The organism is Clostridium saccharoperbutylacetonicum N1-4(HMT), assembly GCF_000340885.1.
Classification (GTDB): domain Bacteria; phylum Bacillota; class Clostridia; order Clostridiales; family Clostridiaceae; genus Clostridium; species Clostridium saccharoperbutylacetonicum.
On sequence record NC_020291.1, the window covers coordinates 4,380,633 to 4,438,303 of the forward strand.

At 29.4% G+C, this 57,671-nt stretch carries 58 protein-coding genes, 1 tRNA gene, 1 rRNA gene and 2 pseudogenes; 4 read left to right on the forward strand and 58 right to left on the reverse strand.

The features are described from left to right. Positions 1-2 precede the first annotated feature (2 nt). The 43 genes and pseudogenes from CSPA_RS19610 to CSPA_RS19825 all read right to left on the reverse strand — a co-directional run bounded on the left by CSPA_RS19610 (position 3) and on the right by CSPA_RS19825 (position 34,672). Complete coding sequence (locus CSPA_RS19610) at positions 3-659, reverse strand: leucine-rich repeat domain-containing protein (RefSeq protein ID WP_015394109.1); 657 nt, start codon at positions 657-659, stop codon at positions 3-5. A 143-nt stretch (positions 660-802) separates the two neighbouring features. Continuing rightward, the gene (locus CSPA_RS19615) at positions 803-1,360 is read right to left on the reverse strand and encodes a hypothetical protein (protein ID WP_158399838.1); all 558 of its coding nucleotides are present in this window, start codon (positions 1,358-1,360) and stop codon (positions 803-805) included. A 50-nt stretch (positions 1,361-1,410) separates the two neighbouring features. Beyond that, positions 1,411-1,590 (reverse strand): hypothetical protein, encoded by a 180-nt coding sequence (locus CSPA_RS19620; RefSeq protein WP_017810453.1) that lies wholly within the window; start codon positions 1,588-1,590, stop codon positions 1,411-1,413. Positions 1,591-1,667: 77 nt separating this feature from the next. Then, positions 1,668-1,892 carry a hypothetical protein gene (locus CSPA_RS19625; protein WP_015394111.1) on the reverse strand — a complete coding sequence of 75 codons (225 nt, stop codon included), beginning with the start codon at positions 1,890-1,892 and terminating at the stop codon, positions 1,668-1,670. Positions 1,893-1,940: 48 nt separating this feature from the next. Further along, a pseudogene (locus CSPA_RS19630) lies at positions 1,941-2,426 on the reverse strand (nuclease domain-containing protein); the annotation flags it as partial. 141 nt (positions 2,427-2,567) lie between these two features. Further along, the gene (locus tag CSPA_RS19635; RefSeq protein WP_015394113.1) at positions 2,568-2,771 is read right to left on the reverse strand and encodes a hypothetical protein; all 204 of its coding nucleotides are present in this window, start codon (positions 2,769-2,771) and stop codon (positions 2,568-2,570) included. Further along, positions 2,771-3,382 (reverse strand): hypothetical protein, encoded by a 612-nt coding sequence (locus CSPA_RS19640; RefSeq protein WP_015394114.1) that lies wholly within the window; start codon positions 3,380-3,382, stop codon positions 2,771-2,773. Before CSPA_RS19640 ends, CSPA_RS19635 begins: the two co-directional genes overlap by 1 nt. Before the next feature lie 32 nt (positions 3,383-3,414). Further along, a complete protein-coding gene (locus CSPA_RS19645; RefSeq protein WP_015394115.1) occupies positions 3,415-4,107 on the reverse strand; it encodes a hypothetical protein in 693 nt (230 codons plus the stop codon). 133 nt (positions 4,108-4,240) lie between these two features. After that, positions 4,241-4,316, reverse strand: a tRNA-Phe gene (locus CSPA_RS19650). 5 nt (positions 4,317-4,321) lie between these two features. Continuing rightward, positions 4,322-4,438, reverse strand: a 5S ribosomal RNA gene (gene rrf, locus CSPA_RS19655). A gap of 136 nt (positions 4,439-4,574) precedes the next feature. Continuing rightward, a complete protein-coding gene (locus CSPA_RS19660; protein WP_015394116.1) occupies positions 4,575-5,426 on the reverse strand; it encodes a type II restriction endonuclease in 852 nt (283 codons plus the stop codon). Positions 5,427-5,748: 322 nt separating this feature from the next. Next, positions 5,749-6,666 (reverse strand): DNA adenine methylase, encoded by a 918-nt coding sequence (locus tag CSPA_RS19665; protein WP_015394117.1) that lies wholly within the window; start codon positions 6,664-6,666, stop codon positions 5,749-5,751. Then, positions 6,653-7,432, reverse strand: coding sequence for a DNA-methyltransferase (locus CSPA_RS19670; RefSeq protein WP_015394118.1), 780 nt, complete (start codon positions 7,430-7,432; stop codon positions 6,653-6,655). The genes CSPA_RS19665 and CSPA_RS19670 overlap by 14 nt, the downstream gene beginning before the upstream one ends. A gap of 41 nt (positions 7,433-7,473) precedes the next feature. Then, complete coding sequence (locus CSPA_RS19675) at positions 7,474-8,190, reverse strand: TRM11 family SAM-dependent methyltransferase (protein ID WP_015394119.1); 717 nt, start codon at positions 8,188-8,190, stop codon at positions 7,474-7,476. A 98-nt stretch (positions 8,191-8,288) separates the two neighbouring features. Continuing rightward, positions 8,289-8,597, reverse strand: a complete 309-nt coding sequence (locus CSPA_RS19680) for a hypothetical protein (RefSeq protein WP_015394120.1) — start codon at positions 8,595-8,597, stop codon at positions 8,289-8,291. Positions 8,598-8,660: 63 nt separating this feature from the next. Continuing rightward, positions 8,661-9,521, reverse strand: coding sequence for an SIR2 family protein (locus tag CSPA_RS19685; RefSeq protein WP_015394121.1), 861 nt, complete (start codon positions 9,519-9,521; stop codon positions 8,661-8,663). Continuing rightward, positions 9,514-10,491 carry a ParA family protein gene (locus CSPA_RS19690; protein ID WP_015394122.1) on the reverse strand — a complete coding sequence of 326 codons (978 nt, stop codon included), beginning with the start codon at positions 10,489-10,491 and terminating at the stop codon, positions 9,514-9,516. The genes CSPA_RS19685 and CSPA_RS19690 overlap by 8 nt, the downstream gene beginning before the upstream one ends. A gap of 150 nt (positions 10,492-10,641) precedes the next feature. Then, positions 10,642-11,562 carry a DUF5655 domain-containing protein gene (locus CSPA_RS19695; protein ID WP_015394123.1) on the reverse strand — a complete coding sequence of 307 codons (921 nt, stop codon included), beginning with the start codon at positions 11,560-11,562 and terminating at the stop codon, positions 10,642-10,644. A 24-nt stretch (positions 11,563-11,586) separates the two neighbouring features. Beyond that, positions 11,587-11,772, reverse strand: a complete 186-nt coding sequence (locus CSPA_RS19700) for a hypothetical protein (RefSeq protein ID WP_015394124.1) — start codon at positions 11,770-11,772, stop codon at positions 11,587-11,589. Positions 11,773-11,848: 76 nt separating this feature from the next. Next, a complete protein-coding gene (locus CSPA_RS19705; RefSeq protein ID WP_015394125.1) occupies positions 11,849-13,027 on the reverse strand; it encodes an HNH endonuclease domain-containing protein in 1,179 nt (392 codons plus the stop codon). 178 nt (positions 13,028-13,205) lie between these two features. Continuing rightward, a pseudogene (locus tag CSPA_RS19715) lies at positions 13,206-14,405 on the reverse strand (IS110 family RNA-guided transposase). A 361-nt stretch (positions 14,406-14,766) separates the two neighbouring features. Beyond that, entirely contained in the window at positions 14,767-15,393 is a 627-nt protein-coding gene (locus CSPA_RS19720; RefSeq protein WP_015394126.1) for a type 1 glutamine amidotransferase family protein, read from the reverse strand. A gap of 100 nt (positions 15,394-15,493) precedes the next feature. Beyond that, positions 15,494-16,456 carry a helix-turn-helix transcriptional regulator gene (locus CSPA_RS19725; protein WP_015394127.1) on the reverse strand — a complete coding sequence of 321 codons (963 nt, stop codon included), beginning with the start codon at positions 16,454-16,456 and terminating at the stop codon, positions 15,494-15,496. Between the two features lie 53 nt (positions 16,457-16,509). Next, on the reverse strand, positions 16,510-16,818 hold the full coding sequence (locus CSPA_RS19730; protein ID WP_015394128.1) for a nucleoside triphosphate pyrophosphohydrolase: 309 nt from the start codon (positions 16,816-16,818) through the stop codon (positions 16,510-16,512). Positions 16,819-16,893: 75 nt separating this feature from the next. Then, positions 16,894-17,517: a class I SAM-dependent methyltransferase gene (locus CSPA_RS19735; RefSeq protein ID WP_015394129.1), complete on the reverse strand. Its 624-nt coding sequence runs from the start codon at positions 17,515-17,517 to the stop codon at positions 16,894-16,896. A gap of 951 nt (positions 17,518-18,468) precedes the next feature. Then, positions 18,469-19,077: a uridine kinase family protein gene (locus CSPA_RS19740; protein WP_015394130.1), complete on the reverse strand. Its 609-nt coding sequence runs from the start codon at positions 19,075-19,077 to the stop codon at positions 18,469-18,471. A gap of 522 nt (positions 19,078-19,599) precedes the next feature. Beyond that, entirely contained in the window at positions 19,600-20,607 is a 1,008-nt protein-coding gene (locus tag CSPA_RS19745; protein WP_015394131.1) for a HoxN/HupN/NixA family nickel/cobalt transporter, read from the reverse strand. Between the two features lie 106 nt (positions 20,608-20,713). Then, on the reverse strand, positions 20,714-22,996 hold the full coding sequence (gene hypF / locus CSPA_RS19750; protein ID WP_015394132.1) for a carbamoyltransferase HypF: 2,283 nt from the start codon (positions 22,994-22,996) through the stop codon (positions 20,714-20,716). A 140-nt stretch (positions 22,997-23,136) separates the two neighbouring features. Then, positions 23,137-24,147, reverse strand: a complete 1,011-nt coding sequence (gene hypE, locus CSPA_RS19755; protein WP_015394133.1) for a hydrogenase expression/formation protein HypE — start codon at positions 24,145-24,147, stop codon at positions 23,137-23,139. A gap of 171 nt (positions 24,148-24,318) precedes the next feature. Continuing rightward, positions 24,319-25,401 carry a hydrogenase formation protein HypD gene (gene hypD / locus CSPA_RS19760; protein WP_015394134.1) on the reverse strand — a complete coding sequence of 361 codons (1,083 nt, stop codon included), beginning with the start codon at positions 25,399-25,401 and terminating at the stop codon, positions 24,319-24,321. Beyond that, on the reverse strand, positions 25,388-25,612 hold the full coding sequence (locus CSPA_RS19765) for a HypC/HybG/HupF family hydrogenase formation chaperone (RefSeq protein ID WP_015394135.1): 225 nt from the start codon (positions 25,610-25,612) through the stop codon (positions 25,388-25,390). The genes hypD and CSPA_RS19765 overlap by 14 nt, the downstream gene beginning before the upstream one ends. 77 nt (positions 25,613-25,689) lie before the next feature. Then, complete coding sequence (tatC, locus tag CSPA_RS19770; protein ID WP_015394136.1) at positions 25,690-26,421, reverse strand: twin-arginine translocase subunit TatC; 732 nt, start codon at positions 26,419-26,421, stop codon at positions 25,690-25,692. A 16-nt stretch (positions 26,422-26,437) separates the two neighbouring features. Next, on the reverse strand, positions 26,438-27,169 hold the full coding sequence (tatC, locus tag CSPA_RS19775) for a twin-arginine translocase subunit TatC (RefSeq protein ID WP_015394137.1): 732 nt from the start codon (positions 27,167-27,169) through the stop codon (positions 26,438-26,440). Positions 27,170-27,179: 10 nt separating this feature from the next. Continuing rightward, positions 27,180-27,407, reverse strand: a complete 228-nt coding sequence (locus CSPA_RS19780) for a twin-arginine translocase TatA/TatE family subunit (RefSeq protein ID WP_015394138.1) — start codon at positions 27,405-27,407, stop codon at positions 27,180-27,182. A gap of 28 nt (positions 27,408-27,435) precedes the next feature. Continuing rightward, positions 27,436-28,095: a hydrogenase nickel incorporation protein HypB gene (gene hypB, locus CSPA_RS19785; RefSeq protein WP_015394139.1), complete on the reverse strand. Its 660-nt coding sequence runs from the start codon at positions 28,093-28,095 to the stop codon at positions 27,436-27,438. A 2-nt stretch (positions 28,096-28,097) separates the two neighbouring features. After that, on the reverse strand, positions 28,098-28,439 hold the full coding sequence (gene hypA / locus CSPA_RS19790; protein WP_017810450.1) for a hydrogenase maturation nickel metallochaperone HypA: 342 nt from the start codon (positions 28,437-28,439) through the stop codon (positions 28,098-28,100). 10 nt (positions 28,440-28,449) lie between these two features. Beyond that, complete coding sequence (locus CSPA_RS19795) at positions 28,450-28,923, reverse strand: HyaD/HybD family hydrogenase maturation endopeptidase (protein ID WP_015394141.1); 474 nt, start codon at positions 28,921-28,923, stop codon at positions 28,450-28,452. A gap of 2 nt (positions 28,924-28,925) precedes the next feature. After that, positions 28,926-30,344, reverse strand: coding sequence for a nickel-dependent hydrogenase large subunit (locus CSPA_RS19800; protein ID WP_015394142.1), 1,419 nt, complete (start codon positions 30,342-30,344; stop codon positions 28,926-28,928). Between the two features lie 101 nt (positions 30,345-30,445). Continuing rightward, the gene (locus CSPA_RS19805; protein ID WP_015394143.1) at positions 30,446-31,438 is read right to left on the reverse strand and encodes a hydrogenase small subunit; all 993 of its coding nucleotides are present in this window, start codon (positions 31,436-31,438) and stop codon (positions 30,446-30,448) included. Positions 31,439-31,815: 377 nt separating this feature from the next. Then, positions 31,816-32,439 carry a class I SAM-dependent methyltransferase gene (locus CSPA_RS19810; protein ID WP_015394144.1) on the reverse strand — a complete coding sequence of 208 codons (624 nt, stop codon included), beginning with the start codon at positions 32,437-32,439 and terminating at the stop codon, positions 31,816-31,818. Between the two features lie 48 nt (positions 32,440-32,487). Further along, positions 32,488-33,069: an RQC-minor-1 family DNA-binding protein gene (locus CSPA_RS19815; RefSeq protein WP_015394145.1), complete on the reverse strand. Its 582-nt coding sequence runs from the start codon at positions 33,067-33,069 to the stop codon at positions 32,488-32,490. 112 nt (positions 33,070-33,181) lie between these two features. Next, positions 33,182-34,282, reverse strand: a complete 1,101-nt coding sequence (locus tag CSPA_RS19820; protein WP_015394146.1) for a plasmid pRiA4b ORF-3 family protein — start codon at positions 34,280-34,282, stop codon at positions 33,182-33,184. A 33-nt stretch (positions 34,283-34,315) separates the two neighbouring features. Continuing rightward, the gene (locus CSPA_RS19825) at positions 34,316-34,672 is read right to left on the reverse strand and encodes a hypothetical protein (RefSeq protein ID WP_015394147.1); all 357 of its coding nucleotides are present in this window, start codon (positions 34,670-34,672) and stop codon (positions 34,316-34,318) included. A 223-nt stretch (positions 34,673-34,895) separates the two neighbouring features. Between CSPA_RS19825 and CSPA_RS19830 the strand changes: the two genes are divergently transcribed. Continuing rightward, positions 34,896-35,768: a DUF4351 domain-containing protein gene (locus CSPA_RS19830; RefSeq protein WP_015394148.1), complete on the forward strand. Its 873-nt coding sequence runs from the start codon at positions 34,896-34,898 to the stop codon at positions 35,766-35,768. A gap of 104 nt (positions 35,769-35,872) precedes the next feature. Here the strand turns inward: CSPA_RS19830 and CSPA_RS19835 are convergent, their stop codons facing one another. From CSPA_RS19835 to msrB, 4 genes are all read right to left on the reverse strand, one after another. Further along, positions 35,873-36,382 (reverse strand): 2'-5' RNA ligase family protein, encoded by a 510-nt coding sequence (locus tag CSPA_RS19835; RefSeq protein ID WP_015394149.1) that lies wholly within the window; start codon positions 36,380-36,382, stop codon positions 35,873-35,875. Between the two features lie 260 nt (positions 36,383-36,642). Beyond that, on the reverse strand, positions 36,643-37,095 hold the full coding sequence (locus CSPA_RS19840) for a hypothetical protein (RefSeq protein WP_015394150.1): 453 nt from the start codon (positions 37,093-37,095) through the stop codon (positions 36,643-36,645). 318 nt (positions 37,096-37,413) lie between these two features. Then, positions 37,414-38,952 carry a rhomboid family protein gene (locus CSPA_RS19845; protein ID WP_015394151.1) on the reverse strand — a complete coding sequence of 513 codons (1,539 nt, stop codon included), beginning with the start codon at positions 38,950-38,952 and terminating at the stop codon, positions 37,414-37,416. 198 nt (positions 38,953-39,150) lie between these two features. Next, entirely contained in the window at positions 39,151-39,603 is a 453-nt protein-coding gene (gene msrB / locus CSPA_RS19850) for a peptide-methionine (R)-S-oxide reductase MsrB (protein WP_015394152.1), read from the reverse strand. A 199-nt stretch (positions 39,604-39,802) separates the two neighbouring features. On the opposite strand from msrB, the gene CSPA_RS19855 reads away from it, so the two are divergent. Next, positions 39,803-41,551 carry an HD domain-containing phosphohydrolase gene (locus CSPA_RS19855; protein ID WP_015394153.1) on the forward strand — a complete coding sequence of 583 codons (1,749 nt, stop codon included), beginning with the start codon at positions 39,803-39,805 and terminating at the stop codon, positions 41,549-41,551. A gap of 257 nt (positions 41,552-41,808) precedes the next feature. On the opposite strand, the gene CSPA_RS19860 is transcribed toward CSPA_RS19855, so the two are convergent. Then, complete coding sequence (locus tag CSPA_RS19860; protein ID WP_015394154.1) at positions 41,809-42,420, reverse strand: superoxide dismutase; 612 nt, start codon at positions 42,418-42,420, stop codon at positions 41,809-41,811. A 346-nt stretch (positions 42,421-42,766) separates the two neighbouring features. Between CSPA_RS19860 and CSPA_RS19865 the strand changes: the two genes are divergently transcribed. Beyond that, entirely contained in the window at positions 42,767-43,189 is a 423-nt protein-coding gene (locus CSPA_RS19865; protein ID WP_242838569.1) for a hypothetical protein, read from the forward strand. 39 nt (positions 43,190-43,228) lie between these two features. On the opposite strand, the gene CSPA_RS19870 is transcribed toward CSPA_RS19865, so the two are convergent. Beyond that, on the reverse strand, positions 43,229-43,474 hold the full coding sequence (locus tag CSPA_RS19870; RefSeq protein WP_015394156.1) for a hypothetical protein: 246 nt from the start codon (positions 43,472-43,474) through the stop codon (positions 43,229-43,231). Between the two features lie 284 nt (positions 43,475-43,758). Here CSPA_RS19870 and CSPA_RS19875 point away from each other — a divergent pair, with 284 nt between their 5' ends. Next, positions 43,759-43,998 carry a Uma2 family endonuclease gene (locus tag CSPA_RS19875; RefSeq protein ID WP_015394157.1) on the forward strand — a complete coding sequence of 80 codons (240 nt, stop codon included), beginning with the start codon at positions 43,759-43,761 and terminating at the stop codon, positions 43,996-43,998. Between the two features lie 64 nt (positions 43,999-44,062). On the opposite strand, the gene CSPA_RS19880 is transcribed toward CSPA_RS19875, so the two are convergent. The 9 genes from CSPA_RS19880 to CSPA_RS19920 all read right to left on the reverse strand — a co-directional run bounded on the left by CSPA_RS19880 (position 44,063) and on the right by CSPA_RS19920 (position 57,369). After that, on the reverse strand, positions 44,063-44,536 hold the full coding sequence (locus CSPA_RS19880) for a YbaK/EbsC family protein (protein ID WP_015394158.1): 474 nt from the start codon (positions 44,534-44,536) through the stop codon (positions 44,063-44,065). 64 nt (positions 44,537-44,600) lie between these two features. Then, complete coding sequence (locus tag CSPA_RS19885; RefSeq protein WP_015394159.1) at positions 44,601-46,142, reverse strand: P-loop NTPase family protein; 1,542 nt, start codon at positions 46,140-46,142, stop codon at positions 44,601-44,603. 344 nt (positions 46,143-46,486) lie between these two features. After that, the gene (locus CSPA_RS19890) at positions 46,487-47,365 is read right to left on the reverse strand and encodes an ROK family protein (protein WP_015394160.1); all 879 of its coding nucleotides are present in this window, start codon (positions 47,363-47,365) and stop codon (positions 46,487-46,489) included. Between the two features lie 515 nt (positions 47,366-47,880). Next, positions 47,881-50,997: an alpha-mannosidase gene (locus tag CSPA_RS19895; protein ID WP_015394161.1), complete on the reverse strand. Its 3,117-nt coding sequence runs from the start codon at positions 50,995-50,997 to the stop codon at positions 47,881-47,883. Between the two features lie 156 nt (positions 50,998-51,153). Further along, positions 51,154-51,990, reverse strand: coding sequence for a carbohydrate ABC transporter permease (locus CSPA_RS19900; protein WP_015394162.1), 837 nt, complete (start codon positions 51,988-51,990; stop codon positions 51,154-51,156). A gap of 15 nt (positions 51,991-52,005) precedes the next feature. After that, complete coding sequence (locus CSPA_RS19905) at positions 52,006-52,905, reverse strand: carbohydrate ABC transporter permease (RefSeq protein WP_015394163.1); 900 nt, start codon at positions 52,903-52,905, stop codon at positions 52,006-52,008. 228 nt (positions 52,906-53,133) lie between these two features. Next, entirely contained in the window at positions 53,134-54,510 is a 1,377-nt protein-coding gene (locus tag CSPA_RS19910; RefSeq protein ID WP_015394164.1) for an ABC transporter substrate-binding protein, read from the reverse strand. 81 nt (positions 54,511-54,591) lie between these two features. Then, complete coding sequence (locus CSPA_RS19915; RefSeq protein ID WP_015394165.1) at positions 54,592-55,854, reverse strand: glycoside hydrolase family 125 protein; 1,263 nt, start codon at positions 55,852-55,854, stop codon at positions 54,592-54,594. 396 nt (positions 55,855-56,250) lie between these two features. Continuing rightward, complete coding sequence (locus CSPA_RS19920; protein WP_015394166.1) at positions 56,251-57,369, reverse strand: GntR family transcriptional regulator; 1,119 nt, start codon at positions 57,367-57,369, stop codon at positions 56,251-56,253. Between the last annotated feature and the right edge of the window lie 302 nt (positions 57,370-57,671).

A 57,671-nucleotide genomic window follows, 5' to 3' on the forward strand; every position in this document is an offset into this window, starting at 1 on the left:
CATCATTTAGTATTTAATATAATTTTACTTGGGGATATGCCATACTTGATTAAATATTGTTTTGTTTTTTCACTATTAACATAAAACACAGCCTCATCACAAGCGTAAAATGCATCACGTCCTATACTTTCCACACTATCTGGAATTATTATCCTTTTTAAACTAACACACCTTCCAAATGCACTATCTCCAATACTCGTTACACTATCTGGAATTGTTACATCTGTTAAAAACCCACAATCATAAAATCCTCTATTTCCTATGCTTTTTATCTCAATATCTCCTATTTTTCCTGGTATAACTAATGGAATACCAGTTTCTCCTGGACCCCAAGGGACATTTCTATTAAATTTTACAATTCCGCTAGTTGACTTAAGAATATCAAACTCCCCAGCTTTAATACATTTTATCCCAACTCCATTATTATCTAAATACCAGCCATCTACATCTTGATTCTTTTCCATATATCCAAAAGTACCGAAATAATACCAGTTTCCAGAAATATATCTCCAACCTTTGGCCCATGAATCGCCTTCTGAATACCACCAGCCATTATAATCTTGTTTCCATTCTGCACTTGCACCTATTGGATTTAATAATAATACTGAAGCTACTACTAATACACTAGCTATTACTTTTGTCAATTTTGACTTTTTCATATTCTCCCCCACTTTTTACCCCTTCATTTTAAATTAATATTTTATTATATTTTAACATAATTACCAATAATATTCGACATAATAATAAAATAGGCATTTAATCTAACTACATTTTCTTCATAGTATGCCAGGTCACTTTATTTCTATTTTCTAAGAAGTTCTTTAATACTTTTTATAGGCTTCTTTATAAAATCATCTTTAGAAACCTCTATAACCGTTTTATCAACAATACTCATTATACCTTCATCATTAACAACTATATTAATACCATCAAAATTAAACGCATTAATCTCACTTTGAACCTCAATCTCTCTATCAACTTCAATTGAAGATTTATTATGAAATCTTCTAAGTTCAAGAAAAAGCCTAAATTCTTCTTTACTTTTAATACATAATTCAGTTACACTTCTAGCATTATTAAGAAGATAAAAAGTTGTATATATAAAGCTTCTAACTTGGTACTTAGCTATTTCTATTTTTCTTTCAAGTCTGCACCATTTATCAATTTCCAGTCTATAATATAAACTATCACTGTCCTTTGGCAGCTCAATTATCTCATTTCTTTTCACCAAATGAATATCCTTAATCTTGCCATACCACACTATTCCACCATCACTACCAAATGAGTTTTGAGATTGTGCCAGCGCAACATATATAACACCTAATTCACAGGTGTCTGAACTATAATATACTAACACCAATTAAAATTTTATTATTATTCTTTAATGAATTCACAAATAACATTACTAAATCACAATTTCTTAAAACATTGCCTTTTCAATTCATTAAATCTAACAATCTTCCCATTAACTCTAATAACTCTCCCATCAATAATTTCTACAACATGACTGCCAACAACATAATTATCACTAATCTTTTTAATTCTTACTCCATTTTCATCAGCTATCTTCTTGATCTTTTTATATACCAAAACCTCTAAATTACTTTTATATTTTAGCTCATGGAGATTTTGAGCATTTAGTAGAAGATATAAAGTTGTGTAAGTTACTATTTGTGTCCATATTGTATAGGTTCAATTTTAGGGATTTCTTTTATCCATTCAAAATCTATTCTTAAGTATTTTTCTTCTTCTGAACCTTTTTCGCATGGAATTTCTTTGCATTCACTTCTCTTATATCTTTTTATTTCTTTTATTTTTCCATAATATCTTATTCCTGAATCTTCCCTAAAAACTTTTTGTGACTGATAAAAGGCTACATATTCAATATTCATTCTAATATTGCTTAAAGATCTTTCTGGAATATGGTAGAAATTATTTTCTTAATAGATATTTAAATGCATATTATCCTTCACATTTGCAACCATTACGTTTTCTAATTTAAATTTGCTGTAGTCATCATATTCATCCATAAGAACACGCTGACTTTTGGCTTCTAGTTTTGTTGAATTAATTATTTTTGTTAAATGTTCTGTTATTAATGTTGTGCTCCCTGGAAGCATTGGAAAAGCACCAATATTCACTTTTTCTATGCTTCTATAAAATTTATGATTGATAAATTTCTTTTCATCACTATATGGAAACATCACATATGCTCCAAAGGTTTTATATTTAAACTGCATTTCATGATTTAATTCACCAACTATCGAATCTCTATATCTATGCATTACATTAATATCTTCTTCCATAGGGCCAGCTTATCCTTCAGAATCTATTGATATCCTATACTTTGCATCAAAACTGTACATTCTTTCATCATTTTTATCAGATATATTTCTTATGCATAAAACTGTATCTGGTCTTTGATTTGTAGTTGGAAGAGATTAATATTTTCTACAAGCTCCTTGTCCACTTTTAAAGCATCTTTTATGTTAAAGAATCTTGTGCGCAAAATATCAATGCTGCTTCAAGTTTAAAAAGTTTATCATCTTCTTCAAATGTAAAAACCTCTAAGTTAACATTTGAAAATTCAATAGTATTAGCCGATCAAGTACTTTTCTACTAAAAGAAAACGTAGTATCATCAATGTTAACTGTACCAATAATATATAAATTATTTTGTATAGTTAAATTTTTTAAAGACGCCTCTAGACCTAAAGATTTAGGAAATATTAAATATGTAACTACATTTCCATTTTCATTTAATAAATTCATTATTCTTCTATATACCAAAGTTCTGTCAAAGAATCATCATATTTTTTACTTTTTTTATTTTCCTTGTTAGTATACTTCGCTGTAGGAGGTCTAAAGCTACATACGCTCATACATAAATTATCTATTTCCTTTGGACTATCAATAAATTCTCTAATCCAGCCTTGATAAAATAAGGTTTTTGGTTCAAATTTACTTTCTTTATTATATGAATATTCTTGCTCAATAAGAAATAATTGAGATAAAGTTGCCGTAATCTTAATTGAATTTAAATAGTGATCAAACTTCTCATTTTCAATAGTCTTTATAACTTTTTCAGGATTTTCTCCATAAAATATTCCATCGAATACTTTTAATAACTCTAATTTAAGATCTTTTCTTGAACGTACTCTTAAATTTAAATCTATCATTACTCTTAGATGATTAGGTTTAAACTCCCGTTTTCCTTCTTTTATATAAATTTGAAAATTTTTATTTACATCGTAATCTTTGAATCTTTTACTTAGCTTAGAAGGTCTTATTACATAAATACTTGTATTTTGGTCTTCACATATTTGAACTTTTTCATCAAATGGCAGTTGTTCTATAATCTTATATAATTTCTCATACTTCATTTTATTTTCTACCTCAATATATATTTTGTCTATTATACATAGTTAGATAATTCAACTATATCTTTATAATCTATTCCCTCAAATAAAATTGGTCTTGTATGTGAAAGAGTCCTTCTTATTACTTCATATAATTGTGCCACATTATCACATGATATACTCTCAATATATCTGTAAAAACTCATCTTCCTACCTTGATATTTGGGCATTGGATAATTTATATCTTCTTGTAATACTATCAATGGTATTAAAATTGAGAGTTCAGAAATTGAATAATTTTTTCTATTTCCTTCAATTAAATATTTCTTATTTAAACTGCGATGAACATCATTTATATGTAGTAATAAATTATTGCTTGGTGAAATAAAATTATATGTATGTATTTTTTCATACTTATCCAGTTCTATTTCCATACCTGTTTTACCCAATTCATTAATAAATGATAAAAGTTCTTTTTTTAAAAATGGAGCTTGTACCACTTTATTATATAAATCGACTACTATATTAGCATGAGATATTGCAATATTTTCATAATCAACTCTAAAATCATAGGCTTTTACTGTTTGTCCTTCAACCTTTGTTTTATAACCTGGATAGATTATTTGAATATTATAATTATATTCATTATTAAATTTCAATTTTCTTTGTTTCCTGTTTTTATACATTTCTATAAAATTATTATTATTAAAAATCCTTATTAATTCCGTTCTTAATTCTTCATATTTCAATACATTGCACATCCTTCTCTTTAACTTTTAATAAATTAGCATTTTATTAAACAACTTTATGATTAGTAATTTACTTACATCTATTTATGATAAAATAAGCACTAACAAAAGTTAGTGCTTATTTTATCATAAATGGTGGCTCGAACTGGAATCGAACCAGTGACACGAGGATTTTCAGTCCTCTGCTCTACCGACTGAGCTATCGAGCCATATTATCTGGCAACGTCTTCCTCTTCCACACAGTCTCCCGTGCAGTACCATTAGCGCTGTAGACCTTAACTGTCCTGTTCGGAATGGATAGGAGTGTTACCTCTACGCCATCGTCACCAGATCACAAATAATAGTATATCCTAAGACAGAAAATATGTCAATATTTTTTTATTTTAGACATATTTTCTTTTTTACATTTCTCATTATAATTTTTCAATAACATGAACTCTTAAATTAAAAATACATCACATTGATTTTTATTTAAAAACTTCTCTCATTATACCAATCTCAAGGTCTTTAATATTATAAATAGTATCTAAAACGTCAAATGTTTCTTCTAAATTTCTTTTAGCAGATTGCCATCCAAGCCCATCAGTAAGCCAAACAAAAGTAAAACCTTGTATTTCTTTCGATTCTTCTGCTAACATCTTATAACTTCTAGCAGTTTCATTTAATTTTGAACCTGAACTAGCATAAAAATTAGTTTCAATACCATAAATCATACTAGGAGTTTTAACTACAAAGTCAAAACGTTTAGCAGTTTTTCCATCATTAGAAAGTTGCGACAAATCTATGTCCCATTTCTTTTCTACATCACTTAAATACATTTCTTTATAATAATCAGTTATACCTTCCTTTTGTATATAACCTTCGACCAAATCTTCCATGAGATGTCCTCCACGGTTCTTTCTTCCATTTGAATCAAGTCCTGTTTCAACCCCTACTACATAGTCAATAAGATTTGTAATACCATGATTAGCCAATAAATCAAAGAGTCCTGTTTTTTTCATAAAAATTTTATATTGTTCTATTGTTTGATTTTTCTTTCTAAAATCATATACAAATGAACCATCTTCATCCATAGCTAAAATTTCATTATTTCTTACAGCTAATAAAATTGGTATACATTTCAAAGTTTCTGGATATCGTTCCATTAAATTCTCGAAATCATTTTCTATATCAGAAGAGCCAATCAATGAATTTAAAATGTTCAACTCAACCTTGATATTATCTACATTTTGAAATACCTTTTTAAAATTCACATAATATTCATAATCTGCGATACTGCTTCTAAAAGTCTCTAACCATTTATCAAAATTTCTTTTCATTATCTTTTTCTCCTTTTTCGTTCTATAGCAAAATAATCTTAAAATTTACAAATTCCTGGTCTTCTGAATCTAATTTATTAACAACACTCATTCGTACTAATTTCTACTGCCTTAATTCCCCAAAAATGTTGTAATGTAATTTTCTGCCATACATAATCTCCTCACAAATTTATAGCTATTATTAATGCTTGTCCTTATAGATATTAAGTATATTATAACATTTATACTATTTTTATGAAATGCTATATCATTAAACAAAAACAACTATCGCAAATAAAATTCTCATATTTACAACGATAGTTGTCTATAAATCTAAATTATATTAATAACTAGTTACTAATATTTCTGATATTTTCCCTCTTCCATTTCCTTTACTATTAATATTCCTTGCAGCATTTATTCTATCAATTCTAAATTCCTTATATAATTCATCAAAAAATAAATCATCTTCATCTGAATTTTTAGGATCTGAATTACTCTCCATAACTTTAGCACCGCTATGTGATATTTTTTTATAAAATTCTGCTAACCTTATCTGAGTATCGTCATTAAATTCTTCTTTAGAATAATCTTTAAAACTACCTTTACCTTTTAATGGTCGATACGGCGGATCCATATAAATAAATGTCTTATTATCTATAAATTCTTCGACTTTTTCAAAATCACCATTTAAGATTATTGTTTTTTGCAATAAGTTGTTCACAGCTCGTAGATTTTCTTCTTCATATGTATTTATTTTTTCTTTTTTCCCAAATGGAACATTAAATCCACCTTTCTTATTTTCCCTATATAGTCCGTTAAAGCAACTTTTATTTAAAAAAATCATATAAGCCGCATGTTCAATTTCCATAGTGCCTATTTCTTGATAGTTAACATTCCCTTTTCCCTTATTGAACTCATTTCTAATTTTATAATAGTATTCTTCTTTTTCATCTAAAGTGCTCAAGTTATTATATTCTTCTTGATATTTATTTAAATAATTAATTATTTCATCTACACTATTTTTAATAACTTTATATGTTAATATTAATTCACTATTTATATCATTAATGATAATTTTATCAAAGCTAAATTTTGACGCAATATCAAAATATACTGCTCCTCCTCCAATAAAAGGTTCTACATATATACTTATCTTACCATTTAATAATTCCTCAGGATATCTGTTTTCTAATTCAGGTATTAATTTTGATTTTCCTCCTGCCCATTTTAAAAATGGCTTTGCCTTAATTTGTTCCATTATTTTTCTCCTTAGCTATATATATTAGTCTTTTTTTAGAAAGTTCCAAGTATTCTTCTGAAATATCAATTCCAATATACTTTCTATTATTACTAACTGCACCTACACCAGTTGATGAACTACCACAAAAAGGATCTAATATTACATCTTCCTCATTTGTAGAAATCTTAATTATTCTTTCTAATAATTTTAATGGCTTTTGAGTAGGATGCTTCCCAAACATTTTTTCACTTTTAGGTGTTGTACTTATTTCCCATACACTTCTCATTTGCTTTCCAGCATTTAATTGCTTAGCTATTTCATAATTAAATGTGTGCTTTTCCTTTTTTGATTTTTTTGCCCAAATTAAAGTTTCATGGCTTGCGGTTAAACATCTACACCCTAAATTCGGTGCTGCATTAGTTTTATACCAAGTAACCTCATTTATTATATAGTATCCCATAGATAATAAAATATATGCTATTTGATGTATGCAATGATATGTCCCAGATATCCAAATAGACCCATCCTCTTTCAATACTCTATCACAAGCCTTAATCCATTTTTTGTGAAAATGAACATCATTCTTAAAGCCCTTTGATTTATCCCATTCCCCTTTATTTACTGAAACCATCTTACCATTTGAACATGTTATTCCATCATTACTTAAAAAATACGGTGGATCTGAAAATATCATATCTACTGATTTTTCTTGAAGCTTTTTTAATATTTTTGTTGTATCTCCATATATTAATTTAATATTTTCATCATTATAATAATACTTCATTATTTTCGTCCTTTCTCACATTATTGTACATGAAAAAAGAACTATTTAAAATAGTTCTTTTCAAAAACAAAAATATATTCGTGCTGTATTAATAAAAAATTTTTTTGCTTAGCAATTTCCTTCCATTTATCAGTACTTTTGCAATTATGCTGTTCTTTAATTATTATTTCCTTTAATAAAAAACCTGTACTAAGAAAAATATTCATAACATTAAAGCCTAAAGGCTCAATATAGCCTTTCTTTCTTACATCTCCAATTATAATTGCACATTTTGATTTAAATTTAAGTACTCTGTAACATTCATTTGCAACATTTTTTATCGCAGTATAAAAATCCACCTTATTTAAAAGTGATAAATCACCTTCTATATCTTTGCTGTACTTTATTATATCTAAATATGGTGGGTGAGTACAAATGAAATTTACAGTCTCATTACTAATTTCAAGTTTTTCTGCATTTCCAACTTTTAATATTTTATTACCATTTAAATCTTTTATTCTACAATTACTAATATCTAAAGCTTTTTTATTAATGTCAATTCCAATAATTTTTCTGTTAAGTAGTAGTACTTCTATAGCTGTCGTACCACTGCCAAGAAATTGATCTAATACAGTGTCATTTTCTTTTGTATACTTCAACAATAAATTTCTAATAACTCTTGGACTACAATTTCCTGGATAATCACCTTTATGATTATTCCAATCACCTCTATCTCTGAAACTCCAAATAGATGTTAACTCTTGGCTAAAGTTATCCATATCTTTCACCTCACATGAAATTATGGACAATATTACCTATAAATATACTATAAATACAAATATCTTAATAAGTAATATAAAAAAACTTGAATATATTGCTAATAAGAACCTCTGCATTTAGTACATTGACTTTGATCTCTTTTTCTATTAGTTATTCTTCCATTATAACCAAATTCCGTTACATGTTTATCGCACATACAACATGGACACCTTTTTATTAGTTCTCGTCCATCATATCCAACTAAATTAGTAACTCGATTATTATTTGAATCATAACCATTCATCTTATTAAATGTACATTTTTTTAAACCTTGTATTCCTGGAAATGAAAACGAATCTTCAATACTACCATCTTCATATCTAATATGTATAATTGAATCAAAATTAATAGGAGTTTTCATTATCATTTTTATAATCCCCTTCTTTCCATGAGTTTTCTTCCTATATCTTATAAAATTATTTGAAATAAACTAAGGTATTTGTCGTTCTTCCCTAAACTCTACTACTGAATCTCTTAGAAAAACTATATTTTCTTCCAGAGCATCATAGCTTGGACCATATTCAAGAGCCTCAATATTATACGTTTCTTTCCAGTGATTTAATTTATGTTTTGAAATACCTTCCTTTAGCACTATATAATGAGGACATGCAGAACTTGAAGTATTACTTATATTTTGTAATATTAAATTTATATCTGGATCACTAAGACTGTATCCTAAAAATATAACTGTATGTGTCAAAAATAATGCATGCAATAATGAATAAAACTCTGGAAATTTTGATTGTGCTTCATAATATTGTTTTGCTGTAAATATTATTTCTTCAGTATCATCAATAGTCCCATGTGCTTTAATAATAAGTGATTCCGGTGATTTAATATTAGCTATTATCGATTTTGATTTTTGATAGTCATAAGTTACATACCCATATTCTCTGCACAAATTATCATATATCTTATCAAAGTTAGTGCTTATTACAATTTTGCTGTCAATATCTTTAATTGACTTATGTACTTCAGATGGAATATATCCTGCTCTAGAATATGTATCTTTCAAGTATTTATTATACGTTCCTGCTTCAGTTAAATCACTAATTGCTTGTAGCGCTAATAAATAATTTTCTTGTGCTATCATACCATCTATATACTGCAAATCATCTGCTGTTGGCTTCTTCATTAACGACTTAATGTTTTTAATAAAAGTTCCCCATGTATCTGGTGAATTTCCATCTGCATTTTTAGCTGTTGCTGAAATACCAGAACCTAAAAATATTATACACCTTCTATAAGCAAGTTCTTCAATTAAATTTTCAGGCCAAACTATTTTACTCATTAGTTTCACCAACATTCTTTATAAATCTAGTAGCAATGTGCTCCATAAATTCCTTATATTCATTAACACTGCTAATTTGATTTCCTCTTACGCCATCCTTATATGTTAAATCAAATATAGGAACATTTGAAGTCTGAGATAATGGAACTACACTATATACATAAGGAATATCACCGATTTTTATATCTTCATCATTCAATCCATTTTTTCTAAAAATATTTAAATGCGAAGTTATTGCAAATCGTATTTCTGAAATAACATTTTCATACGCTTGCGTTGTCTTAATACCACTTTTATATTTCCGCTTAGAATATTGTTGAATTGAGTAGCCTATAAATCTAGTTGTCTCTTTTACATTTATATTTACTAAATATTTGTCTTTATATTCATTTAAATTGAACGTACTATCTGTTAATTCAAATGTATTTAGCGCATATTCATATAATTTCATCCACCTATTCATCCATGAAGCAATATTTTTTACACCTAATAAACTGAAAATATCTGATGCCATCGGAGTAAAAAAATAATCTGAATTTAATAATATACTTCTATTTAATGCCCCTAGCGAAGGACCAACATCAATTAATATATAATCATAGTTTTTAAATTTTTCCTTAATTTGGTTAAGCCAATTTAATTTTCTTAATCCACCTTTTTTTTGACCAATAGTATCATCCCAACAACTACTCATTAGATCATCTATTACTGATAAATTGGGGTGTCCTGGAATTAAATCCACCTTAAATTTACTATCTTTAGCTAGAAATGAAACTTCTAAATTAGACAAGTTTGGCTCTCCATTATCCATGCCATCAAAAAAATCATATATCGTTGATCTACTAGAATTTTCTCCATAGTATAAATCCCACTTGTCTTCTGGAATAATTACTTGAGTTGAATTTGATTGTGGATCTAGATCCATTAATAATACTTTTTTTTCTTTATGAGTGCTTAGATAACTTGCCAAATTGACAATAGTAGTTGTTTTACCAACTCCTCCTTTATTATTAAAAAACGTTATAACTTTAATAATACTCCCCCCATTCTTTCATATTATTATTTATACATTGGTAAATTATATCATTATTTGACATAAATGTACACACTTGCATTATATTCAAATCATTTTTATTCTATATAACTGCTTTATCAAACTAAAAATATACTCCAATTCATCATCATTAACTATTTGAATTTCGTAATCTCCATTACCCCAATGTCCAGTTTTAGACATATCTTTAGCAATATTTTTAGAATCATCTATAGTACCCATTTTAGTATTTAACCAAATTTTCAACCCTTTTCTTTGCAAAAGAATATCTATCATAATTTTATTATTGCACAAAAAACCTATTTCCATTTTCTTAACTTTTATACTTATGTTATCATTTAATGAAATTATAAATTCTTTGATTCTAGAATATAAATCAATAATTTCTTCTGAAGAATTCTTATAATGATCTTCTTCTGTATATACAATAACTTCATCATTAACTGTTTTAGCCTGATTATTTGATGTTGTTATTGTTTTAATAGATTCTGATGATTTTGATGGCTTTATAGAATTAAAATACACTGTATTATTAGAAAACTTCTTTACTTCACATAACTCAAAAGGTAAATCTTTAAAATTAATAGATTCCTTCTGATAATTATTAAATGATGGTGATACAAATATTACCCTTGATTGTGACCAATCAACATCATCTCTCTTTAGCGATGTTTTGCAATTTTCATTATATTCAAGTATAAACTCCGCCTTATTATTTAATAATAGTGACAAATAAGCATATCCTTGATCTATAACACTAAAACTGCTAGTATTTTTATATTCAATTATTACAAAAGCCTTGCTGCTTTCATCAAAAGCTAAAGTATCCAATCTAAAGTTATTAAATGAGAATTCTCTTTTAACAAACTTTAAACCAAATATATTTTCTAAATTACCTTCGCATAACTTATGTAATTCTATTTCCTTTTTAAACGGTATTTCTTTTATTTCTTCTAGCTTTTCTCCACTTATATTGTATAAGAACATATGTATTCTCCTAACTTATTGATATTATTTTTTAAACAAACTCTTAAAAGCAAATTTATTAAAGCCTCTCATTCTCCTTACTTTATGTAAAATATCTCCCTCTGCTCTAATAATAACACCTTCTTGAGTTGTACTATATTCATTTCCCTCAGTATCTTCTAATATAATTTCAACTTTAAACAAATCACTACATTTCCCATATTCGTCCATACCTAACCTTATACAATCTTCTTATCCAAAGCTTAGTAATAAATCATCTAGAATTATATCTCTCACTGTTAGCCACCTAAAAAATTAAATTTTCTACAATTCCAAACCCTTGATTAACCGCCACCCCATAAACCGGTCCAATCTCCTGTTTCATTCTCTTAACAAATTCCTCTTCCCTATTTTCATGCCTAAACTTCTTAAGATTATCAACCTTTAACACTTGTCCATATTCATCAAGCTGATTTTTCCTATCTTCATCAACTACGAAACAAAATGCTTCATACTGCATTTCACAAAACCTATCAATATAAGTATCATAATGAAGTAAATTATCACTTTTCTTGCTGTTAATATTCTTAAATGTAGGTATTAAATTCCACATTTGATCATGAAGCACAAAACTCCAAGGAATAAAATGATCTATACTTAACTCACCATACTCATCATAATTATTCTCTGAGAAATCCAAGCCAGTATATAAATCCTTTATATGTTTTTGATCTATAATAGTCTTCCATATTTTTCTCTGTTCTCCTAGTTTTCTTTCTTTTGGTGCTTCCAATTTCATTGCTATTCCTGGAACATTGGGATTTCTCTTTTGTAGAAAACATGTAAGTTCATAGTATGCCCAGCCTTCAATAATTTTTCTGTTATATTTTAAATAATTGAACCAGTTATCTCTTATTCTAATGCAATTTTCATTTTTCTCATTTTGGTATATCTCATAAACACACTCATTATCTTGTCTTGATAATTCTTCAATTTGCTTTTCAACTTTTCTGCCTTTAAGCTTCCCTTTGAAAAAAGGTGCTAGAAATCTATATGGTACATTATAAGTTAAATCCTTTAACATTTTATTTAATTTGTTATCTTCTGACTCATATATAAATTTAAAAAGCTTATCGTCATTATAGTTACTTCCAAAATTATATGTATCAGAAATATAATTAACTACCTTTGCTAAACTATCACATAATCCAAAACTAAGCTTACATTTTAAAATAGGATACCAAGATTTAACCACCATCCTGCTTATTAATGTTCTAAACTCAATTTCTTTTTTATCACAATCTACTTCCTTTTTATTAGAAGCTACTTCCTTTAATATTGCTAATAACCAATACATTTTATAACTAGCAGATGTGTCATTAAATACTCCTGCAAAAGCAGAATAATTGACTTCACTGCTATATGGTACCTGACATATTTCCTTTGGTAATATTATTGTTTCTTGTGGTGTATATATTTTATCCATTCAACCTCACCCATTTTAATACAATCTACCTACATTTTAACACAAAAACCTGTTAAGAAAAATCAACACTTTTTTAGTAGGTTTTTAAAAATAAATATTTATATTTATTTTTAGGGGCATCGCAAACAAGCCAACCAGATATCCTGCTTCGCTCAAAGAACTTCTAAATTCCTAAGAATCAGGTCATATATATTTCTTTTAATCTAGCATAGTAAATTCTTAGAAATTTATTAAATGCAGCAATTTTAGCTACTTTTTTGGCTTTTCCCTCTGCTTCTTTTTTTATCATATATAAATATATTGCATCATTTTGAGGCTTATTGCTCTTTATACATTTCATAATCTCATATCCGGTCTTTCGCAATAATGAGGAACCTCTTTTGGATATTCGACGTTTGTTTCCAACAAACTATCCCGATTCATAAGGTGGAGAGTCAATGCCTGCATAAGCAATTAATGCTTTTTTACTATGGAAACGTCTTATATCTCCAATTTCAGCAATTAAACGTGGAGCTAGTGTATCTCCAACTCCGGGCATTTCTCTAACAATTTTATATTCTTCTAAACTACTTGCTAGTTCTTGCATTTGTGATAAAATTAAACATAGAGTTTTATCCACTTCTCGGAGAACTCGAACTGCTTCCAATACTAACATTTTGGTCGATGGTGTAATGGAAGATAAAGTGGGGATACCTTCTTGAGCTAAAGCATATATTTTTTTTGCTTTTGACTCATTTTGATGGTATCCATTATTTTTTGCCCATTTTAAATAGCTCCTTATAAACTGTTTTTCACTTTTGCTAGTAATGTTATCATAATGCCAGTATTCTTCTACAAAAGAACTTAATTTATCCTTATCAGGTTTACTTGATCTATTTTTTAATAAACTCTTAATATCTGGCATTGTTCGATCTAACATATTACTAAGCACAATTTTACTCTCTACCCGCATACGTATGTAATGAGAATATTGTCTACCTAATATTCTTAACTCTGAATACAATTCATCCGATGCATGATAATCAACCATGCGAAACCAATTATCAATTCCATAGCTTGCTATCTTAATAGAATCAATTTTGTCAGTTTTACCTTTTCTAAGCGCCATAGCAGCATACTTTTTCATAACTAGAGGATTAATCACAGATACAAATATGCCATGTTCTTTAAGATAACTAAGTACCGGAAGATGGTATGCACCGGTCGCTTCCATGACAACTCTAGTTTCTTCATTAAAATTCAAGATACACTTAACCAATGCAGATAATTCCGTTTCTGTATGAGTTAATTCATATGGCATACTAATAATCTCACCATATGGTTTTAATATACATATTGTACTTTTTCCTTTTGATATGTCTATTCCAACGCTAATCATCATTTGTTTCCTCCAACTTGATTTATTGCAATTGTATTCCATCTGCACTTATTACAATTCATTTTGGTTAGTTACACGAAAGCCATAAGGTTTCAACCTGCTTAATCGAATCTCTATAATAAGGGATGGCTGACAGTTTTTGTGACGGATGTAGAAATCCAAAAAGAGCTCCGCCAGACCAATTACTCCCTTAATTATAAATAAAAATAAGTGCAAATGTATAACCCTTTATTTATGGTTTACACTTACACTTATACAGTACCAAATAAGAGTTTACTCTACATAAACTCTCATTTTAATCCAATTATTTACTTTACAACTTTAAGGTGAAAAGTCGATATCTTACCCACTTCAAACCATTTTATTGAATTGAGTTCATCAACTCAAAGAAATATTTTGACTCTTGGGTTTTATAAAGATTGTACCAGGCATCTAGGGTCTGCGGTGAGAATACATCTAGAATTTTCAATATATGCAAAGCAAATTCAAGAGGAGCTATTCCAGAAGCAGTAACCAAACTTCCATCAGTAACTACACATTCCTGCTTATAATACATTTCTCCATCATAACTAGGACAGACCATTTTAAGATACCCCAGGTCATTGCTTGTATGATCTCGTTTATCCAATACTCCCCCCATAGCAAGTCCTATTGTAGCGCCACAAATTGCCCCTACAACAATACCTTTCTCTAAATATTTTTCAGCCATTTCTATAATTGGAGCATGGAATGCTTCTGTCCATGTATTCCCTCCAGGTAGAATCAAAGCAGCAGCATCTTTAATACTACACTCCTTAAGTTCAATTTCTGGCAATATTTTAAGACCTCCCATTGTAATAATAGGGGTCTTGGTAATTCCTACAGTGACTACTTTTAGCGGCTTTGCTCCCTTTTTAAAGTACCTTCCCGAATTGATTTCAGCGCTTAAATAACCTATTTCCCAGTCTGCTATTGTATCAAATACATAAATATATACTGTATTCTTCATTTTCTATTCCTCCAAATTCATTTCATTGTTGCTATTTATTACAAGATGGTATCAAACTCCATCTCGAACTATTATATATTATCTTCACTGACAAATTTGGTCAGTTAAGATAATGGGCCATCAAATCTTTAAGAATTGCTGCCATAGCATCTTTAAAACTATTTGGTTCAAGCACCTTTATTGACTTACCATATTGGAGTAGAATATGAGGAACATAGGTATGGATTGAGTATTCATCCATTAAAAAATTAGCTCTGCATTCAGTTCGTTCTATCAGATGATATCCTAAAAACCAATGTGCACAAAGGTCATTCAATGCTTTTGATTTACCCTCAATTACTAAAGTGCAAAGTCCTTCTTTGCTTTCCACATCGGATAATAAGTTTTTTATAAAAAACTCACGAGCCGAAAAAGCTTCAGGACGCTTAAACGTATTTTGAGTGCTTATAATATTTACTACTCTATCTACCCTAAAGCTGCGAATTTCATTCCTAAGATGGCAAAATCCAATAACATACCATTTATCGTTCCAATAAAGCATCCCATATGGGTCAACAAACCTATGCTTAGGATTTCCTTCATAACCTGTACAGTATTCAATTTCCATAGAGCATTCATTAGCAACAGCTTGTTCAATCTCCCTTAATATAGGTTTGACAGCTGGATCACAAACACGGCTCAATACTTCAAATCCCACTAAATGACGATTAAGATTTTTTTCTTGTTCTTGATTCGAGAACCTCTTTAACTTTGATGTTGCACTATTTAGTGCTTCTATAAAAGGATAGCCTGCTTCCATTGCAAAAGTTGCAGCATGCAAAAGTGATTTTTTCTCTTCAATATCAAAAAACAAAGGTGTTCTAATAAAATTGTTAAGCAAACTATATCCGCCATTATGACCAGGCTCCGATATTATTGGCACTCCACTAACGCACAATGCATCTATGTAACGATAAACTGACCTTATGTTTATTTCTAACCTTTCAGATATTTCCTTTGCAGTTATTTTTGCACCTGAATTCAGCATCCATAAAATTGCTAGCATATTATCATTTTTTGGCATAATGCTCCTCACTTCCCTAAATCCATGATAAACCATGTTAAAATATGCACAATTTACAATACAGAGTTAAGCACAATCCCTTCCTTAAAGCCCCCGCGTTCCTCTCTCTTCTTATCTCTAACCTTTAAAAGATCGTCTTCACTATAACCTAAGCTATCAGCGAGTCCAAATAAAACCTCCATTACGTCAGCTAATTCCTCTAAATTCTTATCTTCTAAAAATTCATTAACTTCCTCTTGTAATTTAGCTTCCAAAAGCTTGTACTTTTCATCTCCAGCTACAATTACAGTATCACATGCTCTTCCATCTGCTTTTATTATTTCTGGAATTTTATCTCTTACTAATTTATTATATGTCTTCATTACTTTTCACTCTTTTCGTAATTATTCATTTAAATATAAATTTCTTCCAATGTTCCATTGTCATTATACTGAAAGTTATCCTTTCCTTACCATAAACTCAATTGCTTTTTTCTCATTTCCATACTTCAAAATACTGTTTTCTTCACAAACCTCAATTACAAAATCACTAAAATAAAAATGAATCTCTTCTTTAGTGAAAAACCTCTTATATCCAGCCTCTGTCAAATAGAAATTCTTTTCTATTTCTTCTCCACATCCTGCTCCAAAATTAAAATCATTTATAGAATTCACTCTTCCAATTAAGCTGCTCTTAGGTTTTAATACTCTCCTTATTTCTTTAATTATATTTTGGGTTGTTTTATCATCAAAATAATGAAGAGATAAATCTGCTATTATAAGCCCCTTACTTCCATCCTCAAAAGGTAAAGTTTTAGAAAGATCCATTAGAATTGTTTTTGCTTCTGGTATAGCTTCTTTTAATTTCTTTAAAGCTTCTTCTGAATAATCACATGAAATTACCTTATACCCTTTTTCGCTTAGATATAAAGTATCTGCTCCAATCCCACAGCCTAAATCAATTATTTCTTCATTCCTGCATTTCTTCAAAATATCAACATATCTATCTAACCACAAATCATAGAATGGTTTCTTTACTATTTTATTTTTATAAATATTATCCCAAAACTTTTTATTCTCCATTAACTTTCTCCTATTTGTTCTTTTTATACTTGTAACTATAACAAATCACTATATATTAATAAGTAAATTCTCTGTCCATTCAGCTAATTCCTCTAAGTTTTATATTCTTAAATTTAGTTACTTCCTTACTTATAACTAGTTAATTTATCTAAATTTTTAAATGCTCTTTTACCAGCATTTGCTACTATATACCACTAGATAATTGTGGTACAATAACCAATGTAAATATTGTAACCACAGAAGGATGGCTGTGGAGGTTTTGAACTTTTTATGCACAGCATAACTCAACTAAAGATTCAAAGAATCTAAGTTTCGTAATATCTCCCTAGGACCATTGGTGATATTTCATCATGGTTAGGGGGTGGTATTTGATATGCTAGAATTGATTATTAAATGTTTTACTACTCTTTATATTATTAGATAGATGAATTTAATGAAACACACTCCTGCGGAGGTATTTCTACAGTAATAATGTGCATAATCTCTTTATTTCTAAATCGATAATAGAGATTAATTTTCTTGGAATTCATATAGAATTTAATGGCAAAGAGAAAAAGCACCCATCCCATAATGATTAGTGCTTTAATCTCTTAACTTAAAATTTAAAATTATATCCAATAGCCCTAAAACAAAATAAAAGTTCTAAGGATTGCTTAGTGTTACCAGCACTAAGCTTTTCTTATTTATATTATATCAAATTTTTTAAAAATTAAAACATATTTTTTATAAGATTTACACATCTTCATTACATACATTTTAACTTTTAGAATTTATTTAAAAGTTTTGCTTAATTATATACAAATATCTCCATGATTTTTCCGCTAAATGTAAAAATAATCGCACCAACAGAAACTGAAATTAAGAACATCGATATAAAAACTAATGTAATGGATTATTTATTTTATACATTTTAATCTCTTCATCTGAACTTATTATAGTACCTTCACTCATCTATATTGTCATCATAGTAGTATCGAGTATTAAATCACATTGATTCCTAATATCTAATTCTGCAAAATAATGTTCTTCCATAGGAATCCATTTATTTAGAAAATCTTGTAGTTTTTCTTTTCCGTTACGTTTTAGTATTCTCTCATATTGTACCTTTGAATTAACATTTATAAAAATTTTATAATCATAGTAATTTCTTAATTTAGGATGAAGACTATAACTTCCTTCAACTATAGTTAAGTTCTTTGATTCAACTTTGATGGGCTGACTAAATTCCCATATATTACACAGATATTTCCTATATGTAACAGACTTTCCGTTTTGAAGAGGCTTTAATATTTCCTCCTCAAACCTTTCATAGTGAACATTCTCGCCAGCCTTTTTTAACCTTTCTTCAGTTTTCATCTCAAGAGGTAAGAAAAAATCATCCATATGGAAAATGTTACAATCAAACTGCTCTTTAAGCAGTAATCCCAAAGTACTCTTACCTCCACCACATCTTCCATCAATTGCAATTAATAACTTTTCATTATCTTTTAATAAATTTTCAATTACATCAAATACATCTTTGTATTCATTATAAATTAATGGCTTAAGTTCCTTTCCCATTGTTCCCTCCAACATTTAAAATCCGGCTGCCCAAAAGCAGATTTCCTATACTGAATTTATTGAAATACACTCCTGCGGAGGTATTTCTACAGTAATAATGTGCATAATCTTTTCATATATCATTTAAAATTTAAAGCTAAGTTTCTTGGCCTTGATATTGAAGTTAAAAGTAAAGAAAAAAGTGCCCCATCCCAACAAGATAAGCACTTTTTCTAAGATTATTTAAAAAATCTAATCTAATAGCCCTAAAACAAAATAAGCACTTTGTGAAAGTGACCAGCACCAAATATAAAATTTGGGCTATCTACTTTTGTTCTAAGGATTGCTTAGTGTTACAGCACTAAGCTTTTCTAATTTATATTATATCAAAATTTATAAAAATTAAAACATTTTTTTATAAGATTTACACATCTTCATTACATACACCATTAAACAGATTTTAATTTAGAAATTGTGTGGTTTATTATAATTCTCACTTTTTTACCTCTACTTGTTCCCATTCCATCAAGAATATGTATTTATTTACACCTTTTCAAAACGGAATACTTTCCAAATTATGTACGATACTGCCCATGATAAAATAAATAGAACTACAAGTACATATCCTATTCCAGCAAAATTAAGATTTTGTATCCATTCCCAAATTCCGTAATTCAATCCCAATTTAGGCGTTAATATCTGTGCTAATTCAATAAATCCTATACCTAATGCTGCTATTATAGACAATCCTGTTACTGATAAATTATAATAAATCTTGCGTAAAGGAGTTGAAAATGCCCAATTATATGCAGTAGTCATAAATATTCCATCCACAGTATCCATTAAACTCATTCCAGCAGCAAAAAGAATTGGCAAAGATATTATCATAGAAAATGGAACAGCTTGGGTTGCAGCATTTGCAGAAATAGCTAAAAGTGCTACTTCTGATGCAGTATCAAATCCTAAGCCAAATAAAAAACCAAGTGGATACACATGCCAGCTCTTATTGATGAAGCGATACAAAAATCCAAAAAAGCGTGAAACAAATCCTCGTTGTAATAAAATCCGATTCATATGCTCTTCATCAAATTTCCCCTTGCGTACTCCAATAAAAAGTTTGTAAATATCAAACCATATATATAAATTTAATAATCCTATAAGCATAAGGAAACTGCCTGATACGGTTGTACCAATTACACTGCCTATAGTTTTTATATAAGGGATATTCTCTTGAGCCCATTTCATTGAAAACACAGTCAATATTGACATGATAAATACTACCGAGGAATGTCCAATAGAAAAGAAAAAACCAACACCTAAAGGATTTTCTTTTTGTTGTACCAATTTACGAACAGTGTTATCAATTGAAGCTATATGATCTGCATCAAAAGCATGTCTTAAACCTAGTGTATAAGCTAAAAAGCCAAGTCCAACTATCTGTGGATATTTAGTTATATTGGCTAATAAAAGTAGTATTCCTATAACATGCAATAGTAGTACTATAATACCATAAGGTATCCATTTGTGATGTTTTTTTAATGGGAAGTTCATATCAACCTCTCCTCTCTCACTAGTTTATGAAAAAATAAAATTACATTCAACATATTTGCAGGCTAGACCTGAGATAAAGTATGAAAAATAATTACACATACTTATCCTATTTCTTATTTAATATTTCATTTGCTATGACAATTTGTCCTAATGCCACACCACCATCATTTGCTGGTATAAGTTTATTTGTATATACAGTAAATTTTTCATTTTCCAAGTCATTTATTAAATTTTTCAACAAATAAGAATTTTGAAATACCCCTCCGCTTAATGCTACTTCATTAACACCTGTATCTTTTCTAATTAGATTGCACATATCTTTTGAGCATTTAATTATTGTATTATGAAACTTATCTGAAATAATAGATGCTTCTTCACCTATTAATTTATCTTTTATAATACCTGCAATAATTTTTTCTGGTTTCAAAATATAGCCTTCACTTAAAGGTATATCATAATCATAAAAATCCAAACTCTTCTTAGAAGCAGCTGCTTCAAGTTCAATAGCGGCTTGACCTTCATATGTAATATGGTTTCTAATTCCAATTAAGCTTGATACAGCATCAAAAAAGCGTCCCATACTTGAGGTTTCAGGGCAATTAATATCTGCTTCAATCATAGCTATTATATTAATTGCTTTATTTCCATAGAGTCTAATTAATATTTCTCTCATTTGTGTATCTGAGCTGCATTCCTTCCATATCTTTGACTTAAAAATCTTATATATATATGCTACAGCCATTCTCCATGGTTCCTTAACAGCCTTGTCACCACCAGGCATTTTTATATAGTCTAAATGTCCTAATCTGGTAAATTCTTTGTTATTACAAAGTAAAAATTCTCCTCCCCAGATCCTTCCATCAATTCCATAACCTGTTCCATCATAAGCAATTCCAATAACTTTTTTATTTATGTTATTTTCTACTAAGCAGCTTACAATATGTGCGTGATGATGCTGAACTTGAATTTTAGGTAAGGGTGAATTATATGCATATTCACTAGAAGCATAATTTGGATGCATGTCACAAGCAATATACTTGGGAGTGAAATGAAATATATTTTTAAAATGTTCTATATTATTCTTATAATGTTCAATTGTTTCTATATTTTCTAAATTCCCATTGTATTGACTTAAAAATAAATAATTTTCTTTTCCAATGCAAAAAGTATTTTTCATATTTGAACCACAAGCTAAGATTTCTTTTGGATTCTCTATTTTTATAGGCTCAGGCACATATCCTCTTGCTCTTCTTACTATGCGCACTTCATTATCTACTACTCTTACTACTGAATCATCTATTGGCATATAAATGTCTCTATTATGTAATAAAAAATAATCTGCAATGTCCTTTAAATTATCAATTGCACTTTCATTATTATATTCTAAAGGTAATCCGTTAACATTTGCACTTGTCATAATTAAAATTTCAACCTTATCTTCAAATAGTAAATAATGCAGCGGGGTGTAAGGCAGCGTAACTCCTAATGTCTTTTGCTTTGGTGCTATTGATTCTAATAAATTGTAACTATCAATCTGATCCAGTATTACTATTGGTTTCTTTATGCCTATAAGTACTTTTTCCTCTTCCTCATTTACATAACAATACCTTTTAACCTTGTCTATATCTTTCATCATAACAGCAAAGGATTTGTGTGGTCTTTTTTTTCTAGTTCTTAGTATATTTATTGCTTCTTCATTTTCAGCATCACAAACTAAATGAAATCCCCCAAGGCCTTTAATAGCAAAAATTTTGCCTTCCTTAAGTTTTTTTCTTGTCCATCCTAATACATCCTTAGTTTCTATCTTTATTCCTTTGAAATCCTGAATCCAAAGCTCAGGACCACATTCCTTACAAACATTGGGCTGTGCATGGAATCTTCTGTTAACTGGATCAGTATATTCTTCATTGCATTCTCTGCACATTTTAAATTTCTTCATAGTTGTGTTATCTCTATCATATGGAATAGATTTTATTATTGAAAATCTCGGACCACAATTTGTACAATTTGTAAATGGATATCTATATCTTTTGTTTGATGGATTTGTAATATCTTCAATACAATCTTTACAAGTAGCCACATCTGGAGAAATTAAAGTGATTTTTTCATCTTTTCTTTCACTTTCTCTAATATCAAAGCTTTTATAATTTATAAGCTCTTTTTCCTGTATGATTATATTTTCTATTTTAGCTAATGAAGGTTTTTTAAGTTTTAAATTATTAATAAAGTCATTTAACTTCTCTTCTTCTCCCTCCACATCAATATATACTCCCTCTGAATTGTTATTAATCCACCCTTTTAAATCAAGTGCTAGAGCTTCATTATAAACAAAAGGTCTAAAACCTACCCCTTGAACAATCCCCTCTACTTTCAAAAATAATCTCTTCATAACATAACACCTTCCTATAGCTTAAAATATCCTAGATAGCTGCTAGACCAACCCAAATGATTTTTATCTAACCTCATTCCTAAGGCATTATCAAAAAATAAAAAGTCAATCCTCTATCTATTTTCTTTCATATGCCTAATTTAGCATATTCTAGGCAGCTGCTGACCTGAAGGCATGTCTACTATTCGCTTTCCACCTATAATTGTTTTTAAATATACTTTTTGTGGCACCTGCTCTATAACTCTGCCAATAATCGCTGCATTAGCCCCAAGTGAATGCTTTTTCATTGCCTCTAATACTTGATTTGCATAAGCTTCTGATACAAAGCAGCATAATTTACCTTCATTAGCAATATATAATGGATCTAATCCTAAAAGTTCGCAGCTTCCTTTTACTTCTTCACTTATAGGAATTGAACTTTCATCTAGTTCAATGGATACTTTGCTCATTTCTGCAATTTCATTTAAAACAGCTGCAACTCCACCTCTTGTAGCATCCCTTAGGACATGAATATCAGAACATACTTCGAGCATTGAATCCACAAGGGAATTTAAAGGTGCACAATCACTTTTTAATTCGCCTTCTATATCTATTCCGCTTCTTTGGCACATGATAGTCATTCCATGATCACCTAAAGTTCCATTAACAATAACCACATCTCCAGCCATGGCATTATATGCTTTAATATTTGTATTCTCATAAATTGTGCCTATTCCAGATGTATTTATAAATACTCCATCCACTCCACCTTTTTCAACTACTTTAGTATCACCAGCTACTATTTGAATCTTAGCTTCTTCTGCTGCATCTGCCATAGATTTTACAATCATCTCTAGTTTTTCTATTTCAAATCCTTCTTCTATAATAAATGCACTGGTTAAATATAAAGGTTTAGCCCCACTCATGGCTAAATCATTTACCGTACCACAAACTGCAAGCTTTCCAATATCTCCCCCATTAAAAAATATGGGATTAACTACAAAGGAATCTGTAGTGACAGCAATTCTCTTGCTGCCATCTAGACTAATTTGCGCAGAATCATTCATTTCACTTATAATTTCATTATTAAAATACTTTATAAATAAATCATTAATTAGGTTATTAGTTTGTTTTCCACCACTACCATGACTTAATGAAATTCTCTCTTCCATATTTATTCCTCCTATTATATATCTATAATTATTTCCCTTAATTAAGTGAAACTTGATTAAGATTGGATTTGGTCTCCATGTGAATCTTAGTAAGATATTTCGAAGAAATATCCTACTAAACTGTAAATTACCCATAGGATACCATAAATGGTACAAACTGTACCCTGCTTATTATAGACTGTATCTATAATAAGCAGCACAAGTACCTTCTGAAGATACCATGCAAGATCCTACAGGATTTTCAGGTGTGCAGGCCTTCTTAAATAGTGGACATTCAAAAGGAGTTATTTTTCCTTTAAGTATATCGCCACACCTACAGCCTGGACTTCCATCATAGTCCTTATAATCTATATTAAAATGCTTTATCGCATCAAAATCTTCATATTCTTTATTGAATTTATATCCGCTACTTTGAATAACACCAATTCCTCTCCAAGCACTTTCAGTAACTTCAAAAACTTTATGTAAATACCCTAAAGCCTCTGGATTCCCACAATCCCTGACTATTCTTTTATAATCATTTATTACGTCATAATCTTTTTCATTTATCATATTAATAAGTTTATTTAAGCTGCCCAGTATATCTAAGGGTTCAAAGCCAGCTATAACTCCTGGAATTTTATATTCACTGCCTAAAAATTCATATGGTTTTTTACCTATAACAGCACTAACATGCCCTGGAAGTAAAAATCCATCTATATTTATTTCCTTATCTTCTACAAGAGTCTTCATGGCAGGTGGAACTATTTTATGAGCAGTTAAAAAAAATAAATTTTTTACTCCTTTCTTTCTTGCTTCTATTGCTGTTATTGCAGTCATTGGCGTTGTTGTTTCAAATCCAACTGAAAGAAAAATTATTTTTTTTGATGAATTGTTTTCAGCAAGTGTGAGTGCATCCATTGGTGAGTATACAATTCTAATATCTGCTCCTTCTCCTTTTCTTTTCATTAAAGAAGTTGTCTTACCTGGCACTCTCATCATATCTCCAAAAGTTGCAATTATAACATCTTTATTTAAGCTTAACTCTAAAGCTGTATCAATGTAACTTTGAGGAGTAACACATACAGGACACCCTGGTCCTGATATTATCTTTATATTTTCAGGAAGTATATCCCTTATTCCATATCTAAATATTGACATAGTATGAGTTCCACACACTTCCATTATATTTATTTTTTCATTAGTAATATTTTGTATTAATTTCACAAGGCCTTTAGCATAGTCTCCATTTCTAAATTCATCAACAAATTTCATTATCTGATAGCTCCTTTATCAGTTCTAAAGTTTTTGCTGCTTCTTCTTCATCAATTTTTTCTATGGCACAACCTGCGTGGACTAATACATATTCTCCAACTTTTGCATCTGGAATTAGCTGCATAAAAACTTCTCTTTTCATATTACCTATTTCTATAATTCCTCTAAATTCATGTAAGCTTAAAATCTTTCCTGGAACTGCTAAGCACATAATACTTCCTCCTAAACATCAGATTAAATTTTAACTTTATCTCTTTTAATGTAGAGTAGAGTTTCAAATACGAAACTCTACTCTTTCTTCTTTCTTTTTTCTATAAAATAAACAATCCATATACTTGTTTCATATAGTATTATTATGGGTAAAATTGTTAATATGCAAGTAAATAATCCTGCATTAGACAAGAACAAACCTTCTAAAGTTAAAGCAAAGAAAATGATATATTTTCTCCATTTTTTAAGAATTTTAGAACTTAACAATGACATTTTTCCTAAAATTACAATTGCATAAGGCATCAAAAATACTACGCCTATGAAAAAGCAAAAAATGCCTATGAAACTGAAATATGTTCTTCCTGAAAGTAGTGGATTCATATACTCTTGTCCATACGATATAAGAAAATTTAAGATTAGTGGTATTAATAATATGTATCCAAAAAACATACCAAAAAGAAATAAGATAACTATAAAATATAAATTTATATATAATAGTTTTTTTTCTTTCTTAGTGAGCCCTGGATTAACAAATGCTGCAATTTCATATATTATAATTGGACTTACAGCTATAGTACCAGTGAATATTGCTAACTCCATTCTAGTTACGAATCCCTCTGTTATTGAAAAATAGACAAGATTTAAATCAAACTTCTTTATAGGGTACATCAATATTTCTATTAAGTAATAAACCTTATCATATATTACTCCTGCTGCTATAGCCACAAATATAATGCTTATTATTAATCTCTTTCTCAACTCTCTAAGGTGATCCACCACAGACATGTCTTTTATATTTTCATCAGCCATATAATCACCTCTAAAATCAGTATTTATGTGCTTTATCTCTTTTTTCTAATAAGTAAATACAACCAATGCTAATTTCATATAAAGCTATTATAGGCATAGTTACTAAAATAAAAGTTACAGCATCTAATGAAGGTGAAACAATTGCTACAGTAATTAGTGATAACATTACAGCAAACTTTCTCTTGGTTTTTAACATTTTACTATTAACTATTCTGAGTCTTGACAAAGCAATGAGTATGAGTGGAAGTTCAAACAGTATACCTATAGTCAACAGCAATGTTCCTATAAAAGAAAAATAATCGCTGCCTGATAAAGTTGCTTTCATAAAATCATTTCCACAATCTAATAAGAAACCTATAGTTGATGGCAGTAAAAATTTGTATCCAAATAAAATGCCGCCTATAAATAGTGCTACAGCAAGTGGAATTATAACAAAATAAAGCAACCTTCTAACTTTCTTATCAATTTTTGAAGCTCCGATAGATATTAATAAATAAGTTATTATAGGAGAAGAAACTATAACTCCGCCTAAAAATGCGACCTTCATTTTTGCCATAAAGCCTTCAACAGGAGTCATAAAATATAAATCAATCCCATTAAGTGGTTTAATTAAAATCTTTATAATATAATCCACTTGAAAATACATTGCTGCTGTGGCAATAATAACAATAGCAAATATTCCTATTATTACTTTTCTGAATTTCTCTAGAACATGTGCTATATGAACAATCTGTTCACTCTTTACCATACCTTCACTCCTACTTTTCTTCTTTTTTCTCGTCTTTCTTTTCTTCTTTTATCTCTTCAGTTTTTGCTTCAGTAGCAGCAATATCATCATCATTCTTTGTTAAATCATTTGATGCTTTCTTAAACTCTTTAATTGCTTCTCCAATAGATTTACCTACTGATGGAAGTTTTCCTGGTCCAAAAATTACTAAAGCAATTACTAATATAACTATTAATTCTGGAAATCCTATTCTTGGCATATTACTCTTCCTCCTAAAATCCTATTTATTATTTTCTTTTTTCAACAACCTTGTCCTTTAACCAGGAACAAAATTCATCTATTCCTTCATCTTTTATACAATTTGTTTCAAAGGTTACCGCATTAGCATTTAAAGACTTTATATCTTTATAAAACTCTTCTTTGTTAAAATTAGTAAATGGCAACAAGTCTATTTTATTTAGAATAACTGCTCCACTTTTTTCAAACATTAAAGGATACTTAAGTGGTTTATCATTTCCTTCTGTGGTGCTTAAAACACTAATTTTGATATCTTCACCAATCTCAAATTCAGCAGGACACACAAGATTTCCTACATTTTCTATTACAAGAAGCTCCATGCTATCTAAATTTAATGAATCCAGTGAATTTTTGATCATATCTCCATCTAAATGACATGCTCCACCTGTATTTATTTGTACAACTGGTATGCCTTGTGCTTCAATTCTTTCTGCATCCTTAGTTGTATAAATATCACCTTCTATTACAGCAATTTTTATTTCATTCTTTAATTTAGCAATAACTTTTTCAAGTATTGAAGTTTTACCTGAACCTGGTGAACTCATTAAATTAACAACATAAATTCTTTTTTCATCTAATATTTTTTTATTTTTAGCAGTTATTTCATCATTTGTTTGAAGTATATTGGTTACTACTTTAATTTCACTCATCTCTATTCTCCTTCAATTGTACTAACATAAAGTTCATATCCACTTAAGATATTAGTGGAGAACTTATTACAGTTTGGACATAATTTATTAAAATGATCTATTTCAAATGTAATATTGCAATCATCACACAAGGCTTTGGCATCAACTTTTTCTATTAATAACTTTGCATCTTCAACTATGGTTCCTTTTGACATACCTTGAAATGCAAATTCCAAAGATTCTGACATTACGCCAGAAAGCTCTCCAATTTTTATAGTTATTTTAGATACATTCTTTAAGTTATTTTCCTTTGCCTTTTCTTGAACAATTTTTATGGTATTTTCTATAATTGATACTTCATGCATAAGCATTCACCTATCCTATATTTAGTTCATCTTCTTTCATATTAAGCTCAGCTTTAATATGTTTTATGATTTCAGGAATTTTATTTTTCATGGTTTCAGTTATTTCGGTATCTAAACATATTTCTTCAGGTTCTATCCCAAATATTACAACTTTAGGGAATTTACCAAGCATATTTGCCATTTGAACTACATCTAATATCTGAACATCATGTATTGATAAATTTTCCTTTTTATAACCGTTAATATCCTCTGGATTAATTTTATAAATAGTTCCTGGCTTATATCCTGCTTTTAAGCAATCTATAATTATCACCTTGTTATATTCTAAAAAATAACTTAATGTATCTAATGTAGAAGTACCTCCATCTACTAATTCAATAGTAGATGGAAGATTTTCCTTTTCTAATTGTCTTATAACACAAACTCCTACACCGTCATCTTTTAAAAGTATATTTCCTATTCCAATAATGACAGTACTATTCATAATTAAATTCCTAAAGGTTGTATTATGAACTTAGACATTTCCACTCCATCTGGTGACATTACATGCACTGAACATCCTGTACATGGGTCAAAAGAGTGAACAATTCTTAATAATTCAACTGGCTGTGTTATATCTGCTATGGTTGTTCCTATTAAAGCTTTTTCAATTGGTCCAACATTACCACTATCATCCATTGGTGATGCATTCCAACAAGTTGGAGTGATAATTTGATATTTTGATATCTTTGAACTTGCTACTGATACCCAATGTCCTAGTGCTCCTCTTGGTGCTTCTGTTAGTCCAATTCCACTTCCTGAAGCTGGAGTCCCTATATCAGTATATCCACTTTTATTAACTTGTATTTGATCAATCCATTTACTAAGATTATTTGCAATCTTAGCAGTTTCAATGTATCTTGCCATATGTCTATCCATAACTGATACACCTTTTTTATAATCTCCACTTATCCATGCCCTTGCTAGTGGACCTGCTTCATAAGGTTGTCCATTATATCTTGGTGCCTTAAGCCAAGTATATGCTCCTGATTTTCCATAACTTGGCGTTGTACTTCCAGAAGCTGGATTTGTTCCTGACTGTGATGAGTACCATGAATGACCTACGTATTCTTTAATATTATCTTGACTAAAGCTTCCTATAACCCCATTAGTTACAGTACCTTGTGGGAATAATTTAGTTCCATTTGTATCTGTATCAAACACACCATATGCGATTAAATTGCCATAACCTTTTCCTATCTTATAATAATCACTATACGTTGATGCCAACTTATTAACATCAGCTTGATATGTGTCTGTAATAAAAGTTGTTATTTCGCTTAAATTGCTTTTAAACTTAGTTATATCTACTGCTGAAGGTATTGCAGTTACACCACCTGGAACAATAGAAGCAGCGTGTGGAAGTTTTCCACCAAATATTGCTCCCATTTCATGAGCTTTTCTTCTAATTGATAATGCTTTTATGTAATTATCAACTAAAGTTTGGTTATCAGTTGAATCAAATCTGTAGTCTTGACCATACGTTGGAGTCCATGGATGTGATTGTGGACCTTTAACATAATCCATTAATGCTAAATGGTAGAAATGTAATATATGATCTGAAATATAATTTGATCCTTGTATAAGGTTTCTTAGAAGCATTCCTTGTAAATTGGGAGTAAATTTAGCTGCTTGTTCTACTGCTTTTGCTGAAGATATTGCATGGGAGACAGGACATAATCCACATATTCTTTGTGTTAAAAAAGCTGCGTCCTTTGGCACTCTATTTAAAAGAAGATTTTCAAAATCTCGATAAAGCCCTCCTGAAGCTTGAGCTGCAGTTACAGTATTACTTGAGTCAAGCGTTACATTAATCTTTAAATGTCCTTCCAATCTTGTAATTGGATCTAATGTTATTGTACTCATTTATATCATCCCTTTCGTCTGAACTTGCTAATTTAGTAGCCATTTATGTTAAGTAAATAACTTCAATCATATCTTTTTTATTGCTTAAATTTCAGTTACATTTATCCTTTTTTAAGTGTAGCACCTGACACAGTATCTACTTTAGTTTTGTCTTTTTGGTTTTTTTCATTGGACTCTTCATCATTATTTGCTTTTTTAGTGGCACCAGAAACAACATCTATTAATGGATTTGTAGGAAAAGCTGGATTTGCACACCCCATACATGGCTGATTTGCTGCTATACAGAAACTAACTCCATTATTCCATTTCATGCTAGGACATACATTTGAGCATTGAGGCCCTTTACATCCTATGGATCCATAACATCCATATATACCCGGTTGTTTTACCTTTTCTTTTCCTCTTCTTTCGCATTGTTTGTGAACTGTAGTACCATAATATTTTGTTGGTCTATTATTTGAATCTACAGCTGGTGCTCCTATTAAAATAAGGTCAAGTAATGTTTGTACCATAACTGTTGGATGAACTGGGCATCCTGAAAGATTTATTACAGGATTGGTTGTTTTACCACTTAACACTGTTGATACTGATTTACACCCAGTTGCACTGCTTGCACCTGATACTCCACCAAAGGAAGCACAAGTTCCAGCTGCCACCACATATTTTGCCATAGGTCCATATTTTAATACAGCTTGCTCCATCGTTAATGGAGAACCATTCTGCTCACCAATTATACAATAGTTTCCACTTTCACCTGTTGGCACTGCACCTTCAACTACAAGTATAAATTGTCCATTATAAGTGGTAGCACATTCTTCAAGAGTATCCATTGCAGTATTTCCTGCTGCTGTCATAAGTGTAGTATCATACTTTAAACTAATTTTGCTTGAAAGTACATTATCAATAGTAGTTGGATTAGTAACATTTAACGTTGAAATTGTACATCCTGAACAACCTGATCCATTTAACCATATAACTGGTGGATCTGTTTCTGCTGCAAGTACTGTATTCACTCTATCCATATCTAAATCAATGTTTAGAGCAACTGCTGCTGCTACAGACCATTTTAAAAATTCTCTTCTGCTAATTTTCATAATAATACTCCCTTTTGTTATTTTTTATATAATTCCATGCACGGTTTTATAACATATGTTATTGTATTGATTTTACCATAAATTTAATATATATCCAATATATTGTTAAATTATACATAAAAATCCTTGGAATTTGCTGAGAGTTTGCTGAGAATTTGCTGAGAATTTTCTAAAAAAATACGTTCCACATTTTCCTATTTCACCTTTTTTTCTTATATCCTTTAAAAATTTAAGTCAAATTACTTAGCCTTGATATAGAAATTAAAAGCAAAGAAAAAAGTGCTCCATCCGACTAAGATAAGCACTTTTCACTCTTTTCATAATTATTCATTTAAATATAAATTACTTCCAATTCGTCATTGTCATTATCCTAAAAATTATCCCTTCCTTACCATAAACTCAATTGCCTTTTTCTCATTTCCATACTTTAAAACACAATTTTCTTCACAAACCTCAATTACAAAATCACTAAAATAAAAATTAATCTCTTTTTTAGTGAAAAACCTCTTATATCCAGCCTCTGTTAAATAGAAATTCTTTTCTATTTCTTCTCCACATCCTGCTCCAAAATTAAAATCATTTATAGAGTTCACTCTTCCAATTAAGCAGCCCTTAGGTTTTAATACTCTTCTTGTTTCTTTAATTATATTTTTGGTTGTTTTATCATCAAAATAATGAAGAGATAAATCTGCTATTATAAGTCCAGTACTTCCATCATCAAAAGGTAAAGTTTTAGAAATATCCATTTGAATTGTTTTTGCTTCTGGTATAGCTTCCTTTAATTTCTTTAAAGCTTCTTCTGAATAATCACACGAAATTACCTTATACCCTTTTTCACTTAGATATAAAGTATCTGCTCCTATCCCACAGCCTAAATCAATTATTTCTTCTTTCCTGTATTTCTGCAAAGTATCTGCGTATTTATCTAACCACAAATCATAGGATGGTTTCTTTACTATTTTATTTTTATAAATATTATCCCAAAACTTTTTATTCTCCATTAACTTTCTCCTATTTGTTCTTTTTATACTTGTAACTATAACAAAGAACTATATATAAACAGATTTTAATTTAGAAATTGTGTGATTTATTATAATTCTCACTTTCTTCACCTCTACTAGTTCCCATTCCATCAAAAATCTTATAAAACCAATATTCTTACTTTCCCCAATTTTTAACAATAACATCTTAACTACTTGTCTATTAGTCTGCTTTAAACGTTCTATTAAATTTTCCGCACCAATTTCATTTACTTTCAAAACTAAACTATATAATTCGTCTACATAATAAGGCTTATAGGTTTCCCAGCCTCTTTCTGAAAAAACTATCATAGGCAATCTTCCATTATAATAAATCTCTAAATAACCATTTACAATCATCCAATCTATGATTTTTGTAATTTCTTCGATTGTCAACATATTGTAGTATCCATAACTAGGACACTGATATAATCCATTTTCTAATACTTTTTTATCTTTAGATCCTTTAAGTATTTTTGCCAGCATTGTTCTCCCTGCAGAGGCGATAATTTCATCTGCTGCTCTAAGTATATTATTTATATCTTCCTTTGAAGGATTCTTTTGTCCTGTTAAATCACTTAAATTATATCTAACTCTAGGCTTTCTACTCATTTTCCACACCTCTTTATGACATTCCATTGCTATATCTTAAATTATAATATCTTCTTCTTTAAATTTTGCAATTTTTCATATTGCTCAGATTCACTATATAATTTATACTACTTTACAATTCCAACTCTAAATATTTTAATCTTCTATTTACAAAATCTATATCAAATTTTCTATACATTTGGCTGGCTGCCCAGATTTTCATACTTTTATATTCTGGATGTGACGCATTTCCCATGATTTCAAGAAATTCTTCATATCCTGGTATTCCTCCAACATCCTCTGGTGCTCCATCTCCAAAACCATCCACACAAAAAGGATGATTTCTATTATAATCAACTATTTCACCTTCAAATATAATTTCATGTTCCCAGCCATCTCCAAAATCATACGAATATTTTATTATTTTCTCATCTTTTATATAATCCCTAATATAAGCTTCTGATTCCAAAACCACTTTACAACCTGGATTATATAAATCAATTTCATCTTCATATTCACTAATAATTTTTAATTCTCGTTCACCTTTTTCATTTATAATATCAAAATCATGTAAATGACAATCCTTCCAATCAAAAGCAATCTGAAGGATTTTATGAAGTTTTTTAAAATTAATATCAACTGGTGTTACTATTCTTCTTTCAGCAGTATAGCCTCCTAAATCTAGCTTTACTAATAAACTATTAGCCTCACACTTAATTACAGACTCTCCATAAACTTCTTTTAGATCTTCTAAAATTAATTCACAAGGATGTTCGTAATTAGATTTATCTGTCTTAATAAGATCATAATTTAATTTTATTGAAATTTCCTCTTGATAAACATTATCCAGGTCTAATATATCTTCAAAGAGCCCTACTAATTCACATGCTTTATTTAATCTTGCTACATATTTATGACCGTTTGTTTTAGTATAAACAGTTTCCCCAGCATCACTTAAATACTGTTCTATAATTTCTTCTCTTATTTTTAACTGCTTAAGGCTTCTTTTAATGCCTTGTAGAATTAGTTCATCTATTTTCAAAAAATCCTTTGATTTAAGACCAAAAAGAACAAATCCAAATCTATTTTTGTCATTTACCACTATTACCGCTTTTCTTCGCTTAATCTTAATCAAATTAGCACTCCAAGAGAATAACTCTTTCTCTTCAATGCCTCTCTTTTGAGTAATTGGTTCAATCTCATCTTGTAATTTTTTTGTACAACCTATAATCATCTTCTTCATCCCCTTCTAACCTTCATATTCATCTTAAAAGATTGAATCCCCTTGCACATAGTCTTCATACTCCCAAAACATATATTCATAATCATCATATATGCTGCCACTTAATCTATCTTCTCTTAATTTTTTTCTTTTCTCAATAAGTTTCTTTTGTGCCTCAAGGCTTTGCTTCAATTGTGTCACATATTCCTCTTCTATTTTATACCCTAATAAAGTTAATTCCTTAACAGCACATAATTTATCTACTGCAAAGTGTTTACTATATCCTTTAATCAAGTTCTTTCCAGCATACTCTGTTACCCAAGCTTTAGCCAACAACAATCTTGATTCTCTTTTTATTCTTTTATGCCTTGGAACACCAAAATTCCTTTTTATTTTTTTCATATTAATCTCCAAAATTTTTTTGTACTTTTAAACACAATTCCTTCATTAAATGTCCCAATTTTATCAAAAATAATTACTTAATTATATCACATCTATCAAATTGAGTTGTTATAAGCTTCTAGATAAAAGATAAGTCATTGTAACAAACAAGAATATATGTTTGCATAAAATTCTTTCTTTATGGTCAAAATTAAAACAACAACTACTTGGAAGGAGTTTTGATATGGATTATAATAAAATTGAAGATGCAGTATTTAAAAAGGCCATGGAAATCTTCAAAGATAGCGCCTCAGAATTTTTTGATTTAGATTTAAAAATAATTGCGCCAGCAGAAACAGAAATTAAAAGCATTGACATAAAAACTAATGTAATGGATTATTTATTTTATACATCTAATGGTAATTACTTACATTTTGAATTTCAAACAACTAAAAAGAAAGATGATTTATCAAGATTTTTATATTATGATGCCTCTCTATATTATAGAAATCAAATTAATATAACTACCATAGTAGTTTATTCTTCAGAAATTACTGATGCACAAACTCATCTAAATTGTGGGTCAATTAAATATGATATAAAATCATTTTATATGAAAAACCTTAATGGAGATGAAAAATTGCAAACAATAGAATATAAGGTGAATAATAATATAGAATTAACTCAACAGGATATTATAACTCTAAGCTTTATACCATTGATGAGCAGTAAAAAGAGCAAAAGCGAAATTACTTTAGAAAGTATTGAGATAGCAAAGAATATTCAAGATAATGATAATAAAAACAATTGCTTGATGCTACTTTATGCTTTGTTTGATAAATTCGGTGACGATGTTTCAAAGAAACGATTTAAGGAGGTTGTTAGCATGACAGAAGTAGGAAGAATGATTTATGAAGAAGGTGTAGAAAAAGGTATTGAAAAGGGCATTGAAAAAGGAACATCTGAAATATTAATAAAACAATTAATAAAAAAATTTAAAATGGTACCAGAAGAATATAAAGAAAAGATAAGAAGCTTACCTCAAGATGTACTAGAAGTTATAGGAACTGAAATATTTGATATAAATTCAATTGATGAACTGAAAAAATATTTTTAAGATAAATTTAAACTGCAACAGTCAAACAAAACAGTTGCAGTTTACCATAAAAATCCATCTACTTCCCGATATAAAATTATATACTTTCCTTATTTAAAGAAAACTTATTCCAACTCAAATGAAAATTCGATTGTAGAATGTTCCATAATATCAATACTTTCAATATATATTTTATCAATTATGATTTCAAAACTTTCGTCTAAGCTTCTTAATTCATCAAGAACTTTATCAAACTCACTCTCTTTATGTAATCTACCTACAGTTAAATGAGGACAATATGTTACTTTCGTAAATAAAAAATGCTCTAATATTCCACTGTATAATTTATCATGCAGCTCAATTATATTGTCATTTCCCTTCTTTACATTAAGAAACAAATACCCATCTCTAAAATCTCCTGTAAAATCCTTTAATTTAACATTAAACTTTTTTACTCCTTTTAATACCTTATTAAAATGTAATTTCAAATCATCTGTTGATATATCACTATCAAATGGAAAAACAATAGTTATATGTGGTTCAATGCAATTTGCAAGTGGATCATACTTTTCTCTTATACTTTTAATAATATTAATATTATCGAAATTAGGAAATAAAATTATTGCTCTTTTCAAAAAAATCACTCCTTATGATCATTTGATTTTTTTAATATCTTAGTATCTAAAGATAATGTTTTATATAGAAGAATTGTAGTGTTTTTCTTAAAATTAGTCACTCTCAACTATTAAAAATAAACTGAAAACTAATTGTAGCTTACAACTACTTATATTTAATCAATTAAAAGATTTAGAAGTCTTTTAATTTTATCTTTACCATATCACCATTAATTAAGTTATGCCAAACAATTCCCTCTATCCCACAATTGTTACCAAACTTAGATTTCTGTTAAAGAAAAGAAATCAAAAGAATTATAAACTCTATTTAGTTCATCTTCTTTGAATATGTACGAATCCCTTTCCAAAGCATATCCATCTGCACTTAATCCACATTTAAAACATTTAAATGTATGAAAATAAACTCTAAAAAATAATCTTTCTTCTAATGTTGAACAATATCCTTCTTCAATTTTAGGACATCCTTTTGGCCAATATATTATTGTTGGCCAAAAGGTCTCTCTTCTTCTATAATTACGTTTTTCTAAAACTCCCAACGTTTTTTGTGTATTAAGAGCTTTTTGGTCAATACAATAGGAACCAGCTTTTTCGAAGATACTATTATTTAAGATACTTACATTTTCAATAGAAGTAATTATTCCATTATTGATTGACATCCATTCATCTATTGATGGTATTACTGTGATTTGATCATTTAGAATAATTCTTTTCATTATTTCCCCCATCATATTATACTTTGTATTACTAACACTTTAAGCCACAATTCCCATTTATTTCATAATAATTTTATTTTTAGAGCTCTACATCTAATTTTATAACCAATTTCCTTAGCTATTCATACCTTTCATCTATGTTACAAGTTAGCATTTTTTTATCTTATAAAATCACTTCAGCCCATATTGCAGTATTTATCCATGTTTTCTCCTCAACATATTGTTACTTAGCTTAACAATTCTTCTACTTCCTTCTCTGTCAAACTCTCTAAAATTTCAATTCGAAGTGATAGTGTTTCATGACATTTAAATATAAAATTACTTAATACTTTTTAATATTGTATCCACGTTATCATAATTAGCTCCAAGTGATTTTGCTTTAAGCATCTCTTCTTTTGCTAAATCTAACTTTTTCGCATTATAATATACTATTCCTAGACAGTAATGCCCATCTTTAGGGTCTAATTCAATTAAGTTCTTTGAATAATTAACAGCATCATCATACTTCATTAAAAATATATCTGCATTAATAATAGATTTTAAAACATAAGTTTTCATATTCTTATCCGGATTTGATGCCAAAATTTCCTTAGAATTACTTTCAACTGCCTTCCAATTTTGTGCTTTGTAATCTTGCTCTAGTTGCATTGCTAATCTTATTGTTTTACTTTGAGTGTTATTAAATCCCCACCAAACTGTTGATGCGGTTATTATAAGTGCTAGTAGTACGTAGATATATCTATTAAAGTACAACAACCTCTTTCTCGACTCATTGAAAATTCCTGCAACGGTGAAGCCTCCAATAAGACCTCCTAAATGTGCAAAGTTATCTATTCCAGATTTACTAAATCCATAAAATAAATTTATTAATATTGCTCCAAGAATGTTTGGTCCTAATCCTGACTTGAATAATGCTGGTTTCTCTATACATTTAAAAAGAACAGCTCCAAATAATCCAAAAATAGCTCCTGATGCTCCTACTCCAGGATTGGAATTAAATGCAAAACTAAATATATTACCTAAAATTCCAGCTATAAAATATATAGTTATAAACTTTGCTTTTCCAAAAATTCTTTCAGAAAGTTTACCTATTAAATATAATGTATAGCAATTTAATGCTACATGCATTATGTTAGCATGTAAAAACATTGGTGTAATAAATCTCCAATATTGTCCTTGTATTATACTAGTATTTTCTTTACTTCCAAATTCAAATAGAAGTTTATTATAATCTATACCTGTCTCCCATGAATATATCCCCATTATGACAAAAATAAAAAGATTTAAAGCAATCAGTATATATGTAATTATTGAGTCTTTACTCTTAAATTCAACATTAGATTCCATCCTCTTCTTCTCCACAATTTCTTCAAAACTTGGTGTAGATGTATCAATTTTCTTATATTCATCAAAATACCTTTCTAAATGTTCTTTTACACAAAATTTATCTCTTTTAGCATTTAAATAACTCACAACACTTTGCTTTTCAAGATCCACAACCATACTTCTTAAATATTTATTACCTGCTACTTTATCAACTTGATTATCTTCAATAATCTTAACCTTCTCTATTGGTGGGTCACTATCGAAAATAAACATTCCAAAATAATATACAATTGTGTTCTTCTTAATGCCTAGAAGCTTTTCCTTAACATCTACGAAATATTGTTTTATTTCTTCTTCTGAAAATAAATCTCCATTCATTAATTCTAAGACAATCATTGTGCCATAATAATCTTTTATCATTATATTGTCTTTTTCATCTATTCTTATTTTATTTTCCTCATCACATAAAGGCATAAAATCCTTATACTGAGTGAAACTCTTCATTATCATTTTAATTTCATTTGTATACATAAAATCCCCCTTATATCCCTCAAAAGCATAACCACATTATACCATAACATAATTTCTATTAATACAATTGAACATTTTCTAACTGATTCATTTACTAATCCATAAATGAAAATAACTGCAATTGTCTAATAAACAGTTGCAGTTATTTTCGCTAGCTTTATTCTTTCGTTTTTTCATACTTATTTCCTAAAAAACTTTTTAACTATCTAATTCATCTAAATATTCTTCATAACCTAATTCCTTCATTTTATCCATTGGAATAAATTTAAGTGCTGCTGAATTAATGCAATATCGTAACCCTCCTGCATCTTTAGGGCCATCATTAAATACGTGACCTAAGTGAGAATCGCCAATATTACTTCTTACCTCTGTTCGCACCATACCATGACTTTCATCCTTTTTTTCCTTAATAACTTTTCTTGTTATAGGCTTTGAAAAGGCAGGCCATCCACAACCTGAATCAAACTTATCAGAAGAAATAAATAAAGGCTCTCCTGTTGTTATATCAACATATATTCCTTTTTCAAAAAAGTTATCGTACTCATTATTAAAGGGTGCTTCTGTAGCATTTTCTTGTGTTACTCTATATTGTATTTCTGTTAATTTTTCTTTTAATTCTTTAAGTGGCTTTTTTACATACTTCTCATCCATTATATTACCTCCTCAAAACGTATAATGCTAATTCTTCTTTATTATTATATTTACTCACATTATATCATATCAAATTTAATAAAAATCAAAACATATTTTTAATATATTGCATTCTTAAAAAATAGAATATGGTAAACATTATAAATATGAATTACAATATAATTAATTGGAATAAGTTTCCGTGTGGAGGTGAGATTTTATGAGAAAAAGAGATTCTAATAATATTAATAATTTCTTTGGTGAATTCTCAAATAAATTTATATTTAGAAAAGATAATTCTCTGCAAAGCAGAGCTTTAAAAATTACACTTATTTATTTTATTATAGGAAGTTTGTGGATTTTATTATCAGATAACTTAGTTGAACTATTTTTTCGTGACTCATATACAATAACCATCATAGCTATTGTAAAAGGATGGTTTTATGTACTTATAACAGCAATTATAATTTTTACTCTTATATCCAATGAAATGAGTGAAGTAATTAATTCAAAAGAGAAAATGCAAGATATAAATGCCCTATTAGAAGAAGAAATCGATAAAAAAACACAAATTGAAATAGAAAATAATCAGCTGACAGAGAGACTTCAAAAATATAAAATTTTAGCTGAAAATGCTAATGATGCCATATTATTTGTCAATAAAGAGGGCCATATTCTTGAAGTAAATGATGCTGCTATAAAAATATATGGATATACATTTGAAGAATTTACAAAGCTTACTGTGTTTGACTTAAGACATATTGAACGGCATCAGAAGATAATAGATCAAATGGAAGATGCTGATGCATCAGGAATCATATTTGAAACCATGCACTATTTAAAGGATGGGACTTCAATACCTGTTGAGGTAAGTTCAAGAGGCTCTACAATAGGTGATAAAAGAATTTTGCTAAGTATTGTCAGAAATATATCTGATCGTAAAAAAGCTGAAAAAGAAATATTATATTTAAGTTATCATGATCAACTTACTGGTTTATATAACAGAAGATTTTATGAAGCAGAACTTCGGCGATTAAATATTGAGGAAAAAATTCCACTAGCTTTAATTATAGCTGATGTTAATGGTTTAAAACTTATCAATGATGCCTTCGGACATAAAGCTGGAGATACACTTTTACAGAGAATTGCTAATATACTAAAAATAGAATGTCTGCCAAATGGAATTGTAAGCAGAATAGGAGGAGATGAATTTGTTATTCTCCTCTATAATACAAATGAAATTTCAACCGAAAAAATCATCAATAATATCAAAACTGCAATTAATGATGAAAAATCAGATACTGTTATTTTATCTATTTCAATAGGTGCTGCTGTTAAGAAAAATAAGTTTGAAGATATAGATGAAATATTTAAAAAAGCTGAAGAAGACATGTATAAAAATAAACTTATTGAAAGTCCTGCTATGAGGAAGAATACAATTGATTTAATTATGGATTCTTTACATAAAAAAAGTAAAATAGAAGCAGTTCATAGCAAAAAGGTAAGTGGAATTTGCAAATTAATTGGAAAAGCTTTGAATTTTGATAATGAACAATTAGAGCAAATTGGACTGGCTGGTCTTATGCATGATATAGGCAAAATATCCATTAGCAAAGAGTTACTAAATAATCCAAAGCCTCTAAATGAAGAAGAATTGCAAGAGTTTAATAGGCATTCAGAAGTAGGCTATCAAATATTACGAGCAGTAAATGAATTTACGAGTATAGCTAATTATGTTCTTGAACATCATGAAAGATGGGATGGGAAAGGATATCCAAAAGGGTTAAAAGGAGAAGAAATATCAATTGAAGGGCGAATTTTAGCTGTTGCTGATGCCTATGTATATATGACTTCAAACAAAAACCTAAGTGAAGAAGCTGCTGTAAATGAACTTAAGAAATATTCTGGAAGCCAGTTTGATCCTGAAATTGTTCAAGTCTTATTAGAAAAAGTACTTATTCGTCCATAAGTTCTCAACTTATTAATTCAGGCACAATGAACAATATATAAATGATCACCTTATTAATTGGCAATTTTTTAAATATAATTTCGTAATTTTATCACTTCCTCCAAATTAAAGCTTTCAATACTTCTTCTAAGAACAATTATTCTACTACAAGGAGTGATATTTAATGAAGTGGAATGAAGTAAGAATAATTGCAACTTTAACAGACCAAAAAAGTCTACTTGTAAAACTTTCCAAGTAGACTTTTTATAAAATAAATTTTATTTCACTGCTTCTTCATATAACTTATTAGCAAAATCCCAATTAACAACACTCCACCATGCGCCGACATAATCTGGTCTTCTGTTTTGATATTTTAAGTAGTATGCATGTTCCCATACATCTAGAGCTAGTACTGGTTTCAAGCCTTCGCTAACTGGAGAGTCTTGGTTTGCTGTAGACACAACTTCTAACTCCTTATCCTTGTTAACTACTAGCCAGGCCCATCCACTACCAAATCTTGTAGCAGCTGCTTTTGCAAAAGCTTCTTTAAAGGCATCAAAGCTTCCAAACTTAGCATTTATTGCTTCTAATAGAGCTCCTTTTTCCTTTCCTCCATTTGGAGATAATAACTTCCAGAATAGAGAATGATTAAAGTGACCTCCTCCATTATTTCTAACAGCAGTTCTTATATCTGCTGGAATACTTTCTAAATCCTTAATCAATTCTTCAACTGATTTATTTTGAAGATCTGGATAATTTTCAAGGGCTGCATTTAAGTTATTTACATAAGTTGCATGATGTTTTGAATGATGTATTGTCATTGTATTTTCATCTATATATGGCTCTAAAGCGTTATATTTATATTCTAATTGTGGTAATTCATGTTTCATTTTGTTCAACCTCCAAACGTTTATTTTCTATGTTTAAATATTAACACAATTGATAATAATAATCAATACTATATGATAATATTTTTAATTTATTTTGTTATGATGTAAGTTCAAATGAAATTTCTCCCTTTAAATAATTTTCAAAAATATAAGAGCCTATTTTTATAAGCTCTAAAACAGTAATTCTTTATTAAATTTCTCTAATTTTCAATATTATATCTAAACTATTTAAAATATTTCCGAAATATAATTATGTTAAACAATATAAGTTTTATGGTTATATAGTATATAATTAAACAAATGTAATTCCTTTTAGCAGATAAACATCAACTTATTATATTAGGAGATGATAAAATTGATAAAATTAAAACAACAAACAATTGATTTAGCATTGTTAATATTTACAGTTATACTTGGAATCTTTTCGTATATTTTTAATCTAGGCTGGATAAGACTAATCTTTTTTCTTCCTTTTTTAATATACAATCTTATTATATTAATTTCAGGCATAATCTATGTTTCTAAGAATTGTAATGAAGGAAATAAAAAACGAAAACTTGTATTTTATCTTGGTTTGTTAACGTACATGCTTTTTAATGTATTCTTTATTGATGGCGGTGATATTGGTCCTAGCTATTGCTTTTTTAGTTTAATAAAAGTTTATGGAAATGGTGCTTTATTTACTCATATATCAATGACTAGTCTTGCTATAAGTTTGATATGTATTGTATTAAATATTAAGGCAATTATAACTAAAAAAACTCTGTAACAAAATGTTTAATATAGTAGCTTCCTCATTCTTCTGACTCTAGAAATAGTAAATGATTCTTGCCGCTAATAAATTATAAAATATATATATTACTATAGTATCCATTGATATTTTTCTTTTACCTTTTAAATGTAAAAATACATCCAATGCTATCATTACTATTTCTAAAACTATAAATATTGCAATGAATACATAGAAATTAACATTAAAGAAATCATATGACATTGGCATTAACCCACCTATTAATAATTTAATCCATGGACTTAATTTATTTAAAATTTTCATTTATTAATCCCCCAGTTTTTCCAAACATAATTACTTAATTATATCATATTTTCCAAATTAATGTACTTGAAACCATACTTCATTAAAGCATAAATTCTTTCCTTATAGAATTTACGCTTATTTAATGCTATTATTTTATTAAAGATTATGAAAAATTTTAAATAATTAATTATTAGGCAATACTATAACCAAGGAGGTTTTTTCATGTTAATAGATAAACTAAAAACTTATACTTATAAAGATTATCTAACCTTTGATGAAAATGAAAGAATTGAAATAATAGTATGATTGTCGAGGTTATTTCAGCTTATAATCCTAGTAATGATTATGTAAGAAAATTAAACCTTTATGAAAAGTTTGAAGTTAAGGAATATTGGATAATAAACCCAATGAAGAAGAATATATTAGTTTATGTACTAACTGAACATGGATACGATGCTCCTACAGCTTATACCTTTAATGATACAGTTAAGGTAAATATCTATGATAATCTAGAAATAGACTTTAAATCAATTGATATATAATTGTTATTTGGCATTCCAAGCTAATTAGGACTACCTAAAAGGTAGTCCTGATACATACTTTAGTTTAATTACTCCAGCCTTTGCAGACATCAATCCATTCCTCATAGCCAGAATACTCTTCTAATTCTTCAATTGTAAGCTCTATTGCACTATTGCCACTTCCACAAGCAGGGAATACAGTTTCAAATCTTTTTAAGGATTCATCAAGATAAACTTTTACTCCCTTGTTGATAGCAAAAGGACAAACTCCTCCAACAGCATGACCAATTAAGGTTTCGTTTTCCTCTAATGTAAGCATTTTGGCTTTTGCCTTAAACTGTGCTTTATACTTGGAATTATCAATTTTCACATCTCCAGCAACTACAATCAGAATCGGATTTTCATCAACCATAAATGAAAGTGTCTTTGCAATTCTACACGGATCACAATGTAAGGCTTCTGCTGCAAGCGCTACTGTTTTACTTGATACATCAAATTCTTGCACTCGATTATCAATACCGAACTTTTTGAAATACTCTTTAACTTTTTCTATAGCCATATGTGAAATTTTCCCCCTCTTTCTAAATAACATAAACTCATAATAAAACATATAAATTTCAAGCTTAAACAATCACCTCAAAAATATTCTTATTCTTAATCTCAATCCACTCTTTAGTGTATTTCTTATTTTTATTAAAATTGAATTGAAGCAGATAACCTTTATCAACCTTTTGTTCCTCCATATAAGTTGAAAGCTGCTCTAAACCTTTTAATCTATAAGCCTCACCATTCCAGAGCTTAAGTTCTACTATATGTTTTTCATTTCCATAAGTAATAACTATATCCATTCTCTTATTTTCCCTTGTTTGTGGTTCTACAAAACTGAAACCTTTTCCATTTAAAATTGGCTTTAAATAAGCTAAAAATATTAATCTCCCATTGGTTTCATAAAAATGTTCATCTTCTTCTCTATACTCTTCAAACATAAACTCCTGAAATTTTAAAAGAAGCTTTTCCATGTCCAATTTATGGTCTTCTAAAACTTCAGATTTATCTATTTGTGTAAATCTTGATGCCATTTTACGTGCATCCCTTTGAGCAATAAGATAATCATAAAGCAATGTTTCAAATAATTTATTATGAATGACAAGGCGCCCTTCATGTTCAGCAAGAATTCCATACATTATTCCCTTTTCATATGCAAAAGAATTATAGGATATCTGTTTTCCTTCAACCAAGATTTCATAAACTACAGCTTTTATTTCTTCAAAATTTTCTAAATTTTTAATTACATCATCAAAAAGCGTATTATGCTCATTCAAAGTCATTTTAATAGCTTTTGTAAGTCCTTCAAGAGTCCAATCTTTATCTAAATATTCATCGATATTCTTACAAAGTCTGCTGACTAAATAAGGATAACCACTAGTAAAACTCCTTATTTCCTTTGCTAAAAGCTCTATATCCATTTTAATATTTGTTTCATTTACATATTCTTCAAGCATAGTTTTAATTTCTTCAACTGAGAAGGACATATCAAGTTTAAAATCTGCTGCTATATTCCAAGGTGAATTAAATACCCTGTCTTTTTCATCTCTTATTTTAAGTTTTATATTTTTAATATCATTTACTCCTCCTAAGATAACACTTTTAAATGTAAGATCTTCCTTTGCATTTTGGGCCAAATATTTATTCCTAAGCACGCCTAAAAACTGCATAAAAATTCTGTTGCCACTACTTTTATCTACTTCATCTATAACTAAAATCATATCTTTGCCGTATTCTTCAATAATTTCAGTAATATTATTTGATAACTGTTTAAAATTCTTAGTTCTATCTGCGTAGTATTTTAACTTTGTATATAATTCTTTATTAGTAAACCTTAAACTACTTGCAAAAATATCAAATACTTCTTTACAAAATTTTTCTTCTGTTTCAAAAAGATCATCACCTATTCCTTCAAAACTTGTTTTAATAACAATATATTTTTTATTTAATTCCTCTACAAGTTCATTAAATGTAGTTGTTTTTCCAAATTGTCTTGGCCTATTTATTGTAAAATAATCTCCTCTATCTACCATTTCAATAATTTTTTTAACTTTTGAACTTATATCAACCATATAATGCTTTTCTGGTATACAAAGACCTGTTACATTAAAATATTTCAATTGTTCTACCTCCAACATGTATTAAAATTAAAAATTTGTGCCCTTTATAGCATCATTTAGACATCGAACAACTCATAATTAATGTTATTTAGAGTTCATTAATTACTTCGTACATTGATATTATATCCCATAAACTGATTCCATAAAACATCTTATACTTACTTATTTTTATTATTAATTTTCCCCTATCCCCTTCAAACCCGCATATATTCTATAATTTGTTATCTTCTTATATTTTTACCTTGTTAACTTCTTTCCTTTTTTTAAAGTAATACCTTTATAAAATAATCAGGACTACCTTTTTAGGTAGTCCTGATTACTTTACATAACAACTTATTAATTAGTTAAATTAATTGTGAAGCTCCTATTAAACCGGCATCATCTTGGAATTTAGCTAATTCTATTTTTAAATTTTCAGGGTAAAAAACCTTGGACTTAGTATTTTCTTTTATAAGGTCAATTATTTTAGGATTATGAATTGCAACAGAGCCTCCTATTACAAAAATATCTGGATCAACTACTGCACATATATTAGCAATTCCCTTAGCCATATTTTCACAAAAATCTTCTACAACTTGTATAGCCACCTCATTCTTTGAATAATGCAATTCAAAAACCTCTTCAGCATTTAACTTTCTATTTAATTTTTCACTGGCGATTCTTGCAATATTAGTACCACTGCATTGACCTTCTAATCCTCCTGCATTTAAACCATTGTGAGAATATTTATCTTCATTAATAATAATATTGTTAATTTCAGCAGCCGCTGAATTAGCTCCTGCTATTATTTTATTTTCAAGTATATATGCGCCGCCTACTCCAGTTGAAATTGTAATGAAAAATACTGCTTCGTAGCCTTTCCCAGCTCCATAAATAGCTTCAGCTAATCCCGCAACATTAGCATCATTATTAAGCTTTGTTTTTAAAAGCGTTTTTTCTTCAAAGTATTTTACTATTTCAAAATTATTCCATCCAACTAAATTCACAGGATTTAGAATTTTGCCTTTTCTAATATCTAATGGACCTGGACAACCAATTCCGATTCCATTAAATTGATAATTGTTTTTTTCTTCATTAATGAAATCTATTAATTTATCCAAATTTGCAGTACATCCAAGAGCCACTTCATTATTAAATTTCACTTTTTTGATAAGCTGTCCACCTTCGTCAAAGATAGCACATCTTAATTGAGTGCCTCCAATATCTATTCCTACTTTATTCATTATATTTAACCTCCTTGATTTCAATTTCCTTGAAAATAGCAATTAACCTAACTTCATAATTTTATTAAATATATATGTTGCAATAGTAATTCCGCATTATTAATTCAAGAAATCCTGTAAAGAAAGGTGGGAATCGAAAAAATAATTATTCATTACCAATTTCAAAAATCATATAATAATTCTGTTATTGTTGCATAAGTTTGATTATTAATGTAATATACATGCATAATTGAGAAATTATAATCGTAACACTACACAAGAAATCAGATACATTTTTCTGGAAGCAAGCATGTGAAATTGAGCTGATGATGGTTATTAGTGGAAGGTTGTTCCATTTTCTGCTTGTCATAAATTTACTTTAGGAACATGCAGAAATGGGTGCAACCTTCCACGTAGAACCATCCAGCGAAAATTTCACTAGTCCTGTGGAAGATAAATGTGTCTGATTTCGGTAATTGTTGCATAAGTCTAATTCTCGCTTTGGATATCTATAATTAAACATTGTAAAATATATGCTACATTATTCTGAAAGTCTTGATTTCATAAGGCTTAATATCAAAGGTAAATTCATTTGTATTTTCAGCAATGCATAAAATTTCTTCTTCAAGTAAGTTACATTCTATTATTTTGTTACAACTTATATCTAGACATGCTTTCACTTGTGTACGTTTATTTTCAAATTCATAAATTCTAATAATAGTACCATTCCCATCTTCTGCTTTCTTTATAGTTTCAAGAACTATATTTTCAGCATCCAACTCAATGAGGCTTGTACTTTCATTTTCCACTTCATTGCTGCTCTCTGGATAGCTGGTCAAAAGAGGAAGATTTAGCATATAAGCTTCCTTTACAGTAGAACCTTTTTTCCAATTTCCCTTATGTGGTAATATTGAATACGTAAAACAATGTTCTTCTTGGTCAGTTGTTAAATTAGGTTCTATTCCTGATTTTATAAGTGATAAGGTCATAAGCTGATTTTTTATGCCATAGCCATATTTACAGTCATTTAAAAGGCTTACACCATACCCACCATCGGATATATCTGCCCATTTATGTGCACATACCTCAAATTTTGCTTTATCCCAGCTGGTATTACCATGAGTTGGCCTTGTCAAATTTCCAAATTGAATATCATAGGTTGCTTCATTAGCATTGACATCTATTGGGAATTCAACCTTCATAAGCTGCTGATGCTCTTTCCAATCTACATAAGTTTCAAAGTCAATTCTATTAGAGTTAGCATAAAAATAAACTTTTTGCCTTATTAATGAATTGCAATAGTTCCTTTCAGTTAGTAAAACTGCTTGGACAGGACCATTTTCTATCCATTCCAGCCTTGTAACTTCATCTGCAATCCATGATTTTCTATTATAATAAATATCAATATTCCAGTTATCAAATTCTCTTGGTTTATCCTCATAAACTCTAAATACATTTCCCTTTTCTCCAGCTTTTAAAACTTCACGGTTGGAAGTTTTATCAAGAAGTGATGTAAAGAAACCTGTAGAATCTATAGCTACTTTATAATAAGGCGTTTCTATTCCTCCATCAGTAATGTTAAATGGACTTTCATGATTTGTACCCTCATTAAATTTAAGCAACTTAAGCCCCTTTGCTGGAATGTCTTTAACCCATGCCACCAGCTTACCATCTTGAGTTTTTTGTACTGGGAAAACATCACCAGCTTCACTTATTAATTCAGTTGCATTCTTATTAAAATCTTCTAGCAAAATTTTATCACTACGCATAAAGGACAAAGTATTAACAACAGCAATTTGTTCTTTACCTGCTCCTAATTTTGAAGCAATTAACTCTAACCTCTCATTAGTTAAAGCTTCAACTTTATTTTTAATTTCTTCATATTCTAACTTTGTAACATCATAGGCTTCCTTAATTGCTGAACCGGGCAGAATATCATGGAACTGATTAAGTAAAACTGTCTTCCATATTGAATCAATTTCTTCTTTAGGATAAGGCATACCATATTTTTCAGCCCAAACTGAAAGCATTTCTAAATCCATTAGTGCAAATTCACTCTTACGGTTACTGCGTTTATTTCTAGCCATTGAGGTATAAGTCCCTCTATGATACTCTAGATAAAGTTCTCCAATCCACTCTGGCACATCAGGATTATCAGCTAAAGCTTTATAAATCTTGTCAAAATAATTTTTTGAGAATTCCTGTTTAACTCTTGGTGCGCCAATAATTCCTTTTTCCAATCTTCGACCATTTTCAAGCATTTCACGAGTTGGTCCACCGCCACCATCTCCATAACCATAACATACAAGAATATCATTATTTAACTCTTTTTGTTGATATCTGTCCCAGCCACCCATTAAAGCTGCTGGGTGTAACATACCATTATAAGTTGTAAAAAAGCTTTCTTTAGGTTGATCTATACCTTTTGTTGTAATCAAATGTGTAAATATAGGTGTACCATCAATGCCATGCCACCAAAATGTATCATAAGGAAATTTATTAAATTCATTCCACGCAATTTTAGTAGTCATAAAATATTCTATTCCACATTTTTTCATAATTTGAGGTAATGCAGCTGAATATCCAAATACATCTGGGAGCCAAAGAATTTTGCTATCTACATCAAATTCTTCTTTAAAAAATTTCTTTCCATAGATAAACTGTCTAACTAGAGATTCCCCAGACGTTAAGTTACAATCTGCTTCAACCCACATTCCACCTTCAGGTTCCCATCGCTTTTCTAATACTTTCTCTTTTAACTTTCCATAAATTTCTGGATAACGATCTTTTAAAAATTCATATAATTGAGGTTGACTTGACATAAATTTATACTCCGGATACTCATTCATTAATTTTAAAACAGTTGAAAAACTTCTAGCAACCTTTTCTCTAGTTTGACTTACTGTCCACAACCAAGCTACATCTATATGAGTATGCCCAATACAACTAGCTATCACTTCACTATGATCAGCAAGTGTACCATATACAGTTTTCTCAAGATATTCTTCAGTTTTCTTAATAGAGGAATAAAAAGACTGTGAATATGGCATACGAAGATCTAATAAATCAGCAGCCTTCTCAAGCTCAACCTCAAGAGACATTTTTGCACTATTATCATCTTCAAGCTTTTCAGCTATACATAAAGGTACATTAAAATCATGATATAATTTTAATATCTGCTCATCAACTTGAGTAACATGTCCTATAAGCAATAGTTCAACGTGTAGGGTTCCAGTATAAGATTGTAAATCAACTTTATACTTTTGTTTGGGCTTTGCACTTTCAGTAATTAGTATTTCCCTGTGGTTCATATCTACACCTTGGACAGGAATATCGTTTATAAATGCTAAAAATTGAGGATTTCTCATATCCTCTGCTTCATCAATTTGTGTTTTTATAATTAAATATACTGGTTTATTTGAATATTCTTCTGGTACAGTAAATTCAGTTGTAAACCAAGAATGTTTATCTTTTCCCATCCAAATCATATTCTTACTATCAAATTCCTCCCATGGAGTTTGATCCATTTCAGCATCCTGTGGTCTAAGATAAAAGCCTTCTTTTTTCTTCCATTTAGTTATATCAAAAGATGTAACAGAAGATAATTTTTTTAATTCATTGCAAAGTATACGAATACGTTCTTTTCTAAACATTAAAATCACCAAACTTTCAAACTAAATATTTTTATTAGTATTTATGTAAATTGATTTGATATTTTTTAAATATGCCTTATATAAATAAAATCCTATCAAAGGTATCTATTAAGTTACAACTTTGATAGGATTCATAATGTATAAAAAACTTATCTATTATCCTTTAGCTGCACCTTGCATGCTGAATCCTTTTGACATATATTTTTGAGAAATTATATATAGCAGTATAGATGGTGCTGCATAAAGCACGGAATATGCTGCTAAGGGTCCATAAGCAATCATGCCATGATTTCCAAAAAACTGATATAGCATAACAGATGCTGGGTATTTTTCAGTAGTACTAATTAAGATGTATGGAACAAAGAAGTTTCCCCAGCTGCCAGAAAAAGTATAGATAGCTACAGTAAAAATTCCTGGAAGCATAACAGGTGTAATAATTTTTCTTAAGGCTGTAAAAACACCTGCTCCATCAACCCAAGCTGCTTCTTCAAGCTCTATTGAAACTGAATCCATGAAATTTTTCATCATCCAAATAGCATAAGGTAGTGCTGAAGCTGTTAGGAATAAAATTACTCCAAAGATATTATCATATAGCTTTATAGTTATAAAAAGCTGATAAACAGGTACCATTAATGCTGTTATAGGAAGTGAAGTCATAAAAAGTACAGAATACATAAACATTTTTTTGTGCTTCATCTGATATCTGGAAAGTGGATATGCACACAAACCTGACACGACAACAACAAATACTGTTTGTAAAATAGAGATTAACAATCCTATAACAAACGAACGTTGATTAGTTTGATTTTTCAATACATCAATATAATTACCCAAAGTTATATTTTTTGGTATCTGAAGTGCCTGAGATGCACTGCTATCAAATGAAGCTACTATTACCCATAGCAATGGAAGGAAAAAACAAACACCAATTATACTAAGAATTGCATAAGGAAATACCTTTCCAAAAATTCTTCTTCTCCATTTCATATTCATACGTCTTACCTGCCTTTAAATTTTTACTTTAGATGCTTTTACATAGATAACACCTAATATTACACCAATTGTTAGAAGTATCATTGATATTGCAGTACCATAACCAATTTGAAAACTACCAAATGCATCATTATACATTAGCAATGGAAGCGTTGTTGTTGAATCTCCTGGCCCTCCACCAGTCATCATATAAATCAATCCAAAGACACCAAGAGTAGAAAGTGTATTTAACATCATATTAGTTATAATAGAACCTTTTATATTAGGTAAAATTATTTTAAATAAAATGGCCATATTAGATGCACCATCAACTACTGCTGCTTCTTCAATATCCGTTGGAACATCATCTAAGGCAGCTTGATATACTAACATTGAAAATGCTGTACCATGCCATGCATTAGCAATAACAATACTAAGCATAGGATATTTAAAAAGCCATGATACTGGTGTACCACCAAAAGCATTAATTATTAAATTAAGAGTACCAGCATCATTTAAAAAGTTAGCCATGCAAAGTGCACAAACAACTTCTGGCATAACCCAACCAGAAAGAACGATACTTCCTACAACTCTTCTGAAGATTGTATTTTTATTTTTCATTAAAACTGCAATAAGAAACCCAAATACCTGTTGTCCTATCAAAGAAGAGCAAACTAAGAAAACAAGTGTGTTAACTATACTTTTAAATACTTGAGTATCCTTTAACATCTGTCTGTAATTTTCTAAGCCTATAAACTTAAAATCTTGAGCTTGACTTCCTGTCAAGGACAAATTTGAAAACGAAAAAATTACAGTTAATACAATAGGAAAAATAAAAAATAATAACAAAAGTGAAACTGCAGGCAAAAGAAAAATATATTTTCCAAATTTCGATTTTTTGTTAAATAGCGAAGACATAACTCCAGCAACACTCATTCTTTTAACCCTCCTTACAATATATATGTACTCAGGCAAAATGCCTGGAAATTTTCAAAATTAATAAAAGTTAATTCATTTCTCTTATATGAACTATATAGTTTGCAATAATATCGCTATATTACCAAACTAAAATATGTATTTAAATACTTTTAGTGCTATTTATATATTCAAAACAAGTATAAACGAGCAGTTTCATATACAGGCCCTGCCCGTTTATATTAATTTTTATTTATCAGTCACCTTATCATCTCCAGCGATTCTCGTTACATTTTGTGCATATTTTGCTATAGCATCAGCTGGTTTTGTTCCAGATGCAACTGCTTCAACCATTGATTGAATTTCAGTTGATACTGAAGGATATTTATCTACTGCTGGTCTAAATATTGCATTTTTTAACATATCATTAGCTTGTTGATTAAATGGTATAGCCATAAAATCCTTATCTTCTGCTACATCTTTACGAGTAGTGAGGAAGCCTGCTGCTTTATCTAATGAAAGCATATTTTCTTTATTCATAGCAAATTTTACAAATTCCATAGCTGCATCTTTGTTTTTACTTTGTTTAGGAATTGCAAGTGACCATCCACCTGCCATAGTTACAGTTTTTGGTTCTTGTCCTTTACTTGTAGGCATAGGTGCAAATCCGACTTTATTAGTATAATCTGCCCATTCAGCAGGGCCACCCTTTGCCCAGTTACCTGAAGTCCAATATCCATCTAAACCAATACCAACTTTATCCTTAGGCATATACTGACGTGCAAAAGTGTTTCCTGCTTCTCCATTAAGAACTAGAGAAAGAGATGGACCATATCCCTTTTGATAAATTGTATCAACAAAGTTAAGTGCCTCTGTCATTTCATTACTCTTTACAACCCATTTTTTGCTGTCTGAATCATAAAGTGTACCACCAGCACCATAAAGAAGCATTTCATAAGTCTGCATACTTGTAGCTTCGCCAGTAGCTTTTCCTGAATTCATCCAGAATGGAACTACATCTGGGCACTTTTCTTTAATTGTTGCACATGCTTGTAAAATCTCATCCCATGTTTTTGGTTGCCAGTTTTCAGTCAATCCTGCTTTTTTAAAGACTTCTTTATTGTACCAAAGTCCTCTTGAATCCGTGCTATATGGTACAGCGTAAACCTTTCCATCTGAGGCAGTAACACCTTTCTTTAAAGGCTCATTAAATTGGCTTGTCCAATCTGACCAACTATTTAATTGAGAGGTTAGATCTTCTAAATATCCAGCACTTGCATCTGAATTTAACATAAAGGTATCTTCTGTTACAATATCAGGGCAATTTTCACCAGATTTTAATGCTAATGCAATTTTGGTAAAATAATCACCTTCTGATGCAGTGATTGGTGCAGCAACAACCTTAACCTTAGGATTGTTATATTTTTTATTAACTTCTTCAATCCATTTTTTATAAGTGTCAGAACCATCATCTCTGTAAGTAAATTTAAGTGTTATAGCTCCATCTGATGATTGATTTGAACTAGCAGCTTTGTCACTTGAGCTTCCACACGCAACCAAAGAACTTGTCATTATAATACCTGTTACTAATAACGAAATCTTTTTTAACATTTTTCTACTTAACATAAAGTCCCTCCTATTTTTACTTATCATGGAATATTTATATAAACTTCACTATATAAAATATAATGAGGTTAATATATCAAATTAATCTACAAAAACTTTAATAATAAGTTCAGCAAAAAGCGAATCTGCCCAAGCGAACCAGCTTCTTGTAAAATCATGAGGATCATTAGGATTAAAGCTCTCATGCATACATTCTTTTCCATCATCTGTTTCTATGATCATTTGAATAAGCTTACTTATTTCCTGAGGATCAATTGAAGTCATAGCCTGCATCATCAAACCAATTGGCCAAATGTTTCCAGCAGGAGTATGAGGACTTCCCACCCCTTTAGCGTATTTACCTTCATAATAATATGGATTTTTGTTGCTTAAAACAAATCTACGTGTATTTTGATAAATCTCATCATCTACTGATGCATATCCTAAATAAGGAATAGAAAGTAGATTTGGAACATTTGCATCATCCATTAAATTATAATTACCCATACCATCAGTTTCGAAAGCATATATTTTTCCAAAGTCTTCTGTTTCAATAATTCCAAAGGAAAGTATTCCTTGTTCAATTTCTTTTCTTAGTTCTATGGCTCTAGTCTCTAAATTCTTATCTTTATAAATTGAAGCTGCAATTTCCTCCATAAATTTAAGCACAACTACTGCAAACATATTTGAAGGAATATTATATCCATATGTACAAGCATCATCACTTGGTCTAAAGCCTGACCAGGTCATTCCTGTATAATCAAGTGGCGCTCCCTTTCCTTCGTTTGGAAGAGTATCTGTATCTGGACAATTTTCTCTTTGAAATCTATACTCAGATTTTTCGTAATGGTGCTGTTCAACTTTCCATAAATTAATTATTGTATTCATTACTTTATAAAAAGCTTCATCAAAAATTTCTTTACTACCACTAACTTTCCAATATTGATAAGCAAGCTGAATTGGATAACAAAGCGAGTCTATCTCATACTTTCTCTCCCATACCCATGGGTTTTGAAGAGTTAAGTCTTCCTTCATTCCATGATTGTTTGGCTCCATATTGAAAGCATTTGCATAAGGATCAATCCCTATATACATGATTTGCCGTTTAATCAACCCTTCAACAACTCGTGCGATTTGAGGATCTTTATTGACTAATGGTAAATAGTGTCTTACTTGAGCAGAAGAATCCCTTAACCACATAGCAGGAATATCTCCTGTTAAAATAAACGTAGTACCATCTTCTAAAATACTTGTCGTAGTGGCAAGTGTACTAAGATAACAATTTTTAAACGTTTTCTTAAAACTTGTGTCTAATTGTTCTGCAATATCATCAACATATTGTAGAACAATTTCTGATATATTCAATATCTTCACTCTCCTTTCACCATGTTTTTTCTTACTTGACTATATTATATATTCCAATTTTGTCAAAGTCAATATATTAATTATACTTTTTAAATAAACATTGTCTATTTTATGTCAATCTAAATACATTTAATATATTAAATATATTAAACGTATTTTTTATTTGTTATATTTACTCAATCATAGCTAATAGCTTACTCTTGCTTCTCGACCAACTTAATCCCTTAGCCGTTTTATTCCCTTTAGCCATATATAAAACAAAAGATAACCTTTGATTTCATAGGCCTCTCAGGTCCTTAAAGTCTTTACTTTCTAGGCATTAAAAAAGGTGCTACAACTCTATTTAATAAATAGATTAGTAACACCTTTTTATTTCTATAATTATTTATTTTCCTATTAATCATGAATTTCTTTAACTGACTGACCAATAACGAGTATAGCTTTAAGATAAGTTTTCTCTATTACTTCCCCTTTTAAAAGCTTAAGCACAAACTGTATTGCTGTACTGCCAATCTCCTTTTCCTTTTGACGTATATGAGTAAAAAAATAATCTCCCATGCTATTATATGGCCCATCAAAGCAAAGTATAGATATATCTTCTGGCACTTTTTTATTTAGCGATTTTAAAACGCGCATTACTAATAGTGCTAAATTATATTCTGTTACAAATACACAAGTTATATCTGGATTGTCTAAAATTAAATTCTTGATTTTATCACAATCTGCTTCGATATTATTATCACTATCCATCCCTGGTAAAGTACTCATTAAATTAGTTTCCCATAGAGCTTCATCAACTTTAACGCCATGTTCTGCATGACTAATTATAAAACCTTGTATTCTCTCCTCTATAGTCGTAGTATCTTTAGGATTAGTAGACATAAAGCTAATTTTTCTATGCCCCTGTTCTAAAAGATAATCTGCTGCCATTTTTGCAGCCTCTACATTTTCAGTTCCAACAAATGCTGCTGGAATACCCTTTAAATCGCAATCCATTAAAACAAGTGGATATCCTTCAATTATAAGCTTCAGTATTTTAGGATTATAATGTTCTCCATGAACTGGCATTACAATTATTCCGTCTACCCCCATGTCCACCAGTGAATCAATTGCATCATTTTCTAAATCCTGATTACCATAGGAACGTCTTGGAACTATAAAGCAGTTGTTTTTAGTTGCTTCTTGTTCAATTCCAGATAATAAATTCGTTCCATAACTCTCAGAAAAATCAGAAAGAACAACACCAATAATTGGTGAATGTGCTTCTCCCTTATGTATATTTTCTTTATCTTCAGTATATTTCATAACAAAAGAACCTTTTCCTGGCACTCGTGTTATTAATCCATTATCAGCAAGCATCTCAAGTGCTTTTTTGCTTGTAATATTACTAACATTAAATTGTGCTGCGAGTTCTTTTTCTGTGGGCAATTTTTCTCCCTCAGAATATTCGCCACTCACAATTTTATCATATAAAGAATTGTATAATTTTTGATACAGTGGCTGATTATCATTCATATAAATATATCTCCTGATCATTAATAAAATATTATTTAAAATATAAACATATAAATTCATAGCTGATATTAACCAAAGTTATACCTAACTATAAATAATATATCTAATATATTTAATATATCATTCTTATATCCTCTGCGTCAATTTTATTTTATAAAGTTTCTGTACTATATTATAATTAATTACCCAAAATTAGATAAATTTTCAAAAAGGCTTCACTAAACTTTAAATTTAGTGAAGCCTTTTAAATACATCAAAGAAAACATACTTGCTATTTTCCTAGTTACATTTTAATTTCTGGT

Coding starts and splice junctions, on each gene's coding strand:
- CSPA_RS19610 (WP_015394109.1), bottom strand. CDS start 659: ATGAAAAAGTCAAAATTGACAAAAGTAATAGCTAGTGTATTAGTAGTA.
- CSPA_RS19625 (WP_015394111.1), bottom strand. CDS start 1,892: ATGAATATTGAATATGTAGCCTTTTATCAGTCACAAAAAGTTTTTAGG.
- CSPA_RS19635 (WP_015394113.1), bottom strand. CDS start 2,771: ATGAATTTATTAAATGAAAATGGAAATGTAGTTACATATTTAATATTT.
- CSPA_RS19640 (WP_015394114.1), bottom strand. CDS start 3,382: ATGAAGTATGAGAAATTATATAAGATTATAGAACAACTGCCATTTGAT.
- CSPA_RS19660 (WP_015394116.1), bottom strand. CDS start 5,426: ATGAAAAGAAATTTTGATAAATGGTTAGAGACTTTTAGAAGCAGTATC.
- CSPA_RS19665 (WP_015394117.1), bottom strand. CDS start 6,666: ATGGAACAAATTAAGGCAAAGCCATTTTTAAAATGGGCAGGAGGAAAA.
- CSPA_RS19670 (WP_015394118.1), bottom strand. CDS start 7,432: ATGAAGTATTATTATAATGATGAAAATATTAAATTAATATATGGAGAT.
- CSPA_RS19675 (WP_015394119.1), bottom strand. CDS start 8,190: ATGGATAACTTTAGCCAAGAGTTAACATCTATTTGGAGTTTCAGAGAT.
- CSPA_RS19680 (WP_015394120.1), bottom strand. CDS start 8,597: ATGATAATGAAAACTCCTATTAATTTTGATTCAATTATACATATTAGA.
- CSPA_RS19685 (WP_015394121.1), bottom strand. CDS start 9,521: ATGAGTAAAATAGTTTGGCCTGAAAATTTAATTGAAGAACTTGCTTAT.
- CSPA_RS19695 (WP_015394123.1), bottom strand. CDS start 11,562: ATGTTCTTATACAATATAAGTGGAGAAAAGCTAGAAGAAATAAAAGAA.
- CSPA_RS19700 (WP_015394124.1), bottom strand. CDS start 11,772: ATGGACGAATATGGGAAATGTAGTGATTTGTTTAAAGTTGAAATTATA.
- CSPA_RS19705 (WP_015394125.1), bottom strand. CDS start 13,027: ATGGATAAAATATATACACCACAAGAAACAATAATATTACCAAAGGAA.
- CSPA_RS19720 (WP_015394126.1), bottom strand. CDS start 15,393: ATGAAGAATACAGTATATATTTATGTATTTGATACAATAGCAGACTGG.
- CSPA_RS19725 (WP_015394127.1), bottom strand. CDS start 16,456: ATGCCAAAAAATGATAATATGCTAGCAATTTTATGGATGCTGAATTCA.
- CSPA_RS19730 (WP_015394128.1), bottom strand. CDS start 16,818: ATGAAGACATATAATAAATTAGTAAGAGATAAAATTCCAGAAATAATA.
- CSPA_RS19735 (WP_015394129.1), bottom strand. CDS start 17,517: ATGGAGAATAAAAAGTTTTGGGATAATATTTATAAAAATAAAATAGTA.
- CSPA_RS19740 (WP_015394130.1), bottom strand. CDS start 19,077: ATGGGAAAGGAACTTAAGCCATTAATTTATAATGAATACAAAGATGTA.
- CSPA_RS19745 (WP_015394131.1), bottom strand. CDS start 20,607: ATGAACTTCCCATTAAAAAAACATCACAAATGGATACCTTATGGTATT.
- hypF (WP_015394132.1), bottom strand. CDS start 22,996: ATGAAGAGATTATTTTTGAAAGTAGAGGGGATTGTTCAAGGGGTAGGT.
- hypE (WP_015394133.1), bottom strand. CDS start 24,147: ATGGAAGAGAGAATTTCATTAAGTCATGGTAGTGGTGGAAAACAAACT.
- hypD (WP_015394134.1), bottom strand. CDS start 25,401: ATGAAATTTGTTGATGAATTTAGAAATGGAGACTATGCTAAAGGCCTT.
- CSPA_RS19765 (WP_015394135.1), bottom strand. CDS start 25,612: ATGTGCTTAGCAGTTCCAGGAAAGATTTTAAGCTTACATGAATTTAGA.
- tatC (WP_015394136.1), bottom strand. CDS start 26,421: ATGGCTGATGAAAATATAAAAGACATGTCTGTGGTGGATCACCTTAGA.
- tatC (WP_015394137.1), bottom strand. CDS start 27,169: ATGGTAAAGAGTGAACAGATTGTTCATATAGCACATGTTCTAGAGAAA.
- CSPA_RS19780 (WP_015394138.1), bottom strand. CDS start 27,407: ATGCCAAGAATAGGATTTCCAGAATTAATAGTTATATTAGTAATTGCT.
- hypB (WP_015394139.1), bottom strand. CDS start 28,095: ATGAGTGAAATTAAAGTAGTAACCAATATACTTCAAACAAATGATGAA.
- hypA (WP_017810450.1), bottom strand. CDS start 28,439: ATGCATGAAGTATCAATTATAGAAAATACCATAAAAATTGTTCAAGAA.
- CSPA_RS19795 (WP_015394141.1), bottom strand. CDS start 28,923: ATGAATAGTACTGTCATTATTGGAATAGGAAATATACTTTTAAAAGAT.
- CSPA_RS19800 (WP_015394142.1), bottom strand. CDS start 30,344: ATGAGTACAATAACATTAGATCCAATTACAAGATTGGAAGGACATTTA.
- CSPA_RS19805 (WP_015394143.1), bottom strand. CDS start 31,438: ATGAAAATTAGCAGAAGAGAATTTTTAAAATGGTCTGTAGCAGCAGCA.
- CSPA_RS19810 (WP_015394144.1), bottom strand. CDS start 32,439: ATGGAGAATAAAAAGTTTTGGGATAATATTTATAAAAATAAAATAGTA.
- CSPA_RS19815 (WP_015394145.1), bottom strand. CDS start 33,069: ATGAGTAGAAAGCCTAGAGTTAGATATAATTTAAGTGATTTAACAGGA.
- CSPA_RS19820 (WP_015394146.1), bottom strand. CDS start 34,282: ATGATTATAGGTTGTACAAAAAAATTACAAGATGAGATTGAACCAATT.
- CSPA_RS19825 (WP_015394147.1), bottom strand. CDS start 34,672: ATGAAAAAAATAAAAAGGAATTTTGGTGTTCCAAGGCATAAAAGAATA.
- CSPA_RS19830 (WP_015394148.1), top strand. CDS start 34,896: ATGGATTATAATAAAATTGAAGATGCAGTATTTAAAAAGGCCATGGAA.
- CSPA_RS19840 (WP_015394150.1), bottom strand. CDS start 37,095: ATGAAAAGAATTATTCTAAATGATCAAATCACAGTAATACCATCAATA.
- CSPA_RS19845 (WP_015394151.1), bottom strand. CDS start 38,952: ATGTATACAAATGAAATTAAAATGATAATGAAGAGTTTCACTCAGTAT.
- msrB (WP_015394152.1), bottom strand. CDS start 39,603: ATGGATGAGAAGTATGTAAAAAAGCCACTTAAAGAATTAAAAGAAAAA.
- CSPA_RS19855 (WP_015394153.1), top strand. CDS start 39,803: ATGAGAAAAAGAGATTCTAATAATATTAATAATTTCTTTGGTGAATTC.
- CSPA_RS19860 (WP_015394154.1), bottom strand. CDS start 42,420: ATGAAACATGAATTACCACAATTAGAATATAAATATAACGCTTTAGAG.
- CSPA_RS19865 (WP_242838569.1), top strand. CDS start 42,767: ATGATAAAATTGATAAAATTAAAACAACAAACAATTGATTTAGCATTG.
- CSPA_RS19870 (WP_015394156.1), bottom strand. CDS start 43,474: ATGAAAATTTTAAATAAATTAAGTCCATGGATTAAATTATTAATAGGT.
- CSPA_RS19875 (WP_015394157.1), top strand. CDS start 43,759: ATGATTGTCGAGGTTATTTCAGCTTATAATCCTAGTAATGATTATGTA.
- CSPA_RS19880 (WP_015394158.1), bottom strand. CDS start 44,536: ATGGCTATAGAAAAAGTTAAAGAGTATTTCAAAAAGTTCGGTATTGAT.
- CSPA_RS19890 (WP_015394160.1), bottom strand. CDS start 47,365: ATGAATAAAGTAGGAATAGATATTGGAGGCACTCAATTAAGATGTGCT.
- CSPA_RS19895 (WP_015394161.1), bottom strand. CDS start 50,997: ATGTTTAGAAAAGAACGTATTCGTATACTTTGCAATGAATTAAAAAAA.
- CSPA_RS19900 (WP_015394162.1), bottom strand. CDS start 51,990: ATGAATATGAAATGGAGAAGAAGAATTTTTGGAAAGGTATTTCCTTAT.
- CSPA_RS19905 (WP_015394163.1), bottom strand. CDS start 52,905: ATGAGTGTTGCTGGAGTTATGTCTTCGCTATTTAACAAAAAATCGAAA.
- CSPA_RS19910 (WP_015394164.1), bottom strand. CDS start 54,510: ATGTTAAGTAGAAAAATGTTAAAAAAGATTTCGTTATTAGTAACAGGT.
- CSPA_RS19920 (WP_015394166.1), bottom strand. CDS start 57,369: ATGAATGATAATCAGCCACTGTATCAAAAATTATACAATTCTTTATAT.